The 56,986-nt window shown below is 72.9% G+C and carries 47 protein-coding genes and 2 pseudogenes (2 of these 49 only partly in view); 21 read left to right on the top strand and 28 right to left on the bottom strand.

Annotation, left to right across the window (positions count from 1 at the left end; genetic code table 11):
* The 4 genes in view from AB0398_RS24390 to AB0398_RS24375 are tightly spaced (at most 49 nt apart) and all read left to right on the top strand, a layout consistent with a single transcriptional unit that may run on beyond the window.
* Nucleotides 1-262: the 3' end of an iron-containing redox enzyme family protein gene (locus AB0398_RS24390; protein WP_366377738.1), read on the top strand. 608 nt of this gene lie to the left of the window's left edge; the window shows 262 of its 870 coding nt (coding positions 609-870); its start codon lies off the left edge, out of view; it ends in the stop codon at nt 260-262.
* On the top strand, nt 259-576 hold the full coding sequence (locus tag AB0398_RS24385) for a Rieske 2Fe-2S domain-containing protein (RefSeq protein WP_366377737.1): 318 nt from the start codon (nt 259-261) through the stop codon (nt 574-576). Before AB0398_RS24390 ends, AB0398_RS24385 begins: the two co-directional genes overlap by 4 nt.
* Nucleotides 573-2,030 (top strand): cytosine permease, encoded by a 1,458-nt coding sequence (locus tag AB0398_RS24380; protein ID WP_366377736.1) that lies wholly within the window; start codon nt 573-575, stop codon nt 2,028-2,030. The genes AB0398_RS24385 and AB0398_RS24380 overlap by 4 nt, the downstream gene beginning before the upstream one ends.
* 49 nt (nt 2,031-2,079) lie before the next feature.
* Complete coding sequence (locus tag AB0398_RS24375) at nt 2,080-3,021, top strand: PDR/VanB family oxidoreductase (RefSeq protein WP_366377735.1); 942 nt, start codon at nt 2,080-2,082, stop codon at nt 3,019-3,021.
* A gap of 18 nt (nt 3,022-3,039) precedes the next feature.
* Here AB0398_RS24375 and AB0398_RS24370 read toward each other — a convergent pair whose 3' ends face one another.
* The 7 genes from AB0398_RS24370 to AB0398_RS24340 all read right to left on the bottom strand — a co-directional run bounded on the left by AB0398_RS24370 (nt 3,040) and on the right by AB0398_RS24340 (nt 13,542).
* Nucleotides 3,040-4,122, bottom strand: coding sequence for a Zn-dependent alcohol dehydrogenase (locus tag AB0398_RS24370; RefSeq protein WP_366377805.1), 1,083 nt, complete (start codon nt 4,120-4,122; stop codon nt 3,040-3,042).
* A 61-nt stretch (nt 4,123-4,183) separates the two neighbouring features.
* Nucleotides 4,184-5,575, bottom strand: coding sequence for an aldehyde dehydrogenase family protein (locus AB0398_RS24365; RefSeq protein WP_366377734.1), 1,392 nt, complete (start codon nt 5,573-5,575; stop codon nt 4,184-4,186).
* Between the two features lie 401 nt (nt 5,576-5,976).
* Nucleotides 5,977-6,561, bottom strand: coding sequence for a class F sortase (locus tag AB0398_RS24360; protein ID WP_366377804.1), 585 nt, complete (start codon nt 6,559-6,561; stop codon nt 5,977-5,979).
* Between the two features lie 373 nt (nt 6,562-6,934).
* The gene (locus tag AB0398_RS24355; RefSeq protein WP_366377733.1) at nt 6,935-7,633 is read right to left on the bottom strand and encodes a hypothetical protein; all 699 of its coding nucleotides are present in this window, start codon (nt 7,631-7,633) and stop codon (nt 6,935-6,937) included.
* Nucleotides 7,634-7,869: 236 nt separating this feature from the next.
* Complete coding sequence (locus tag AB0398_RS24350) at nt 7,870-9,309, bottom strand: citrate:proton symporter (RefSeq protein ID WP_366377732.1); 1,440 nt, start codon at nt 9,307-9,309, stop codon at nt 7,870-7,872.
* Nucleotides 9,310-9,613: 304 nt separating this feature from the next.
* Complete coding sequence (locus AB0398_RS24345) at nt 9,614-11,815, bottom strand: molybdopterin-dependent oxidoreductase (RefSeq protein WP_366377731.1); 2,202 nt, start codon at nt 11,813-11,815, stop codon at nt 9,614-9,616.
* A gap of 158 nt (nt 11,816-11,973) precedes the next feature.
* Nucleotides 11,974-13,542 (bottom strand): NAD(P)/FAD-dependent oxidoreductase, encoded by a 1,569-nt coding sequence (locus AB0398_RS24340; RefSeq protein ID WP_366377730.1) that lies wholly within the window; start codon nt 13,540-13,542, stop codon nt 11,974-11,976.
* A gap of 255 nt (nt 13,543-13,797) precedes the next feature.
* On the opposite strand from AB0398_RS24340, the gene AB0398_RS24335 reads away from it, so the two are divergent.
* Nucleotides 13,798-15,018: a PucR family transcriptional regulator gene (locus AB0398_RS24335; protein WP_366377729.1), complete on the top strand. Its 1,221-nt coding sequence runs from the start codon at nt 13,798-13,800 to the stop codon at nt 15,016-15,018.
* Nucleotides 15,019-15,070: 52 nt separating this feature from the next.
* On the opposite strand, the gene AB0398_RS24330 is transcribed toward AB0398_RS24335, so the two are convergent.
* From AB0398_RS24330 to AB0398_RS24315, 4 genes are all read right to left on the bottom strand, one after another.
* Entirely contained in the window at nt 15,071-15,802 is a 732-nt protein-coding gene (locus AB0398_RS24330) for a TetR/AcrR family transcriptional regulator (protein WP_366377728.1), read from the bottom strand.
* Nucleotides 15,803-15,838: 36 nt separating this feature from the next.
* Nucleotides 15,839-17,080: a hypothetical protein gene (locus AB0398_RS24325; RefSeq protein WP_366377727.1), complete on the bottom strand. Its 1,242-nt coding sequence runs from the start codon at nt 17,078-17,080 to the stop codon at nt 15,839-15,841.
* 122 nt (nt 17,081-17,202) lie between these two features.
* Nucleotides 17,203-17,964: a hypothetical protein gene (locus tag AB0398_RS24320; protein WP_366377803.1), complete on the bottom strand. Its 762-nt coding sequence runs from the start codon at nt 17,962-17,964 to the stop codon at nt 17,203-17,205.
* 50 nt (nt 17,965-18,014) lie between these two features.
* Complete coding sequence (locus AB0398_RS24315) at nt 18,015-20,339, bottom strand: right-handed parallel beta-helix repeat-containing protein (protein WP_366377726.1); 2,325 nt, start codon at nt 20,337-20,339, stop codon at nt 18,015-18,017.
* 163 nt (nt 20,340-20,502) lie between these two features.
* Between AB0398_RS24315 and hmgA the strand changes: the two genes are divergently transcribed.
* From hmgA to AB0398_RS24295, 4 genes are all read left to right on the top strand, one after another.
* Nucleotides 20,503-21,816 carry a homogentisate 1,2-dioxygenase gene (hmgA, locus tag AB0398_RS24310; RefSeq protein ID WP_366377725.1) on the top strand — a complete coding sequence of 438 codons (1,314 nt, stop codon included), beginning with the start codon at nt 20,503-20,505 and terminating at the stop codon, nt 21,814-21,816.
* A gap of 39 nt (nt 21,817-21,855) precedes the next feature.
* Nucleotides 21,856-22,605, top strand: coding sequence for a GntR family transcriptional regulator (locus AB0398_RS24305; protein ID WP_366377724.1), 750 nt, complete (start codon nt 21,856-21,858; stop codon nt 22,603-22,605).
* A 33-nt stretch (nt 22,606-22,638) separates the two neighbouring features.
* Nucleotides 22,639-23,862, top strand: coding sequence for a type ISP restriction/modification enzyme (locus tag AB0398_RS24300; RefSeq protein ID WP_366377723.1), 1,224 nt, complete (start codon nt 22,639-22,641; stop codon nt 23,860-23,862).
* Nucleotides 23,863-24,019: 157 nt separating this feature from the next.
* Nucleotides 24,020-25,216, top strand: coding sequence for a CaiB/BaiF CoA-transferase family protein (locus AB0398_RS24295; RefSeq protein WP_366377722.1), 1,197 nt, complete (start codon nt 24,020-24,022; stop codon nt 25,214-25,216).
* Nucleotides 25,217-25,372: 156 nt separating this feature from the next.
* Here AB0398_RS24295 and AB0398_RS24290 read toward each other — a convergent pair whose 3' ends face one another.
* Nucleotides 25,373-25,645, bottom strand: coding sequence for a hypothetical protein (locus tag AB0398_RS24290; protein ID WP_366377721.1), 273 nt, complete (start codon nt 25,643-25,645; stop codon nt 25,373-25,375).
* A gap of 349 nt (nt 25,646-25,994) precedes the next feature.
* Here AB0398_RS24290 and AB0398_RS24285 point away from each other — a divergent pair, with 349 nt between their 5' ends.
* Nucleotides 25,995-27,044 (top strand): protein kinase, encoded by a 1,050-nt coding sequence (locus AB0398_RS24285; protein ID WP_366377720.1) that lies wholly within the window; start codon nt 25,995-25,997, stop codon nt 27,042-27,044.
* 104 nt (nt 27,045-27,148) lie between these two features.
* On the opposite strand, the gene AB0398_RS24280 is transcribed toward AB0398_RS24285, so the two are convergent.
* Nucleotides 27,149-27,955 (bottom strand): SGNH/GDSL hydrolase family protein, encoded by an 807-nt coding sequence (locus AB0398_RS24280; protein ID WP_366377719.1) that lies wholly within the window; start codon nt 27,953-27,955, stop codon nt 27,149-27,151.
* A gap of 116 nt (nt 27,956-28,071) precedes the next feature.
* Between AB0398_RS24280 and AB0398_RS24275 the strand changes: the two genes are divergently transcribed.
* Together AB0398_RS24275 and AB0398_RS24270 are read left to right on the top strand one after the other, a co-directional pair.
* Complete coding sequence (locus AB0398_RS24275) at nt 28,072-28,842, top strand: polysaccharide deacetylase family protein (protein ID WP_366377802.1); 771 nt, start codon at nt 28,072-28,074, stop codon at nt 28,840-28,842.
* A 73-nt stretch (nt 28,843-28,915) separates the two neighbouring features.
* Nucleotides 28,916-30,034, top strand: a complete 1,119-nt coding sequence (locus AB0398_RS24270; protein ID WP_366377718.1) for a DUF5925 domain-containing protein — start codon at nt 28,916-28,918, stop codon at nt 30,032-30,034.
* A gap of 77 nt (nt 30,035-30,111) precedes the next feature.
* Here AB0398_RS24270 and AB0398_RS24265 read toward each other — a convergent pair whose 3' ends face one another.
* Complete coding sequence (locus tag AB0398_RS24265) at nt 30,112-30,486, bottom strand: GntR family transcriptional regulator (RefSeq protein WP_053640167.1); 375 nt, start codon at nt 30,484-30,486, stop codon at nt 30,112-30,114.
* Between the two features lie 73 nt (nt 30,487-30,559).
* Here AB0398_RS24265 and AB0398_RS24260 point away from each other — a divergent pair, with 73 nt between their 5' ends.
* Nucleotides 30,560-31,483: a GNAT family N-acetyltransferase gene (locus AB0398_RS24260; protein WP_366377717.1), complete on the top strand. Its 924-nt coding sequence runs from the start codon at nt 30,560-30,562 to the stop codon at nt 31,481-31,483.
* Entirely contained in the window at nt 31,464-31,949 is a 486-nt protein-coding gene (locus tag AB0398_RS24255) for a DUF402 domain-containing protein (RefSeq protein WP_366377716.1), read from the top strand. Before AB0398_RS24260 ends, AB0398_RS24255 begins: the two co-directional genes overlap by 20 nt.
* A gap of 5 nt (nt 31,950-31,954) precedes the next feature.
* Here AB0398_RS24255 and AB0398_RS24250 read toward each other — a convergent pair whose 3' ends face one another.
* The 4 genes from AB0398_RS24250 to AB0398_RS24235 all read right to left on the bottom strand — a co-directional run bounded on the left by AB0398_RS24250 (nt 31,955) and on the right by AB0398_RS24235 (nt 35,494).
* Entirely contained in the window at nt 31,955-32,419 is a 465-nt protein-coding gene (locus AB0398_RS24250) for a DUF6299 family protein (protein WP_366377715.1), read from the bottom strand.
* Between the two features lie 76 nt (nt 32,420-32,495).
* Nucleotides 32,496-34,001, bottom strand: coding sequence for a tripartite tricarboxylate transporter permease (locus AB0398_RS24245; RefSeq protein WP_366377714.1), 1,506 nt, complete (start codon nt 33,999-34,001; stop codon nt 32,496-32,498).
* Nucleotides 34,002-34,004: 3 nt separating this feature from the next.
* Nucleotides 34,005-34,511, bottom strand: coding sequence for a tripartite tricarboxylate transporter TctB family protein (locus AB0398_RS24240; RefSeq protein ID WP_366377713.1), 507 nt, complete (start codon nt 34,509-34,511; stop codon nt 34,005-34,007).
* Complete coding sequence (locus AB0398_RS24235) at nt 34,508-35,494, bottom strand: tripartite tricarboxylate transporter substrate binding protein (protein ID WP_366377712.1); 987 nt, start codon at nt 35,492-35,494, stop codon at nt 34,508-34,510. The genes AB0398_RS24240 and AB0398_RS24235 overlap by 4 nt, the downstream gene beginning before the upstream one ends.
* A 135-nt stretch (nt 35,495-35,629) precedes the next feature.
* Between AB0398_RS24235 and AB0398_RS24230 the strand changes: the two genes are divergently transcribed.
* Nucleotides 35,630-36,298 (top strand): response regulator, encoded by a 669-nt coding sequence (locus tag AB0398_RS24230; RefSeq protein WP_366377711.1) that lies wholly within the window; start codon nt 35,630-35,632, stop codon nt 36,296-36,298.
* Nucleotides 36,299-36,482: 184 nt separating this feature from the next.
* Nucleotides 36,483-37,499: a lytic polysaccharide monooxygenase gene (locus tag AB0398_RS24225; RefSeq protein ID WP_366377710.1), complete on the top strand. Its 1,017-nt coding sequence runs from the start codon at nt 36,483-36,485 to the stop codon at nt 37,497-37,499.
* Between the two features lie 63 nt (nt 37,500-37,562).
* Here AB0398_RS24225 and AB0398_RS24220 read toward each other — a convergent pair whose 3' ends face one another.
* The 3 genes and pseudogenes from AB0398_RS24220 to AB0398_RS24210 form a co-directional block, all read right to left on the bottom strand.
* Entirely contained in the window at nt 37,563-38,627 is a 1,065-nt protein-coding gene (locus AB0398_RS24220; RefSeq protein ID WP_366377709.1) for a hypothetical protein, read from the bottom strand.
* A 185-nt stretch (nt 38,628-38,812) separates the two neighbouring features.
* Complete coding sequence (locus tag AB0398_RS24215; RefSeq protein WP_366377708.1) at nt 38,813-39,694, bottom strand: alpha/beta fold hydrolase; 882 nt, start codon at nt 39,692-39,694, stop codon at nt 38,813-38,815.
* Between the two features lie 243 nt (nt 39,695-39,937).
* Nucleotides 39,938-41,014: pseudogene (locus AB0398_RS24210) on the bottom strand (transposase).
* A gap of 495 nt (nt 41,015-41,509) precedes the next feature.
* Between AB0398_RS24210 and AB0398_RS24205 the strand changes: the two are divergent.
* From AB0398_RS24205 to AB0398_RS24195, 3 genes are all read left to right on the top strand, one after another.
* Nucleotides 41,510-42,205, top strand: a complete 696-nt coding sequence (locus tag AB0398_RS24205; protein ID WP_366377707.1) for a hypothetical protein — start codon at nt 41,510-41,512, stop codon at nt 42,203-42,205.
* Nucleotides 42,206-42,399: 194 nt separating this feature from the next.
* The gene (locus AB0398_RS24200; protein WP_366377706.1) at nt 42,400-42,933 is read left to right on the top strand and encodes a toxin-antitoxin system, toxin component; all 534 of its coding nucleotides are present in this window, start codon (nt 42,400-42,402) and stop codon (nt 42,931-42,933) included.
* Nucleotides 42,930-44,213 carry a DUF6545 domain-containing protein gene (locus AB0398_RS24195; RefSeq protein ID WP_366377705.1) on the top strand — a complete coding sequence of 428 codons (1,284 nt, stop codon included), beginning with the start codon at nt 42,930-42,932 and terminating at the stop codon, nt 44,211-44,213. The genes AB0398_RS24200 and AB0398_RS24195 overlap by 4 nt, the downstream gene beginning before the upstream one ends.
* Nucleotides 44,214-44,406: 193 nt before the next feature.
* Here AB0398_RS24195 and AB0398_RS24190 read toward each other — a convergent pair whose 3' ends face one another.
* The gene (locus AB0398_RS24190) at nt 44,407-46,488 is read right to left on the bottom strand and encodes a trypsin-like serine protease (protein ID WP_366377704.1); all 2,082 of its coding nucleotides are present in this window, start codon (nt 46,486-46,488) and stop codon (nt 44,407-44,409) included.
* A gap of 592 nt (nt 46,489-47,080) precedes the next feature.
* Here AB0398_RS24190 and AB0398_RS24185 point away from each other — a divergent pair.
* Complete coding sequence (locus AB0398_RS24185; protein ID WP_366377703.1) at nt 47,081-51,112, top strand: polymorphic toxin-type HINT domain-containing protein; 4,032 nt, start codon at nt 47,081-47,083, stop codon at nt 51,110-51,112.
* On the top strand, nt 51,112-51,654 hold the full coding sequence (locus AB0398_RS24180) for a hypothetical protein (protein ID WP_366377702.1): 543 nt from the start codon (nt 51,112-51,114) through the stop codon (nt 51,652-51,654). The genes AB0398_RS24185 and AB0398_RS24180 overlap by 1 nt, the downstream gene beginning before the upstream one ends.
* A 61-nt stretch (nt 51,655-51,715) precedes the next feature.
* Here the strand turns inward: AB0398_RS24180 and AB0398_RS24175 are convergent.
* The 6 genes and pseudogenes from AB0398_RS24175 to AB0398_RS24150 form a co-directional block, all read right to left on the bottom strand.
* Nucleotides 51,716-51,988, bottom strand: a pseudogene (locus AB0398_RS24175) (transposase); the annotation flags it as partial.
* Nucleotides 51,989-52,096: 108 nt separating this feature from the next.
* Entirely contained in the window at nt 52,097-52,990 is an 894-nt protein-coding gene (locus tag AB0398_RS24170; RefSeq protein ID WP_366377701.1) for a S1 family peptidase, read from the bottom strand.
* Nucleotides 52,991-53,170: 180 nt separating this feature from the next.
* Complete coding sequence (locus tag AB0398_RS24165) at nt 53,171-53,959, bottom strand: DUF1684 domain-containing protein (RefSeq protein WP_366377700.1); 789 nt, start codon at nt 53,957-53,959, stop codon at nt 53,171-53,173.
* 7 nt (nt 53,960-53,966) lie between these two features.
* Nucleotides 53,967-55,274 (bottom strand): NtaA/DmoA family FMN-dependent monooxygenase, encoded by a 1,308-nt coding sequence (locus AB0398_RS24160; protein WP_366377699.1) that lies wholly within the window; start codon nt 55,272-55,274, stop codon nt 53,967-53,969.
* On the bottom strand, nt 55,271-56,308 hold the full coding sequence (locus tag AB0398_RS24155) for an LLM class flavin-dependent oxidoreductase (RefSeq protein ID WP_366377698.1): 1,038 nt from the start codon (nt 56,306-56,308) through the stop codon (nt 55,271-55,273). Before AB0398_RS24155 ends, AB0398_RS24160 begins: the two co-directional genes overlap by 4 nt.
* 69 nt (nt 56,309-56,377) lie before the next feature.
* A protein-coding gene (locus tag AB0398_RS24150) for an ABC transporter substrate-binding protein (protein ID WP_366377697.1) crosses the window boundary here: on the bottom strand, nt 56,378-56,986 show its 3' portion. It continues 366 nt past the right edge of the window; only the last 609 of its 975 coding nucleotides appear in the window; its start codon lies off the right edge, out of view; it ends in the stop codon at nt 56,378-56,380.

Here is a 56,986-nt window from a genome sequence, read left to right as displayed (position 1 = left end):
GTACGCCTACTTCGAGACCAGCGTCCTGTACGCCTTCCAGAGCTTCGCGCGGGCGGCCAAGCGGCTCGGGATCAGGAACGACGCCTACTACACCGAGCACCTCTACATCGACTCGTACCACAGCAGTCACATGCGGACGGCGATCCGCGCGCTCGACGAGCCGGACCTCGCGAAGATCTGGGCGGGCGTGCGGCTGGCCTCCGACATCGTCGGCACGGCCACGGAGGCGGCCGTGGCACGGGCGCGGGAGACCGTCGCATGACGGCCGTGCCCGTCGGACGGCGGCGGGACGACGAGCCGACCGTCCGCCAGGTGACCGAGGACCTCGTCCTGGTCGAGGCCGGCGGCCGCAAGGTCCTCGCGGCCGCCGTCTGCCCGCACCGCGGGGGCCGGCTCAAGTACGGCAGGGTCGACGGGGACAGGCTGCGCATCACCTGCCCCCTGCACCACACGACCTTCGACCTGACGAGCGGGGAGCGGCTCTCGGGTGCGGCCTGCGCCGCCATCCGGGTGGTCGACGTCCTGCCCGGACAGGACGTCACCGCTCCCGATCTCCCCTCCGGAGGCGCTCCGTGACCACCACACCGACCGGGGCGGCGTCCACCGCGGCGCCGCCCCGCGCGGCCACGGCCGAGCACGACGGCGTCGCGCCCGTGCCCGAGGCCGAACGCACCTCGTCCCCGGCCGACTTCGGCTGGATCTGGCCGTCCGCGCAGTTCTCGTTCGGCACGGTCGTGCTCGGCGCGCTGCCCGTGGTCTTCGGCCTCGGCTGGTGGGCCTCGGCGAGCGCGATCGCGGTGGGCGTCGCCGTCGGGACGGCGCTGCTCGCGCCGCTGGCCCGGTTCGGCGTCCGCACCGGCACCAACGACCCCGTGTCCAGCGGGGCGCACTTCGGGGTGCGGGGCAGGGTCGTCGGCAACGTCCTCACGGTGGTGACCGCGCTCGGCTTCTTCGCCATCGCCGTGTGGACCGGCGGCACCGCCGTCATGGTGGCGGGGCACCGGCTGCTCTCCACCCCGACGGGCCCGGGGGCGCTGACCGTCGCCATGTTCGTGACGGCGGCGGCGGTCGCGCTGGTCGCCGTGCGCGGCCACGAGGCGCTCGTCCGCACGTACCGGATCACCGCCGTCACCGGCGGGGCGGTCCTGCTCGGCACCCTCCTCGTGCTGGCCCCGAAGTTCGACCCGGGGTACGGCGGCGGGCCGCTGGCCCTGGACGGCGTCCTGCACACCTGGCTGCTCGCGGCGACCGCCTCCGCGACCGTGCCGCTGTCCTACGCCACCTTCCAGGGCGACTACACCCGCTTCATGCCGTCCTCCACCCGGCCGGGGCGGGTGGCCCGGGCCAGCGGCGTGGCCATGTTCCTCAGCAGTCTCGCCGCGCTGCTGACCGGCGCGTACGTGACGACCCTCTTCCCCGTGCCCGACGAGCCGTGGCTCCAGGGCCTGACGGACGCGGTGCCCGGCTGGTTCGCGGTGGCGGTGGTGCTCTTCGGCTTCGCGGGCACCCTGCCGCAGGCCGGCCTCTGCCTCTACGCGGCGGGGCTCTCCGCCAACTCGGTGTTCTGGCGCTCCTCGCGGGCGGCGGTGACCACGGTGGTCGCGCTGCTCGCCGGGGCCGTGCTGTACCTGGGGGCGGTGGTGTACGACGCCATGGACGCGATGTCGGCGTTCGTGACGCTGCTGCTCACCGTCGTCGCGCCGTGGGCGGCCGTGCTCTTCGTCGGGTACGGGCTCCACCGGGGCCGGTACGACGCGGAGGCGCTGCGCTCCTTCACCACGGGCGGGGGCGGGCGGTACTGGTACGTGCGCGGGGTCAACCCGCGGGCGGCCGGCGCCTTCGCCGCGGGCTCCCTCGTCGGGATCCTGTGGGTCAACAACCCCTTGTACGTCGGCCCGCTGACCGACCTCACGGACGGCGTCGACCTGAGCCTGCCGGCCTCCTTCACGGTGGCCGCGGCGCTGTACGGGGTGCTCTGCCGGGTGTGGCCGGAGCCGCTGCTCCCGCCGACGGCGGGCGCCGCGCGCTGACCCCCGTGCCCGTTCTCCTCACCATCCGTTCCGAGCTTCGAGGTGTCGCATGTCCGTGTTCCGGCTGACGGTCCGGTCGGTCGTCCGGGAGGCCGAGGGCGTCCTCGGGCTGCTGCTCGCCGACCCCTCGGGCGCCGACCTGGCCCCGTGGGAGCCCGGCGCGCACCTGGAGGTCACCCTGCCGTCCGGGGCGGTCCGGCACTACTCGCTGTGCGGCGACCCGGACGACCGGGAGGTCTACCGGCTCGGGGTGCTGCGGGAGCCGGCGGGCCGGGGCGGTTCGGAGGAGGTCCACGCCTCCGTGGGCCCGGGCACGGTCCTCGGGGTGCGGGGGCCGTTCAACCGCTTCCCGCTGGTGCCCGCCGAGCGGTACCTGTTCGTCGCGGGCGGCATCGGCATCACCCCGCTGCTTCCGATGCTCCGCTCCCTGCCCCCGGCCTCCTGGTCCCTGCTGTACGGGGGCCGGAGCCTGGCCTCGATGGCGTACCGCGAGGAGCTGGCGGGGCTGCCCGGGGTGACGCTGGTGCCGCAGGACACGGCGGGGCTCCTCGACCTGGACGCGGCCCTCGGGGTGCTTCCCCCGTCGACGGCCGTCTACTGCTGCGGCCCGGAGGGACTGCTGCGGGCGGTGGAGGAGCGCTGGACGGGGGCGCTGCACACGGAGCGGTTCGGGGCGACGGCTCCTGCGAGCTCCGAGGGCTCCGAGAGCTCCGGAGTCTCCGAGGGGGGCTTCGAGGTGGAGCTGCGACGGAGCGGTCTCACGGTCCGGGTGGAGCCGGGGCGGAGCCTGCTCGACGCGGTGCGGGAGGTGGTGCCGGGCGTGGCGTACTCCTGCGAGGAGGGCTGGTGCGGCACCTGCGAGACGAAGGTGCTCGGGGGGACGCCCGAGCACCACGACTCCGTCCTCGGCGAGGCGGAGAAGGCCGCGGGGGCCTCAATGATGATCTGCGTGGGCCGCTCGCGCGGCCCACGCCTCACCCTCGACCTGTGACCGGGGCCCGTACGGGCCTCAGGGGAAGACGACCAGGGCCCGGCCGCCCTTGCCCGCGAGCATGTTGTCGAAGGCGCCGGGGATGCCGTCCAGGGTGATCCGCTCGGTGACGAGGGAGCCGAGGTCGAAGCGGCCGGCCCTGATGTGCCCGGCGAGGACCGGCAGGTCCTCGGCCGGGTTCGAGTTGCCGTAGACGCAGCCGGCCAGGGTGCGGCCCCAGTGGAAGATCTCCAGGGCGTTGAAGGTGACCTGCTGGTCCTTGCCGCCGATGCCGACGACCGTGGTCCGGCCGCCGCGCCGGGTGGACTCCCAGGCGGTGCGGATGGTGACGGCGCGGCCCACGCACTCCACGGCCACGTCGACGCCCTGTCCGCCGGTCAGCCTCCTGATGTCCTTCGCGGTGGTCTCGGAGGCGACGACGTACTCGGTGGCCCCGGCCGCCCTCGCGAGGGCTTCCTTCTCCGGGGAGACGTCCACGGCGACGATCGTCGACGCGCCCGCGATCCGGGCGGCCTGGAGCGCGGCGAGGCCCACGCCGCCGACGCCGTACACCGCGACGGTCTCGCCCTCCCGGACCCGGGCGGAGTGGTGGACCGCGCCCCAGCCGGTGAGCACGGCGCAGCCGAGCAGGGCGGCGTCGGCGAGCGGGACGCCGTCGGGCACGGGCAGGACGCAGCGGGCGGCGACGACCGTCTCCTCGGCGAAGGCGGCGACGTTGAGGCCGGGGTGCAGCTCGGTGCCGTCCTGGGTGCGGGCGTGGAGGTTGCCCGCGCCGGTCAGGGCGTCGGCGCAGAGCCAGACCTCGCCGAGCGAGCAGGGGTGGCAGGTGCCGCAGGACGGCGCCCAGTTGAGGACGACCTCGTCGCCGGGGGCGACGTGCGTGACGCCCTCGCCGACGGAGACGACGGTGCCGGAGCCCTCGTGGCCGAGGACGGCCGGGACCGGCACGCGCATGGTGCCGTTGGAGAGGGAGAGGTCGGAGTGGCACACGCCGGCGGCGGCGAGGCGGACCCGGACCTGGCCGGGGCCGGGCTCCGGGAGCTCGATGTCGGTGATCTCCAGCGGAGCGCCGACGGCGGGCAGGACGGCGGCGCGGATCAGGCTCACGTGCGGTGCTCCTCGGGGCTCGGGACTCGGGGTCGTGTCCGGGAAGGGCACGGGCTCAGAACTGCAGGGACTTGGTCTGGAGGTACTCGGCGAGGCCGTGCGCGCCCAGCTCCCGGCCGACGCCGGACTGCTTGTAACCGCCGAAGGGAGCCAGCGGGTTGAAGCGGCCGCCGTTGATGTCGACCTGGCCGGTGTCCATGCGGCGGGCGAAGGCGACGGCCTCCTCGGGGTCGCCCCAGACGGCTCCGGCGAGGCCGTAGACGGTGCCGTTGGCGATGGCGAGGGCCTCCGCCTCGTCCTCGTACCTCAGGAGCGAGACGACCGGCCCGAAGATCTCCTCCTGGGCGATGGTCATGTCCGGGGTGACGTCGGCGAAGACGGTCGGGGAGACGTAGTAGCCGGTCTCGCGCGGGGCCTCGGGGCCGCCGGCGACGAGCCGGGCGCCCTCCTCGACCCCCTTCTCGATGTAGCCGCGGACGCGCTCCCGCTGCTTGGCGTTGACCAGCGGGCCGACGCGCTCGCCGGGGACGTACTTGGCGACGGCCTCGGCGGCGAGCGCCACCGCCTCCTCGTACCGGTCGGCAGGGACCAGCATGCGGGTCCAGGCGCTGCACGTCTGGCCGGAGTTGGACATGACGTTGGCGACGCCGACGGCGACGGCCTTGGGGAGGTCGGCGCTCGGCAGGATCACGTTGGCGGACTTGCCGCCGAGTTCGAGGGCGACCCGCTTGACCGCGCCGCCCGCGAGGGCGCCGATGCGGCGGCCGACGGCGGTGGAGCCGGTGAAGGAGACGAGGTCGACGTCCGGGTGCTCGGCGAGCGCCTGACCGGCGACCGGACCGAGGCCGGTGACCAGGTTGAAGACGCCGGCGGGCAGGCCCGCCTCGTGGACGGCCTCGGCGAAGAGCTGCGCGGTGAGCGGGGTGTCCTCGGCGGGCTTGAGGACGGTGGTGCAGCCGGCGGCGAGGGCCGGGGCGACCTTGGCGACGATCTGGTGGAGCGGGTAGTTCCAGGGAGTGATCGCGGCGACGACGCCGACCGGCTCGGCGTAGACGGTGGAGTTGCCGACCTTCTCCTCGAAGGGGTGGGTGGCGGCGAGTTCGGCGTACGTGCCGGCGACGGCGATCGGCAGCCCGGCGTGGACGGCGGCGGCGAACTGCGGCGGGGCGCCGAGCTCGGCGGTGACGGTGGCGGCGATCTCCTCCGCGCGGGCGGCGAGCGCGTCGCGCAGGGCGGCGATGCGGGCTGAGCGCTCGGCGGGCGGGGTGGCGGCCCAGCCGGGCAGCGCGGCGCGGGCGGCGCGCACGGCGGCGTCGACGTCCTCGGCGGTGCCGGCCGGGACGTGGCCGATGACCTGCTCGTCCGCCGGGTTGACCACCGCGATGGTGTCCGTGGAGGAGGCGGGACGCCATTCCCCGCCGATGTACATCGCGTCGTGCGCCTTCATCCGCTGTCTCCTCACGTTACCGACGGGTTCGTCGCCCACCCAAACTAGCGCCGTTAGTTTTCCGGCGCCAGGGTGGCGGGACGTGCCCCGGGTCTCAGTCCCGGACCGGTCCGGTGCCCGCACGGGATTTCCGGTACGGAGCCGATCGTGCCGTCCCGGACCGGGCGCCGTCCACGGCGGAACCGGACAGGCGCGGAGCACCGGAACCGGGCCGCTCCGCCTTGCCGCCGGGGCGCGGCCCGGACACGCCGCCGCGCCCGGCGGGGCGCACACCGGTCGGCGTGGCCCGCCGGACGCGGCGGGAGGGGGTCGACGGAGCGGCTGGGATCCGTCGACCGGATGTTCGGGGTGCTTCGGCGTGTCGGTACCTCAGTGTGCTGGTACTCGGCGCCCCGGGAGCGTCAGATCTTCTGCGCGATGTCGGTGAGGTGGGCGAAGACGACGATGTTCGCCTCGTAACCCGTCTTGCGGTCGAAGGCTCCGCCACAGGTGAGCAGTCGCAGTTCGGGCCGCCCGGTGGCGCCGTACACCTCCTCGTCGGGGAAGTCGTCCTTGGCATACGTCTTGATGCGGTCGACCGTGAAGACGGCCACCTTGCCGTCGGCGCGGGCGACCCGGACGGTGTTGCCCGGGTTGAGGACGCCGAGGTTGAGGAAGACCGCGGGTCCCGTGAGGGTGTCGCGGTGACCGACGACGACGGCGGTCCCGCGCTCGCCCGGCGTGGGCCCCTTGGCGTACCAGCCGACGATGCTGGGGTTGTCGACCGGCGGGGCGGCGAGCTGTCCCTTCCGGTCGAGGTGCAGGTCGGTCACGGGGGCCTCGATGGTGATGGCCGGGACGGCGACGGCGGTGGGGCGCGAGCGGGGAAGCGGCGCGAGCGCTCCCTGGGACGCGCCCCTCGGCCGGGGCACGGCCTTCGGGGAGGGCGCGCTCTTAGAGCTCTTCGGGCTCTTCGGGCCCGTCGGGCTCGCCTGGTTCTTCGGGATCGCCGGACTCGCTTGATTCGCCTGGCTCGTCGGGCTCGTCGGGCTCGTCGGGCTCTTCGGGCTCTTCGGGGAGGGCACCGCCTGCGCAGGAGGCGCGGCCTTCGGGGAGGGGGCGCTCGCCGGTGGGGGCGCGCTCTCCGGCGGGGCCTCGGGTTTCGCCTGGCGGTCCAGGGCGGCCGGAGCGCCGGCCGCCGCGACCGCTCCCGCCGCCTCCGCGCCCGCCGCCCCGGCTCCGTCGGAAGCGGCGGCGAGGGGCGGGGCGGCGGGTTCCTCGTCGCCCGCCCACCAGAAGCCTCCGACCACCAGGACCACGACCAGCGTCACGGTCCTGGCGAGCCGGAACAGGCGCCGTCGCCTGCGCGTGATGCGGGACCTACGCGGCGCCATCGTTGCGGCGGCGCGAGCGGCGGAACATGACCAGTCCGGCCGTGCCGGCGAGACCGGCGGCGACGGCCGCCCCGACGCCGAAGGTGGAGGACTCCTCGGCCGCGGCGAGCTGCACGCCGCCGCCGCCCGCGCCCACCGGGCCCTGCGGGGGCCGGCCCTGGCCGTTGTTGGACCAGTTGCTGTCGCCGTTGTTGTTGCCGGCGTTGTCGTTGTTGGACCAGTTGTTGCCGGAGCCGTTGTTCGGGCCGTTGTTCGGGCGTCCGCCCGGGCCGTTGCCGTGGCAGTCGACCGTGAAGATCTTCTGCTTGCCGGTGGGGGTGGCGCCCGGGAAGGTCCAGGTGACCCGGTACTGGCCCTCGGGCAGCGTCAGCGGGTTGGTGTGGCCCATCCCGGTGTTCAGCGCGACGCGGCCGCTGAGGGTGGGGACCTCGGGCCGGGGCGGCTGCGGGGTGATCTCCCAGCTGACCTCCTGGAGGATGTCGAAGTTGAAGGCCGCGAGGTAGAACCTGCAGACCCTCGCCTCGTCGTTCAGGTCGCCGTAGGGGGTGCCGACCTTGTGGACCTTGATGTCGCCGTTGTCGCCGGGGGCGGCGAACGCGGCCGGGGCGCCTGCGAGGGCGAGACCGCCGAAGGCGGCCGTGGCCGCGAGGGTGGCGGCGAGGGGGCGGACAGCACGAACGGGCATGCGAGCTCCTCCAGGAAAGGACATGTCGGGCGTTTCAGCCGATAATCCGACTATCAGTCATCAGATGACTGCGGAGGGTGGCGACATGCTCGTGTCGATCTCCGAGTCGCCCGTCCGGCGCAGAGCCCACCGAACCCGCCCGGAACCGGGCGGGTTCGGGGACCGGGGACTCCGGAGACCGGGCACTTCGGAGGCTGGACGCCACGGAGACCAGGGCACTTCGCAGACCGGGCGCCTCAGACGATCCCGAAGAGGACCGCCGCCGCCAGCACGACCAGCGAGGTCAGCGCGGCCCACTTCACCGTGAACCTGGTGTGGTCGCCGAACTCCACCTTCGCCATGCCCACGAGCACGTACACCGCCGGCACCAGCGGGCTCGACATGTGCAGGGCCTGGCCGACGATCGAGGCGCGGGCGATCTCCAGGGGCGAGACGCCGTGGGCCGCGCCCGCCTCCGCGAGGACCGGAAGCACGCCGAAGTAGAAGCCGTCGTTCGACATGAAGTAGGTGAGCGGGAGGCTCAGCACACCGGTGACCAGGCCCATGTGCGGCCCCATGCCCTCGGGGATCGCGCCGACGAGCCAGTCCGCCATGTGCTTGACCATGCCCGTACCGGTGAGGACGCCGGTGAAGACGGCGGCGGCGAAGACCATGCCGGAGACGTTGAGGACGTTGTCGGCGTGGGCCGCGATGCGGGCCTTCTGCTCGCCCATGTCCGGGTAGTTGACGGTGAGCGCGAGGGCGGCGCCGAGGAGGAACAGCACCGGGATCGGCAGCAGTTCGAGGATCATCGCGGTGAGCAGCGCGACCGTCAGACCGGCGTTGAACCAGTACAGCCGGGGCCGGAGCGTGGGCCGGTCGGGGTCGAGCCCCTGGAACCCGTCACCGCCCTCGGCACCGACCCCGGCTTCAGCACCCTTGCCCTCCCCCTCACCGGCAGCGACACCACTACCGACAGCCGTACGGGCGGCCGCGCCCTTGCCGCCACCGCGAGCGGTACCGCCACCGGCCGCGACCAGCACGGTGTCGCTCTCCGGCACCAGGGCCTCGTCGAGCGTGAGGTAGCCGATGCGCCTGCGCTCGCGGCGGCCGAGGACGTACGCGAGGGCGAAGACGAAGAGCAGGCCCACGCCGAGCGCGGGGATCATCGGCACGAAGATGTCGGCGGCGTCCAGTTTCAGGGCCGTCGCGGCACGGGCGGTGGGGCCGCCCCAGGGCAGGGTGTTCATGACGCCGTTGGCGGTGGCGGCGACGCCCGTCATGACGACCAGGCTCATCCCGAGCCGCTTGTAGAGCGGGTACATCGCCGAGACGGTGATCATGAACGTGGTGGAACCGTCGCCGTCCAGGGAGACGATCGCGGCGAGCACCGCCGTGCCCACGACGATCCGCACGGGGTCGGCCTTGCAGAAGCGCAGGATGCCCCGGACGATCGGGTCGAAGAGGCCGACGTCGATCATGACGCCGAAATAGACGATCGCGAACATCAGCATCGCGGCCGTCGGCGCCAGGTTGCCGACGCCGTCGATGACGTAGTCACCGAGCCGGGCGCCCTCCCCCACCGCGACGCAGAAGAGCGCGGGGATCAGCACGAGCGCCGCGATCGGCGACATCTTCTTCGTCATGATCAGGACCAGGAAGGTCGCGATCATGGCGAAGCCGAGGACGGTCAGCATGGAGGACACCTCACGTTCACCCTTGAACTGCCGCCGAGCGGCGGTCCGGACGACCGTAGGTGCCCCCTTCCGCCGTTAACAAGGTGTTGACGCGTGAGCAATACGAGCAAAACCCCAGGTCAATACGGGGGTGCAGCTCGGGGGCACGGCAGGGCAGGGCGCCGGGGCACGGCAGGACGGAGCTCCGGACCCCGACGGAGCGGAACTCCGGATCCCGACGGAGCGGAGTTCCGGATCCCGACGGAGCGGAGTTCCGGGGCACGACCGGGAGGCGCTCCGGATCACAGCGGAGCGGCGCTCCGGATCATGGCAGGGGCGACACCTCGACGGGGAAGCCGTTGAGCACGGCGGTGCCGGAGAGGGGGTCGATCCGCGACCCGTCGAGGAGCTGGTTGACGTTGACTCCGGGGCGGACGGACGCCACGGCGAGCCGGGTGCCCGCCCGGTCGTGACCCCAGCCGTGCGGGAGGCTCACCACGCCCGGCCGCACCCCGTCGGTGATCTCAACCGGCACTTCAAGCTCGCCGCCCTCCCCCTTGACCCGGGCGAGCCCGCCGTCGGTCAACCGCAGCCGGTCCGCGTCCCGGGGGTGCACCTGGAGCGTGCACCGGTTCGAACCGCCGCCGAGCGCGGGCGTGTTGTGCAGCCAGCTGTTGTTCGAGCGCAGGTGCCTGCGCCCGACGAGCCGGAGGGCGTCCGGGTCGGGTACGGCGTCGAGCGCGGCGCGCAGCCGGGGCAGGTCGGCGGCGAGCGGCGCGGGCAGGAGCTCGATCCGTCCGCTGCGGGTCTTGAGGAGCTGGGGCAGGCGGGGCTTGAGCGGGCCGAGGTCGATGCCGTGCGGGTGCGCCTTCAGCTCGTCGAGGGTGAGCCCGTACGGGCCGAGCCGCAGCATCAGGTCGAGTCGCCGCTCGGCTCCGGTGTCCCCGGTGAGCCGGGCCGCGAACTCCTCGGGGTCGGCGCCGTACGCCGGCGAGTGCTCCTGCGCCACGGCCTTGGCGAGGGTGGTGCGGACGGCGAGGTCGTCCACGGCCGAGGGCGGTGCGCCGTGCATGCCCGAAACCGCGAGGATCAGCCGGGCGTGGATCTCGCACTCGTCCATCCGGCCCGCTTCGAGGGGAACGGCCGCCGGGGTGTGGCGGACCTGGTCGCGGACGGCGAACCCGTTGAAGGCGAAGTCGAAGTGGGCGCTCTGCGAGGGCGGGGGCGGGGGCAGCAGGACGTCGGCGTGGCGGGTGGTCTCGTTGAGGTACGGGTCGACGGCGACCATGAGGTCGAGGGAGCCGAGGGCCGCGTCGAGGCGGTCTCCGTCGGGGGCGGACAGGACGGGGTTGGCGGCGATGGTGACGAGGGCGCGGACCCGCCCCTCCCCCGGGGTCTCGATCTCCTCGGCGAGCGCGACCAGCGGCAGCTCCCCCTTGACCTCGGGATGGTGCGAGACCCGGCTGTGCCGGCGGCCGAGGGCGAAACCCCTGCCGGGTCCCGCGGGGCGCGGGGCGGGCGCGGTGGCGGAGAGCGGGAACAGCGCGCCGCCCGGCCGGTCGAGGTTGCCGGTGAGGATGTTGAGGACGTCGACCAGCCAGTTGCCGAGGGTGCCGTACGCCACGGTGGAGCTGCCCATCCGCCCGTAGACGGCGGCGGTGGGCGCGGCGGCGAGCTCCCGGGCGAGGGCGCGGACGGTGGCGGCGTCCACGTCGCAGGCGGCGGCGACCGCCTCGGGGCTGAACTCCCGTACCGCAGCCCGTACCTCCTCGACGCCCTCGACGTGGGCGGCGAGCGGTCCGAGGTCGGTGAGGTCCTCCGCGAAGAGGGTGTGGACGAGGGCGGCGAGGAGCAGCGCGTCGGCGCCGGGGCGGATCGCGACGTGCCGGTCGGCGAGGCGCGCGGTGCGGGTGCGCCGGGGGTCGACGACGGTGAGGGTGCCGCCGCGCTTGCGGAGCGCCTTGAGCCTGCCGGGGAAGTCGGGGGCGGTGCACAGGCTGCCGTTGGAGTCCAGGGGGTTGGCGCCGAGCACGAGCAGGTGGTCGGTGCGGTCCAGGTCCGGCACGGGGACGGCGAGGGGGTCCCCGAAGAGCAGGCCGCTGGACACGTGCTTGGGCATCTGGTCGAGCGTGGACGCCGTGAAGAGGTTCCGGGTGCGCAGCGCGCCGACGAGCAGGGGCGGGTAGAGGGCTCCGGCGATCGTGTGCACATTGGGGTTGCCCAGGACGATACCCACGGCGTCCGGCCCGTACTCCTCGACGATCGGACGGATTCGGGCGGCGATCGTGTCGAACGCCTCGGCCCAGTCGACCTCCCTGAGTTCGCCGTCCTTCCGGACCATGGGGCGGCGGAGCCGGTCCGGGTCGGCGTCGACCTCGGGGAACGCGGCGCCCTTGGGGCAGACGAACCCCCGGCTGAAGACGTCATCACGGTCGCCGCGCGCCCCGGTGACCCTGGCCCCTTCGAGCGTCAGGGTCAGTCCGCAGGTCGCTTCGCAGAGGGGGCAGATGCGCAGGGCGGTGGACATGGCGTCTCCCTGGGGCGTCGGGTGGCGCCGAGCATACCGACCGGTAGGGAGGGAGGGGAGGGATGTGCCCGCACCGCTCCCCTCCTTCGCCGGAAGACCGCCGTCCCCCTCGCCGGAAAGCCGCCGTCCCCTTTGGCGGAAAGCCGCCGTCTCCCGCGTCAGGAAGTCGTCGCCTCGCGCGTCAGGAGGCCGTCGCGGCGCGGGAAGCCGTCGTCGTCGCGGGCGGCCGTCATCGTGGCGCAGGCGGCCCCGGACCGGCTGAAGTGCAGCTCCGGGTCGACGACGCTGTCGGAACGGAGCAGTTTGACGTCCGAGTGGTAGTCCATCGAGGTCAGCCACGGCATCCGGTTGCCCTGGCGGGGCAGTCGATCGACCGCGCGCCGGATGTAGCCGGCGTCGAAGTCGAGGAACGGCCGGGTCGGCATCTCAGGATCGGCCGGCTCGGGCCGGCAGACGTCGTGGCCGGAGGCGTCCATGTGGGCGAGGAGCCGGCAGAAGTGCTCGCACAGCAGGCCGACCTTCAGCGTCCAGGAGCTGTTGGTGTAGCCGATGGAGAAGGCCAGGTTGGGCACCCCGGAGAGCATCATGCCCTTGTAGGCGATGGTGTCGGCGAGGCGGATCTCCTCGCCGTCGACGGTGACCTCGACGCCGCCGAACGCCTGCACGTTCAGGCCGGTCGCGGTGACGACGACGTCGGCCTCGATTTCGCGGCCGGACTCCAGCCGTATCCCGTTCTCGGTGAAGGTGGCGATCCGGTCGGTGACGACCGAGGCCTTCCCGGCGCGGAGGGCCTTGAAAAGGTCCCCGTCGGGCACGGCGCACAGGCGCTGGTCCCAGGGGTCGTACGGCGGGTTGAAGTGCTCGTCGACCGGGTAGCCCTCGGGCAGCTGCCTGGCATTGACCCACCGGATGAACTTGCGCGCGGCCTTCGGGTACCGCCGGCAGAAGGCCCAGACGAAGCGCTGCTGGGCGATGTTCTTGCGCCGGGTCAGCGCGTAGCCCCGCTCCTGCCCGAGGTACTTCTTCAGGGCGTTGGCGACCACGTCCTTCTTCGACACCGGCATGATGTACGACGGGGTCCGCTGGAGCATCATCACGTGCGCGGCGGTGTCAGCCATGGCGGGCAGCAGCGTGACCGCGGTGGCACCGCTGCCGATCACCAGCACCCGCTTGCCGGTGTGGTCGAGGTCCTCGGGCCAGTGCTGCGGGTGCACGATCGTGCCGCGGAAGCGCTCGCGGCCCTCGAAGTGCGGCGTGAACCCCTGGTCGTAGCGGTAGTAGCCGCCCGCGCAGAACAGCCAGGAGCAGGTCAGCGTCGTCCGCTCGCCGGTGTCGGCACGCTCGACGTGCACCGTCCACCGCGCCCGGTCACTCGACCAGGAGGCGGAGAGCACCTTGTGGTGGTAGCGGATGTGGGCGTCGAGGGCGTTCTCGGTCGCGGTCTCGCGCAGGTACGACAGGATCCGAGGCGCGGCCGCGATGGACTCCTCGTCCCGCCACGGCTTGAACTCGTAGCCGAAGGTGTGCAGGTCGGAGTCGGACCGGATACCCGGATAGCGGAACAGGTCCCAGGTGCCGCCGGAGGCGGCCCGTGCCTCCAGGATCGCGAAGGTCTTCGACGGCAGTCCGGTCTTCAGGTAGCGGCCGGCCCCGATGCCGGAGATGCCGGCGCCGATGATCAGGACGTCGAGGTGCTCGGCGGTGGGCCGGGCTGAGGGAACGGACATGGGTGACGGCTCCAGACGACGAGACAGCGGGAGGACGGGACGGCGGAGCGACAGGATGGCAGGACGGCAGGACGGCAGGACGGCAGGACGGCAGGACGGCAGGACGATGGGAGAGAACGGAGCGGCGGGACAGGGGGACAAGGGTGCGACGACGTGCGGTTCGACCATGGTGGGGCGTGGACGACCGGGCGGCCAAGCACGATGTGTACCGGAAGGGCACCCGTACGGTGCGATGTGCACCACTACAGTCGCCGTATGCCGCCGTGGAAACCGCCGTCGCCCCGCGTCCGGGAGCTGATCCGCCGGGGCGCCGAGATCGCGCTCGACCTCAGGCCGGAGTGGCTCGCCGAACTCGACGCGGCCACGCTGTCCAGCCAGGCACAGCAGGCGGTCGCCGCCGACCCGGTGCTCGCCGCCGGGATGCGCCGGACCAACCGGTCCAACCTGCTGTTCTGGGCGGCCTCCAACGTGCGCGCGCCGGGCGAGCCCGTGCCCGCGAACGAGGGGGAAGCCCCGCTGGCCATCGCCCGCGACCTCGTGCGGCGCGGCCTCGACGAGACCGCGCTCGACGCCTACCGGGTCGGCCAGGGCGTCGCCGTCCGCGTGTGGACGCAGATCGCCTGCTCGCTCACCGACGACACCGAGGACCTGCGCGAACTGCTCGACGTGTCGCTGCGGTCCATCTCCGCCTTCGTCGACGGCACCGTCACCGCCATCGCCGCACGCATGCACGTGGAGCGCGGCGAGCTCACCCGCGGCACCCACGCCGAACGCCGCGAGGTCGTGGCCCTGCTGCTGGACGGCGCACCGATCACCCGGCAGCGCGCCCAGGCGCGGCTGGGCTACGCCCTGGACCCGACGCACACCGCCGCGGTCGTCTGGACCGACGATCCCGACGCCGACCTGCACCGGCTCGACCGCGCCGCGGACGCCCTCGCCGCCGCGGCGGACGGGGCACCGCCGCTGAGCGTCATCGCGGGCGCCGCGACCCGCTGGGTGTGGGTCCACGGCCGGCCCGACACGGACCGGATCCTGGGCGCCCTGGACGGACTGCCGGCGGTACGCGTCGCGCTCGGCTCGGCCGCACCCGGCGTCGACGGCTTCCGCCGCGGCCACCTCGACGCGCTCACCACCCAGCGGATGCTGGCCAGGCTCTCGTCCACCCGGCGCCTGACCTCGTACGACGAGGTCGAACTCGTCGCGCTCCTCACCCAGGACCCCGAGCACGCCGACCGCTTCGTCACGCGCGTCCTCGGCGACCTGGCGGCGGCGCCGGCCGAGATCACCGAGGCGGTACGCGTCTTCACCGCCGAACAGTGCAACGCCTCCCGGGCGGCCGCCCGCCTCTTCGTCCACCGCAACACCCTGCTCCGGCGGCTCGCCCGCGCCGACCGGCTGCTGCCGCTCCCGCTCGCGTCCCGCCCGCTCGACGTGGCGGCCGCCCTCGAAGTCCTCCGCTGGCGCGAACGCGACTGACCCGGGACCGCGGCTCCTAAAAAAGTCCTACGAACCCTACGAGCCCCGAGCCCTACGAGAGGGAGGGCCCCAGGTACGCGTGGAGGAGGAGCCGGGTCTCGTCGACCAGCGCCGGGTCTCCGGCGGGGTCCGCACGGAAGGCGAGCCGGACGAGGGCGTCGGCGGTCTCGACCCCGACGAGCACCTTCCGGTGCAGTTCCTCGTCGGCGGGACGGCCCAGATGGGCGGCGAGGAGCCCGCAGATCCGCTCGGCGACGAGCCGGTTGGGATCCTCGGCCTCGTCACGCGAGTCCGCGTCGTCACGCGAGTCCGTGCCCTCGCCCGAGTCCGCGCCGTCACCCGAACCGCCGTCGTCTCCGGCGGTGCCGCCGGAGGCCTCTCCGGGTGCGGCGGCGGGCACGCCGAAGTCGACGAGGGCGAAGCCCGGGACGGTCCGCTTCATCGCGATGAACTCGTCGAGGACGCCGTCGATCGCGCCGTACGCGTCGAGGGGCGGCGTCGCGGCGAGGCGCTCGGAGACCCGCTCGGCGTACCGGTCGAGGTTGCGGAGGGCGAGGGCCGCGACCATCGCCCGCTTGTTGCCGAAGAAGCGGTAGACGGAGCCGATGGGGACCCCGGCGCGGACGGCGACGGCACGGGTGCTCAGCCGCTCGTACCCGGTCTCGTCGAGGAGTACGGCGCAGGCGTCGAGGATCCGGGCGAGCCGTTCGGCACTGCGCTGCTGCACGGGGGCGCGGCGGAGCGCCGGAGCGGTCGGGGGACGGGTCTGGGGCACGGGGTCCATGATGCCGCTCCGGCGGGGACTGGCGAAGCCGGGGCCTCAGGCGACGAGCAGGCCGATACCGCCGAGGGTGTACGCGATCATCAGCACGAACAGGGGGAGTTGACCGGCGACGGCCCGGGACGGCGGGAAGAGGCGCACGGAGCGGTCGTGGGCCGCGACGACGCCGAGGACGTGGCCGGTGACGACGGCGGTGACCTGGAGGGTCGCGAGACCGCCGGGGCTCAGGGGCGGGGCGGGCGCGGGGACGTTGTCAGTCCCCCCTGCCATGATTACGGTGCGTGGAAATTCAGTGACTAGGAGTGAGAAGTAGTGGGCAGTGAGATAGCCGAGGGCGATGGGCAGCAGGGAGTGGGCGAAGGAGGTGAGGGGGGTGGTGAGTTCGCGGTCCATGAGACGCAGGGCGCCGGCGCAGAGGCCGTAGCAGGCGGCGGAGAGGGCCACGGCGGCGAGGAGACCGAGCGTGGCGGTGGGGACGGGGCCGAGGGGTGAGGTCTGGAGGGTGGTGATCCAGCGGGGGTTGTCGGAGAGGCCGTCGTAGGCGGTGGAGCCGAGGAGGACGCAGACGGTGGCGACGAGACCAGGGCGTTGGAGGGTGGAGTCGAGGCCGTCGAACGGGGAGCGCAGGACCAGGCGGCCGTCGGCGCGGCGGCCGAGCGGGGAGAGCCGGGCGAGGAGGGAGGAGTACACCTCGAAGGGGTCGGCGTGGGCGAACCAGCGATCGCCGTAGCGGGCGGCGCCCAGGAGTTGGACGCCGAGGTGGAGGGCGAGGGCGATCAGGAGGGTGGTGCGGGAGGCGTTGTCGGGGACGACGAGTTCGAGCCAGGTGAAGAGGAGGAGACCGGCGGCGGCAGGGCGGATGCCGAGGGCGGCGGGCAGCGGGCGGGGGTTCCGCGGCAGGTGGAGGGCGTGGAGGGCGCGCAGGGGGTTGAGCAGCCGCCAGACGGGGCCGAACAGGAGGGAGGCGGGGACGAGTCCGACCCAGAGGAGGACGTAGAGGGCGCCGGGGGCGGGGTTGCGGTCCGGGTCGTCGGGGCCGAGGAGGAGGTGGAGGAGGAAGACGAGGGCGACGGCGGTGCCGAGGAGCCGTAGGGCGGTGCGGGTGGACGGGGCGTCGGCGGCCCGTTGGAGGGCGGCGGGGAGCGGGCGTCCGGCCAGGTCGCCCCGGAAGCGGGAGGAGGACCAGAGCAGGCCGAGGGCGAGGAAGGAGACGAGGAGCGCGGTGAAGGCGCCGGCGTAGGCGTAGAAGGGGGAGAGGGGGAGGTCGTGCTGGGAGCCCACGCCGTGGGCGAGCGGAAGGGGGGACGCCGTGGCGTGGACATGAGCGGGCTCGTGCCCGTGGGCGAGGGCAGGGAGGGGGACAGAGGCAGGGACGGGGGTGAGGGCATGAGCCAGGGCCGTGGTCATCGGACGACGAGTTGGGTCAGCACGAGTCCGGAATCGTGCGTCTCGACCTCGAAGAGGCCGGTGCGGTCCACGGTGAGGGTGAGGGTGGCGGGCGTGCCGGGAGAGAGCGGCAGTTCACGGTCGTAGCCGTGGACGTGGAGGGTGTCGTCGCGGTCGCTGGTGACGCGGAGGGTGAGCTGTTCGCCCTTCTTCAACTCGATGCGGGAAGGAGGTGGTTGGACGGACTTGCCGGTGATGGTGAGGGTGACGGTCCGGCCGGGCCCGGTGGGGCGCGGGCTCGGCGGGGTGGAGGTGGCGGGGGCCTCGCCCAGGGGGACGGTGGTCTGTACGGGGGCGCCGGCGGCGGCCCAGACGGTGTGGTCGTCCGCGTGGAGCCGGACGGTCAGGGTGCGGGCGCCGGCCGGTACGTGTCCCCAGGGTCCGTAGAGGCGGCCGGTCTCGCGGCCGTCGACCAGGAGGCGGGCGTGGCCCCGGCCCGGGACGGCCGCGCCGCCGGTGCTCTCCGGGGTGAAGAGGAACCTCTCCACGGTGAGGTGGACGTTCCAGCCGCCCTCGGAGTCGGGGCGGACCTCGGCCCGGACGGTGGGCGCTTCCGCCGCGGGAAGCTCCCGGAGCCGGTGCCCGGCCTCGTCCCGGGCCGGCAGCAGGGTGCCGCTGCCGCCGGTGGCCTCCTGGTGGCCGGTGCCGGGCTTGTGGTGGGTGGTGGCCCGGCCGCCGCAGCCCGCGAGGACCGGTGCGGCGGCCAGGACGAGCGCCAGGCAGAGGCCGCCGAATCGGCGCCCGAGGGGCGGTGCCCCGAGTACGCGCGTCACGCGGATCCCTCCCCGTGCTGCGGGCGGACGTCGGAGGCCGGCGGGGGCGCGGGACTGGGGCCAGGAGCAGGAGTGGGACCGGAGGCGGGGGTGGAGCCGGAGCCGGAGGAGGTACCGGAGGCGGGATCGGAGGTGCGGGTGGAGGTGGAGCCGGAGGCAGGAATGGGGCCGGAGATGGAGCCGGACCCTGAGGCGGGAGTGGCACCGGGGACAGAGGCGGAGGCGGGTGCGGATACGGACGCGGAGGCGCCCCCACGTCCGGCCGCCGCACCCCCGGCCTCCACCCGCGCTCCCCCGGGTTCGGTCGGTTCTGGGGTCGGGGGGCGGGTGCCCGCCGCCACCACGGCCCAGAGGACCCAGACGACGCCGAGGAGCAGGCGGAGCCAGGCGGGGCTCACGGGGGTGCCGGGGATCATGAGGACCGCCTTGTCGAAGGCGTCGAGGAGGGTGAGGGCGCCGAGGGCCAGGGTGGTCAGGGCGAAGGCGGGGCGGACAGGGCGGAGGAGCAGGCCGAGGAGGGTCCACCAGGCGCCGGTGAGGAGCAGCGCGACGGCCGGGACGGCGGTGGGGGTGAGGGCGAGGGTCGAGCCGGCCACGTCGAGGGTGAGGCCCGCGAGGCCGAGGAGGGTGGCGGCGCCCGCGAGCCGGTTGCCGCGCAGTCGGCGCCACCACAGGGCGCCGCCGGTGAGGGCGAGGACGAGGGCGCTGCCGAGGGCGAGTTGGGTCTCGACGCGCTGGAGGCCCCGGGCGCCGTACCAGTCGCAGCCGGCCGGGAGGCGGCGGGCCTGGACGTCGTAGTCGGCGCAGACGAGGAGCTGGGCGAGTTTGACGGGTTCGCCGACGAGGCGGTCGGCGGTGCCGGAGACCTCGCCGCGCCGGGCGCCGCACTCGGGCAGGGCGCCGGGGCTGCCGGGGCCGGTGTCGGCCTGCCAGCAGTTGCCGCCGCCCTGGCCGTCCCACCAGACGTCGGTGCGGTTGGGGCGGGAGGCGCCCGAGCGGTCGACGCCGAGGTGGTTGCCGGCGTAGCGGTTGTGGTGGGAGGTGTCGGTCTGCTTGCCCCAGGCGGACTCGCCGCGGATGAAGGCGGGGACGGCGTTGAGGTAGAAGGCGGCGCGTTGGTGGCCGTAGACCCAGTTGTCCTCGTAGAGGTTCCAGTTGCCGCCGGCGGTGATGATGCCGGTGCCGGGCGGCATGGAGATCTGGGGACAGACGACGCCCCGTTCGTAGCCGCGTTCCACGGGCGGCCTGGCGCAGGTGCCGTCGGCGACGTACGGGTAGTAGTTCTGGTTGTTGTCGTGGATCAGGTTGCGTTCGAAGCGGGCGTGGTTCTGGGGCAGTCCGGGGTGGCCGGGGAAGGCGGAGTCCATGGAGGCGCCGCCCATGTTGTGGTCGAACTCGTTGTCGTGGACCCAGACCGAGTCCCCGGCGGTGCCGGAGTAGCCGACCATGTTGTGGTGGCTGCGGCAGCCGGTGATCTCGATGGAGTAGCGGGGGACGTCGTAGCCGCGGCCGTCGTTGATGTTGGAGGCCGAGCCGGGGTAGATGCCGGAGTCGCCGTTGCCGTAGGACTCGCAGTTCTTGTAGAGGCCGTGGTCGGAGGCGAAGGTGAGGAAGCCGTACTCGTCGTTCCAGCGGGTGAGGACGTCGTCGATGACGAAGCCGTCGGCGGCGAGGACGTACAGCGAGTTGAAGGTGGTGCGCTGGGCGGTGAAGTTGCGGAAGTAGACGCCGTCGGAGCCGTCGGCCCGGATCGCGTTGAGCTTCTGGTACTTGGCGTCGATGACGACGTCGAGCCGGGAGGCGCCGGTGCCCTCGATCTGGAGGTCCTTCTTGCCGAGGATCGCGACCAGGTTCTGGTTGTGCGGGCACTGCCGCTGCTGCTCGTAGCCGAGGATCTGGTAGCCGAGCGCGGAGTTCGGGGCCTTCAGGCGGGCGCAGGCCCCGGTGGGCGGGGGCTGTGAGGGTTCCTCCTCGTAGAGGCCGGGGAGGATCGCGATGGTGAGGCCGGGCCGGTCGACGGCGTCGACGGCCTGCTGGAGGTGGCGGTATCCGGAGGCGGCGCAGCGCTCGAAGAGGGTGAGGTTGCGGGCCTTGAGCGCGGCGGGGAAGCCGGAGATCCGGCGCGTGAAGTCGGTCCGGTCGGTCTTGCAGACGAGGAGGTCGGGTTCGCCGGTGCGGAGCTTCGGCACGCTGCCGGAGCCGTCGGGGAAGGTGACGGGCCGCTCCTCGTGGGCCTGGGCCCCGGGGGCGGTGAAGAGGGCCGCGGCGAGCGCCGCGAGCACGACCGAGAGCGCGAGGACGAACCTTCGGGTCCGGGACATGCGCGTGAGAGTAGAGCAATGTTCATCTTTTTTGACCCCCTCGTGCGCACATCCGCCCGCGACACCTTCCGATCCCTTTCCCCGGCGCACCGTTGACGGGAGGCGCGCGGAATCCTACGGTCTCCCATAGGATTCCCTTGCGGACTCAGGACAGGAGCGGGCGATGACCACGGAGCAGGCCAGGAAGACGGCCGAGGCGCTCACCTACAGCACCGGTTTCGGCAACGAGCACGGCTCGGAGGCGATCCCCGGCGCGCTGCCGCACGGCCGCAACTCGCCGCAGCGCGCACCCCTCGGCCTCTACGCCGAGCAGCTCAGCGGCAGCGCCTTCACCGAGCCGCGGGCGCACAACCGCCGCTCCTGGCTCTACCGGATCCGCCCGTCGGCCGCGCACCCCCCGTACGTCCGGGTCGACAACGGCGCGCTGCGCGGCGCCCCCTTCACCGAGACCGTGCCCGACCCGAACCGGCTGCGCTGGAACCCGCTGCCCGACCCGGCCCCCGGCACCGACTGGCTGGCCGGCCTGTGGACGCTCGGCGGCAACGGCGACGCGACCCAGCGCACCGGCATGGCCGTGCACCTCTACCACGCCAACGCCTCCATGGAGCGGGTCTTCGGCGACGCGGACGGCGAGCTGCTGATCGTCCCCGAGCGCGGCGGACTCCTCCTCCGCACCGAGCTGGGCCTGCTCGCCGTCCGCCCCGGCGAGGTCGCGCTGGTCCCGCGCGGGGTCCGCTTCCGCGTCGAGCTGCTCGACGAGACCGCCCGCGGCTACGTCTGCGAGAACTACGGCGCCCCCTTCCAGCTCCCCGACCTCGGCCCGATCGGCGCCAACGGCCTGGCCAACGCCCGTGACTTCCGGGCCCCGGTCGCCGCCTACGAGGACGTCGAGGGCCCGGTCGAGGTCGTCAACAAGTACTGCGGCAACCTCTGGTCCGCGACGTACGGGCACTCCCCGCTGGACGTCGTCGCCTGGCACGGCAACCACACCCCGTACGTCTACGACCTGCACCGCTTCAACGTCATCGGGACGATCTCGTACGACCATCCGGACCCGTCGATCTTCACGGTCCTCACCTCGCCCTCCGACACCCCGGGCCTCGCGAACGTGGACTTCGTGGCCTTCGCACCGCGCTGGCTGGTCGGCGAGGACACCTTCCGGCCGCCGTACTTCCACCGGAACGTGATGAGCGAGTACATGGGCCTGATCGAGGGCGCGTACGACGCCAAGGCGGAAGGCTTCGTCCCCGGCGGCGGCTCGCTGCACAACATGATGTCCGCGCACGGCCCCGACCGGGAGACCTTCGACAAGGCGAGCGCCGCCGAGCTGAAGCCGCAGAAGATCGACGACGGTCTCGCCTTCATGTTCGAGACCCGCTGGCCGGTGACCGCGACCCCGCAGGCCGCGAACGCCGACCATCTGCAGAAGGGGTACGACGACGTGTGGCAGGGTCTGGAGCGCCATTTCCGGCCGTAAAGTCCCGGCCGTAAGCCCGTAGCCCCGTACGGAGGACCCGTGACCGCCTTCGCTCCCGATTCGCTGGTCCTGAACCGCAAGCTGCCGCTCTGGTACCAGGTCTCGCAGTCGCTGCGCGCCTCGATACTGGGCCGCACGCCCGACGCCTCGCTGCGGCTGCCCACCGAGGAGCAGCTCGCCGCCCACTACGGCGTGAGCGTGCTCACGATGCGCCAGGCCCTCAAGGAGCTGGAGGAGGAGGGCCTGATCAGCCGGCACCGGCGGCGCGGCACCTTCATCGAGCCGGGTGCCCGCCGCTCCACCCCGCGCCGTCTGCTCGGCTCGATCGACGCGATCGTGGCCCAGCAGTCGGGCGAGCGGACGACGGTCCTCGGGCACGGCGCCGAGCCGGTGCCCGGGGAGCTCGCGGAGTACTTCCCCGACGTGCCCGAGGTCGTGGCGTACCGGCGGCTGCGCAGCGACGGGGAGAGCGGCGAGCCGACGAACTGGGCGGAGAACGCGGTGCTTCCCGCCCTCGCCGCCGCGATCGACCCGGCGGACCTGGAACGCTGGCCGATGACGAAGGTGCTGCGGGACGTGGTCGGGGTGCGGATCAGCCGCATCACGGACACGGTCGAGGCCCGCCTCGCCGACCCGGAGACGGCGGGCCTGCTCCAGGTCCCGCTGCTCTCCCCGATCCTCCACTACACGGGCGTGACCTACGACGAGGACGGCCGGGTCGTCGACGTGGCCCGCATCCGCTACCGCGGCGACCGCTTCTCCTTCACGGTCACGGTCGAAGCCCACTGACGTGCTGGAGGCGAACCGACGGCGGTCGTTAGCATGCGGGGCGTGACCGATGACGCCCGGCCGCAGGACGCGCCCCTCCTCGACGAGTTGATACCGTGGTCCGTGGCCCCGCTGCGGTTCGGCCGCCCCTGGATCGTCGCCCCCGACGCGCGGACCCTGCGGACCCGCTGGGACCGGCTCGTGGCGGCCGAGGGAGCCGAGCGGGAGGCGCTCTTCCGGCCCAGCCGGGCCCGCACCCCGGCGAGCGCGGTGGCCGCGCTGCCCGGGCAGCGCACCGGGACCGTGCGGTTCGCGCGCGAGACGGGCCCGTGCCCGGCGCCGGTGCGGGTGGCGCCCGGACCGTTCGACGAGCAGTGGCTGCTCCCCGACCACCGGCTGATCGACACCGCGCGGCCGGAGCTGTGGCGGGTCGCCGGGGGGCCGCAGCTGTTCGCCGTCGAGCAGCGGTACGTGCCGGGGGCGGCCGGACCCGCGCTCCTGGTGACGGCCGCGCTGCCGGAGGGTCGCTCCCCGGCGGGCCGGCCGGGCAGGATCCGCCCGCTGTTCCGGCGCCCCGGCGGCCACGAACCCAACCTCGCCCCCGGACTCCTGGACTTCCTCGGGCAGCGGTACGGGCAGGAGGTCGGCGCCCGTGACTGGCTGGCGTGGGCGGTGGCGGCGGCCCGCCCCTCCCCCGCCGGGTGCCGCGTCCCGCTCCCCGCCGACCCGGAGGTCTGGGCGGCGGGCGTGGCGCTCGGCCGGGACCTCCTCGACGTGCAGCTGCGGGGCGTCCTGAGCGGGACGAAGCCCCGGCTGCCGGGCGGCCGCCGCCCCTACGTGCGGGCCGCGGTCCCGGCCCGCCCGACGACGATGGCGTACGACTCCGAGGACGAGGCGCTGGTCCTCGACGGGGGCCGGATCTCCCCCGTACCGGCGGAGGCCTGGGAGTTCCGGGTGGGCGGGGCACGGGTCCTGGAGAAGTGGTTCGCGCACCGGACCGCCCCGGCGGAGCCCGGCTCCCTGGAGGCGATCGGACCGGCCGCCTGGCCGCAGGAGTGGACCTCGGAACTGCTCGACCTGATCACCGTGCTCGCGCTGCTCGGGGCGCGGGAGCCGGAGCGGGCGGCCCTCGCGGCACGGGCGGCCGAGGACGCGGCGGAGGGCGCGGCGGTACTGCGCGCCGCCGGAGTGCTGCCGCCGCCCGCCCGGTCCCGCCGCCCCGCGTCCGTACTGGACCACCGGGAGGAAGGACCGGAGGGGCAGTTCGCCCTTCTGTGACCGGAGTGACGGGAGGGGCCGGAGGGGCCTGAAGGGGCGGTCCGCTCTCCCGGGACCGGAGCGGCGGGGAGGGCCGGAGCGTGGGGAGAGCCGCGCGGAGGAGGGTGACGCATCCCCGGGTGACAAGGGCCGGTCCGGCAGGGTAGGCAGGGCGGTCATGAGCACTCAGCCACTCCCCCTCGAAGGGATCACGGTCGTCGCCGTCGAGCAGGCGGTCGCCGCGCCCTTCGCCACCCGCCAGCTCGCCGACCTCGGCGCCCGCGTCGTCAAGATCGAGCGCCCCGACGGCGGCGACTTCGCCCGCGGGTACGACACCGCCGCCCGGGGCCTGGCCTCCCACTTCGTGTGGTGCAACCGCGGCAAGGAGTCGGTGGCGATCGACCTCAAGGACCCCCGGGGCCTGGCCCTCGCCCGGCGGCTGGCGGCCGGCGCCGACGTCTTCGTGCAGAACCTGGCGCAGGGGGCGGCGGCCCGCCTCGGCCTGGACGCCGCCACCCTGTGCGCCGCGCACCCCCGGCTGGTCGCGGTGGACGTCTCGGGGTACGGGGCGGAGGGCCCGTACGCGCACCGGCGGGCGTACGACATGCTCGTCCAGTGCGAGGCGGGCCTGGTGTCGGTGACCGGGACCCCGGAGCACCCCGTCAAGTCGGGCATCCCGGCGGCCGACATCGCCGCCGGGATGTACGCCTTCTCGGGCGTCCTCGCCGCGCTCGTGCGACGCGGCGCGACCGGCCGGGGCGGGCCGGTGGAGGTGTCCCTCCTCGACTCGCTCGCCGAGTGGATGGGGCATCCGCTGCACCACGGGATGCACGGGGGAACGGCCCCGGCGCGCACCGGGCTCGCGCACGCGGTGATCGCCCCGTACGACGCCTATCCGACGGCGGACGGGGGCCTGGTGCTGCTCTCCGTGCAGAACGACCGGGAGTGGCGGAGGCTCGCCGGGCAGGTGCTCGGCCGGCCCGGCCTCGCCGACGATCCGGCCTTCGCGACGAACGCGGCGCGGGTGGCGGGGCGCGCGGCGACGGACGCGGTGGTCGCGGAGGCGCTGGCCCCGCTGACGGCGGAGGAGGCGCTCGCCCGGCTCGACGCGGCGGGCATCGCCTGCGCCCGGCTCAACTCGGTGGCGGAGCTCGCGGACCATCCGCAGCTGACGGCCCGCGACCGGTGGCGGGAGGTGGAGTCGCCGGTCGGGCCGCTGCGGACACTGCTCCCGCCGATCGTGTTCCCGGACGCGCCGGAACCCCGGACGGACCGGATCCCGGCCCTGGGACAGGACACGGACGAGGTGCTCGCCGGGCTCGGGCTGCGGGAGTCGGAGGTGAAGGAGCTCAGGAACGCGGGCGTGATCGCCTGACGGGGCAGGCGGAAGCGGGTGGCCGGGCGCGGACGGGCGGGGAGACCGGCAGGGAGGGCGCGGGGCGCGGGCGGTGCGCACACGACGAACGCCGGACGGGCGGGGACACGTCCGGCGGAGTCGTGGTCGGGGCCGTACGGGCGGCCGGGACCCGGGTTAGCGGCGGGTGCCGAAGAGGGAGCGGCGGAGTCGGCGGAGCGGTGCGAAGAGCGAGACCCGTGCACTGCGGCTGCGGTGGCCGTGCACCGGCGCCTCGCGCGTACGCGTCGTCAGTTCCCGCATCAGCAGGGTCGCCTCGGCCACCTCGCGCTGGGGCACGGCGGGTCCGCCGAGCACCGCGAGATGACGGTCGAGCCGCGAACTGGTCGCGCCGCTCCCGCAGGTGATGGCAGGCACTCGGGGCCTGCTGCGCATTGCTATCTGTTCCATGTCACTCCCCACCCGTACAAGGGCACCCGACCCGGGCAGGTTAACCCTATCGCCCCGTCATGACACCCGTGTATCCCGACGACGGGATTCAACGCACCCGTACGGGGGTTGACGGTCACCCTCCGAATACATCCGATTCCAGGGCGAGTTGGACAGGGCTCGAACACCTGTCGAACCGTCACGAACCATCCTGCACTCCGGCGCGACCAACGGGGGCACGCGAAGCCGTGTGATCTCCGCCACCAAGATCCACGACCAAGATCCACCGCCAAGATCCACCGGTGGTTCCCGCGGCCCGGCCCTACGCCGGACCGGAGCCGTAAGGGCCACCCTCGGTTACCGTGGATCCATGACGGTGATCGCGGGTCGTTACCGGCTTCTGGACGTCCTGGCCGAAGGGGCGACGGGCACCGTCTGGCGCGCCCTGGACGAGACGAGCGGCCACGAGGTGGCCCTGAAGGAGTCCCGGGTCCCGCCCGGCCTCCTGGCCGACGGGGCGCCCCCGCTCCACGCGCGGCGGGAGCGCGGCGCACGGGCCGTCGCGCGCGTCTCCCACCCCTCCGTCGTACGGGTCCTCGACGTGGTCTCCGAGGACGGCCGGCCCTGGGTGGCGACGGAGCTGGTCCGGGGCCTCACCCTCGCCGAGACCCTGGAGGCTGGCGGGCCGCTGCCGTCGCGCGAGGCCGCGCGCGTCGGCGCCGAGGTCCTGGCCGGACTGCGGGCGGCCCGGGCCGCGGGCGTGCCCCACCGGGACGTGGAGCCGGAGGACGTGATTCTGGCGAACGACGGCCGGGTCGTCGTCACCGGCTTCGGCGGCACGCCGGAGGACGGCGCGGGCCCGGCGGCGGAACTGCGCTCCCTGGGGGCGCTCCTGGAGACGGCGGCGGACGACCGGTCCGGCCCGCTGGGCGCCGTGATCGACGCGCTCCTGGGCGAGGGACCGGAGGGTCCCGTGACGGCGGACCGGGCCGAGCGGGAGCTGCGCCAGGTGGCGGGCGGCGGCGCACGGAGGCCCACGGGCGGCGCGGGGGCGGACGGGGGCGGCTCGAAGACCGGCGGAGGCGGCTCGCGTACGGGCGGGGGCGGCTCACGGGCGGACGGCGACGCACCGGGCGCCGGGCCCGTGCCGGCCGGCGCGCCCGCTCCGCCTCCGGGCGCCCGCGAAGGGGGGACGACCGGCACTTCGGGCGGCCGGAAGCACAAGGCGCCCCGCCGGGTTCCCGTCCTGGTGGCCGGGATCGTCGGGGCGCTGCTCATCGCGGGGGCGCTGGTCTACCACGCCGTACGGGACGACGGTCCGGGCGCCGGGCCGGGTGCGCCGGGCGGTGTCACGAGCACCGTCCCGGCCGGCTCCGGCGCCACGGGGGCGGACGGCGCACCGACTGCACCACGTTCCTGAACGGGCGTACCGACTGCACCGCGTTCCCGGACGGGCGCACCGGCCGCACCGCGTCTTCCGAACGGGCACACCGGCCGCACCGCGTTCCCGGACGGGCGTACCCGCTACACCGCGTTCCTGAACGGCGGCAGGTAGCCGCCGGACTGCCCGGCGGCGGTCGGGTGGTACGACTCGCCGATGTTGAGCCAGTTGACGCTGTGCAGCCAGGCCGAGCCGGAGCAGATCTCGTGCCCGGTGAAGGCGGAGGCGACGCCGGCGAAGGTGTAGCCGTGGTCGGCGGCGCGCTTGGCCACGGCCGCGTTGAGGTAGTCGGAGGCTCCGTTGATGGCGCGGCGCTCGCCCTCGCTCAGGCCGGCGACGCAGGTGCCGTTCAGCTGGTAGAAGCGCGGGTAGCCGAGGACGACCACGCGGGCGTTGGGCGCCTTGCCCCTGATGGCGTCGTACACGGAGTCGAGCTTGCCGGGCAGGGTGGAGTCGACGTAGGCCTTGGCCTGATTCACACGGTTGACGCAGGTGGACTCGGACTGGAGCACACAGGTGGTCATGACGTCGGCGAAACCGGCGTCATTTCCCCCGATCGTGATGGAGACCAGGTCGGTGGCGGTCGAGAGCGGTCCGAGCTGATTGGCGGTCACATCACCCGTTCGGGCGCCCGAGCAAGCGGTGAAGGCGAACGAGGAGGGGGCGTTCGCGTTCTTCCAGAGGACGGGGTACGCCTTCGTGGAGCGCTTGCAGTTGCCGCTGGCGCTGTCGTAGCTGCCGGCTCCGACGCCGGAGGAGTACGAGTCCCCCAGCGCCACGTAGTCGAGTGCGGCGGTCTCCGCGGCCTGAGCGGCTCCCGCCCCGGTGAGGGCGAGGACGGCGCCGAGCAGGAGGGCGGAGGAGAGGGCGGTGAATCGGGGCAGTCTCATGGAACCTCCCTGTAGCAGGATCTCTGCGTTACCAGGTAGTAGCAGCGGATCCGCCGCCCCGGAAGTGTTCATGTCAAAACTGGGGGTGAACTCCCTCCGACCCTCCGTCAAGGACCATCGAGATCCGGCCACTAGTCGACCGGGACCCGGCCCCCGCCGTCCTCGGGCTCTCCGTCACGCCCGAGGCGTTCGCCGCGCAGATGGCGGTGGTCGCCGAGCGGGGGTTCACGCCGCTGACCACCGCCGGGCTCGCCGCCGCCTGGCGGGACGGAACCCCGTTGCCCGCCCGGCCGCTGCTCATCACCTTCGACGACGGCTACGAGGGCGTGCACCGGCACGCCCTGCCGGTGCTGGCGAGGCACTCCTTCGCCAGCACCGTCTTCGTCTCCACCGGCTGGCTGCGCGGCGAGCACGACGGGGGCGGCGCGCCCGACACCATGCTCGACTGGGCGCAGGTGCGCGGACTGGCCGACGCCGGAACGGAGATCGGCGGGCACAGCCACAGCCATCCGCAGCTCGACCAGCTCGACGCGGAGCGGCTCCGGTTCGAGACGCTGCGCTGCCGGGAGATCGTCGGCGAGGATCTGGGCACCGCCCCCGTCTCCTTCGCCCACCCGTACGGGTACTCCAGCCGGCGGGTCCGCCGGGCGGTCCGGGAGGCCGGGTTCGCCCAGGCGCTCGCCGTCGGCAACGCGCTCGCCCGCCGCCGCCAGGGGCCGTACGCCCTGGAGCGGGTGACCGTGCGCCGGTCCACCGGCACCGAGGAGTTCGCCCGGCTGGTCGAGGGCCGCGCGATCGCCCGGAACTTCGCGGCCGACCGGGCCATGACCAAGGGGTACGCGCTCGTCCGGCGCGCCCGGGGCGCCCTGCGGGGCCACGGGATCTGACGTACCGCCACTCCGGCGACCGGGGGCGCGCCCCGCCCAAAAGACGGTGCGTCGCGCATCCGGTTGCCGGATCATGGGCGCCATGGCTGACACCCCACCGGTACCGTCCGAGCCGCAGCGGTCGCTGCCGATCCGGTTGAACCTCGACGACAGCGACGCGCCGTCGGACGTTGTCGACGCGCTGTTCCTCGGCCGCTTCGCGACCGGCGAGCAGCCGCACGCGCACAGCACCACCCTGGACCGGGTCAAGCCGGAGGCCACGCTGCTCCCGGCGGGCGCGCGCGTGCTGCGGGCCTCGAAGGACGACGACCGCAGCGCCCTGCTCGCCGAGGGCGAGGGCTGGACGCTCCTGGTCTCCCGCTGGAACCGGGGCGCGGACGTCACCGTGACGGCCACGGACGCGGAGCTGGCGACGCGGATCCTCGGCGAGGCCACGGAGGGGGCGAAGGACGAGCCGGAGCCGCAGCCCGAGAACGTGACGATGGGCTTCTGGTACGTGTCGCCCCGGCGCGGCCCGCACCGCACGACCCGGCAGATCAGCGCCGGGACGTGGGAGGAGGTCCGGTCCCACTACTCGGCGCCGGTGGCCGAGTCCATGGACCGGCTGATGAAGGTGACGCCCGACTCCATCGCGGGACGCCTCCTGCTGCTGCACGGGCCGCCGGGCACCGGCAAGACGTCCGCGCTGCGGACGCTGGCACGGTCCTGGCGGGACTGGTGCCAGGTGGACTGCGTGCTCGACCCGGAGCGGCTCTTCAACGACGTCGGCTATCTGATGGACATCGCCATCGGGGAGGACGAGGGCACGGCGAAGGGCCGCTGGCGGCTGCTGCTCCTGGAGGACTGCGACGAGCTGATCCGGGGCGAGGCGAAGCACACGGCGGGCCAGGCCCTGTCCCGGCTGCTCAACCTGACGGACGGACTGCTCGGGCAGGGGCGGAACGTACTGGTCGGGGTCACCACCAACGAGGACCTGGAGCGGCTGCACCCGGCCGTGGTCCGGCCGGGCCGCTGCCTGGCCCGCATCGAGGTGGGGCCGCTGAGCCGGGCCGAGTCGGTGGCGTGGCTCGGGCGCGAGGAGGACGTGCCGCGCGAGGGCGCGACGCTGGCGGAGCTGTTCGCGCTCCGTCGCGGCACGCCCCCGGCGGACCTTCCCGAGCCCCGCACGGCGGGGGCGGGGCTGTATCTGTAGCGCCCTTCGCAGGGCCCGGGACGTGTCCGGCGGATCAGGGCCGGGGCCACGACCCCTGATCCGCCGGACGACATCCCCTAGCCGTCGTACGCCGCCCGCAGGGCCTCGCTCATCGCCGCCTCGGCGGCCTCGCGGCTGAGGCCGAGGCGGCGGGTCTCCTCGGCGTACTGGGCGGCGGCGGTGGCGGCCCGGCGGCTGGCCGCGTCCCCGGCGGCGGCGACGAAGGTCCCGTGGCGTCCGCGCGTCTCGATGACCCCGTCCGCCTCCAGCGCCTTGTACGCCTTGGCGACCGTGTTCGCTGCGAGTCCCAACTGCTCCGCGAGCCCCCGTACCGTCGGCAGCTTGTAGCCGACCGGCAGTCCGCCCGACCGGGCCCGCTCCGAGATCTGGGCACGCAGTTGTTCATAGGGAGCGGTGGTGGATTCGTGGTCCACGACGATGGTGAGTGTCACCCGCCGATTCTGCCCCCACCCCGCCGGAAAAGGGGAGGCGGCGGTGCGCCCTCTGCCCGTAGCGTGCGCCCACATGACTGTGAACGTCCGTTACGTACGGGACGGGGACGCCGAGGGTTTCGCCCGGGTCCGCCGTGCCGCGCTCCCCTTCATGCTCGCGACCGCCGAGCAGTTCGCGTTCGACTGGGCGCACGCCCACCCCGACAGCCACGCGCGCCCGTTCGTGGCCGTGGCCGGGGACGGCGGGATCGTCGGGACCGTCCAGCTGCGGATCGCCCACGACTCGCCGGAGCCGGGCATCGGCTCCCTCAACGTGTACGTGGACCCCGCCCACCAGGGGCTCGGCGCGGGGACGCTGCTGCTGCGCGCCGCCGAGGAGCACCTGGCCGGACACGGCGCGCACACCCTCTACAGCTGGGTCCTGGACGCGCCGGGGCACCGGGCCTGGGCGGAGCGGCGGGGGTACTCCCCCAGCCGCTCGGCCCACTTCCTCCGGCTCGACCTGGCGCGGGCCGGGCTGCCGCCGCTCCAGGCGCCGCCCGCCGGCGTCGAGGTGCTCACGGCCGAGGACTTCGCGGCCGACCCCCGGCCGCTGTTCGAGCTGGACGCGGTGACGACCGCGGACGAGCCGGGCGACGTGTCGGTCGCGATGGACGACTACGCGCACTGGCGGGAGACCACCTGGGAGCACCCCCTCTTCGACCGGTCGCTGACGACGGTCGCGGTGGTGGACGGGGTGCCGGCCGCGTTCAGCGCGGCGCAGACGGACGGCGCGGGCCGGTACGCCACGGGGATGACGGGCACGGCCCCGGCCTTCCGGGGCCGTGGGCTCGCCAAGCTGGTGAAGAACGCGTCCCTGCACCGGGCCCGGGAGGCGGGCTGTACGGAGGCGTTCACCGGGAACGACGCGGGCAACGGGCCGATGCTGGCGATCAACGAGTGGTTCGGCTACGAGATCGCGGCGACGGAGGTGCGGCATGTCCGGACGCTCGGTTGAGGTCACCCTGACGAAGGCGGGCCGGACGAAGATCCGCTACCCGGCCGAGGTGCTCGTGGAGGAGCCGGGCCGGCTCTCGGTGCGCGCGCCGTGGGCGGCCGAGGGGGTGCGGGACTTCGGCTTCGTGCGGTTCGAGCCGGGCGACGTGTTCGTGGAGCACTACTGGCAAGGCCGCTGGTTCACGGTCAAGGAGGTGCGGTCCGCCGACGGCTCCCTCAAGGGCTGGTACTGCGACGTCACCCGGCCGCCGGTGATCGACGGCTCCGGGGTGGTGGTCGAGGACCTGGACCTGGACCTGTGGGTGTCGGCGGACGGCGGCGAGGTGCTGCGGCTCGACGAGGACGAGTTCGCGGCGAGCGGTCTCGCCGCCTCCGACCCGGAGGCGGCGGACCGGGCCGTGGCCGCCCTCGACGAGCTGGAGGCACTCGGCCGTGACGGTCTGATCGGCCTGCTGGACACTCCCTAGGGGTGTCAGCGCAGCTCGACGTCCGTCCTCTCGGTGACGAGGAAGCGGGGCAGCGGCAGGCCCGTCCCGCTGAGCTGGAGGAGGGTGGCCTCCACGCGGGCGGCGCCGGGGACGTAGGCGGGGTCCTTCACCACGGAGCGGTTGGTCCAGGTGTGGAGGTGTCCGTCGCAGACGGCCCGGGTGCCGCCGATGCCGGTGGAGCGGTCCCCCTGGACGAGGGTGGAGCTGACGAAGACGGGGCCCGCGCTGTCGTCGAGGCAGCGGTAGGTGCCGGAGAGGGTGACGGTGCTGTCGTCGGCGACGGTTCCGTACGCGTCGACGAAGAGGCCGTTGGTGAAGTGGCCGTCGCGGACGTGGCTCCCGGTGGGCCGGTCGGCGGCGTGGTGGCCGTCGGCCCCTCCCGCGTGGGCGAGGGGGACGACGGCGGCGGTGAGCAGGGCGGCTGCGGCAAGAACGAGCCGGACGCGCATGAGGGGGTCCCTTCGGGGGTGGGGGATGGTACTGCCCGCCAGGGATACCCGGATCCGGCCGTCAGATGGCCGAAGTTCATCCCTTCGGTGGGGCGGGGGCCGTGCGCCGGGGGAACGCCCGCCGCAGGAGCGGCCAGGCGAGCAGGAGGGCGACGACCGCGTACACGGTGATCGAGAACGGGGTGTTCACGAGCCCGGCCGGGGAGCCGTCGCTGATCTGGAGGGCGCGGCGCAGCTGCTGTTCGGCGGCCGGGCCGAGGATGACGCCGATGACGGCGGGCAGCACCGGCAGGCCGTAGCGGCGCATCCCGAGGCCGATCAGGCCGATGACGAGCAGGACGACCAGGTCGAGCGCCTCGCCGCCCACCGCGTACGCGCCGACGGCGGCGAAGAAGAGGATGCCGGCGTAGAGGTACGGGCGGGGGATGCGCAGCAGTCTGGCCCAGACGGGGGCGAGCGGCAGGTTGAGCGCGAGCAGCAGCACCATGCCGACGAAGAGCGAGGCGATCAGGCCCCACACGAGCTCGGGCTCCCGCTCGAAGAGCAGCGGGCCGGGCTGGATGCCGTACTGCTGGAACGCGGCCAGCATCACGGCGGCGACGGCGGTGGTGGGCAGGCCGAGGGTCAGCATGGAGACGAGCGTGCCGGCGGCGGAGGCGGAGGCCGCCGCCTCGGGTCCGGCGACGCCCTCGACGGCGCCCCTGCCGAACTCGTCCCTGTGCTTCGAGAGCCGCTTCTCGGTGACGTACGAGAGGAAGGTCGGGATCTCGGCGCCGCCGGCCGGGATGGCGCCGAAGGGGAAGCCGATGAACGGGCCGCGCAGCCAGGGCTTCCAGGTGCGCTTCACGTCCTCCCGGCCCAGCCAGGGGCGGCCGACCGGGATGGCCTCGCCCGCCGTGCGGCGCAGGTGCGCGGCGACCCACAGGGCCTCGCCGATGGCGAAGAGGCCGACCGCGACGATGACGACGTCCACGCCGTCGGCGAGCTGGAGCGAGCCGAAGGTGAGGCGCTGCTGTCCGGTCATCGAGTCCAGGCCGACCAGGCCGATGGTGAGGCCGATCAGCAGGGAGGCGAGGCCGCGGACGCGGGAGGAGCCGAGGACGGAGGTCACCGCGATGAAGGCGAGGACCATGAGGGCGAGGTAGTCGGGGGCGCCGATGTCGACGGCGAGCGCGGCGACGGTCGGGGCGAGGACGACGAGCAGGATCGTGCCGATCATGCCGCCGGCGAAGTGTCCGACGGCCGCGGCGGCGAGCGCCTGCGCGCCCCGGCCGGCCTTGGCCATCGGGTTGCCCTCGATGGCGGCGACGACGGCCGCGCTCTCGCCGGGGGTGTTGAGCAGGATGGAGGTGGTGGAGCCGCCGAACATGGCGCCGTAGTAGATGCCGGCGAACATGATGAAGGCGCCGGTCGGGTCGAGTCCGTAGGTCACCGGGAGCAGCAGGGCGACGGCCATGGCGGGGCCGATGCCGGGCAGGACGCCGATGGCGGTGCCGAGGAGCACGCCGAGGGCGGCCCAGAGCAGGTTCATCGGGGTGAGGGCGGTCCCGAAGCCGTCGATGAGGGAGTTCAGGGAATCCACGGGTCAGATCACTCCCATCAGCGGGCCGCCGGGCAGCGGGACGCCGAGCAGCTTGTCGAAGACGGCGTAGGTGAGGAGCGACAGGGCCGCCGCGATCAGCGGGTCGCGGGGGAGGTGGCGGCTGCCGAGGGCGTAGGCCGCGCCCCAGAAGAGGAGGGCGCCGGCGACGGGGAAGCCGACGGGGCCGATGAGGACGGCGAAGCCGAGGAAGACGCCGGCCAGGAGCAGGACGGTGCGCCAGTCGGCGGGTTCGGTCAGGTCGACGTCCTCGCCGGTCTCGGCCTCGCCGCGGCCGCCGCGCAGGACGTCGACGGTGAGGAGGACGGAGACGACGAGGAGGCCGCAGCCGACGACGAGGGGCACGGTGGCGGGGCCGACCGGGCCGCGGCCGGTGACGGTGTCGTCGAGGGTGAGGGCGTCGGTGAGGACGAGCACGCCGAGGAGGAAGAGGAGGGCTCCGACGCCGAGTTCGGAGCGTCCGCGCAGCCAGGGGGGAACGGTCGGCTTCACAGTCCCAGCTCCTTCAGTACGGAGGCGACGCGCCGGTCCTGCTCGGTGAGGAAGTCGCCGAAGCGCTCGCCGGGGAGGAAGGCGTCGTCCCAGCCGTGGGTCTGCATCGACGCGCGCCACTGCGGGGAGTCGTGCAGGGCGGTGACGAGGGCGACGAGCTTGTCGCGCTCGGCGTCGGAGAGGCCGGGCGGGGCGACGATGCCGCGCCAGTTGGTGAACTCGGTGTCGAGTCCCGCCTCGCGGAGGGTGGGGGCGTCGAGGCCGGGGACGCGCTTCGGGCCGGTGACGGCGAGCAGGCGCAGTTCGCCGGCCTCGATCTGGTCGAGGTACTCGCCGACGCCGGAGACGCCGAAGGCGACCTTGTTCCCGAGGATGGAGGCGAGGAGTTCGCCGCCGCCGTCGAAGGGGACGTAGTTGACGTCCTTGGGGGCTATGCCGGCGGCGCGGGCCATCAGCATGGGGGCGAGGTGGTCGGGACCGCCGGGCGAGGAGCCGCCGCCGACGGGCAGCTTGCCGGGATCCTTCTTCCAGGCCGCGAGCAGGTCCCCGATCGTCTTGTACGGGGAGTCCTTGCCGACCACGACGATGTCCTGCTCCTCGGTGAGCCGGGCGATCGGGGTGGTGTCGGCGAGGGTGCTCGGGGTCTTGTTGGTGTGGAGGGCGCCGACGACGCCGAGGCCCATGGACATGGCGAGGCGTCCGTTGCCGCGTTCGCCGACGAGCCGGGTGAGGCCGACGGTGCCGCCCGCGCCGGGCAGGTTGAAGACCTCGACGTCGCCGGTGAGTCCGGCCTCCTCGGCGTTCTTGGCGACGGTGCGGGCGGTGATGTCGTAGCCGCCGCCGGGGGTGTTGGGGACCATGAAGCGCAGGCCGGGGATCCGCGTGCCGGTGGTGTCGGAGCCGCTGCCCGGGCTGAGCAGCGGCGGACCCACCAGCACGAGCAGCACCGCTCCGAGGAGGGCGAAGGGGGTGCGCAACCGCACGTGTGCCGCCTCTCAGGTAGGAGGGAAAAGGGGGTGTGAGGTGGCCCACATGTTGCCCGCGCGTTAAGAAGCTGTCTCTCTTCCGCAACCAACGGACGTTGTGGTCGTTGTGGTCGGGATCTAGCGTGGGTCGGCGTGACGAAGGTGCTGGTGGTCGACGACGACTTCATGGTCGCCAAGCTGCACTGCCGCTATGTGTCGGCGGTGGCGGGCTTCACGGTGGCCGGGGTCGCGCACAGCGGCGCCGAGGCCCTGCGGGCGGCCGAGCGGCTGCGGCCCGACCTGGTGCTGCTCGACGTGTTCCTGCCCGACATGGACGGCGTCCGGGTGCTGCGGGAGCTGCGCGCGGCGGGACACGGCACGGACGCGCTCTTCATCACGGCGGCGCGGGACGCGGGGACGATCCGCTCGGCGCTGCGGGCCGGGGCGCTGCACTATCTGATCAAGCCGTTCAGCCAGGCGGCGCTGCACGAGCAGCTGCGGCACGTGGCCTCGCTGCGCAGCCGTCTCGACGACCTGGACGAGGCCCGGCAGGAGGACGTCGACCAGATCTTCGGCGCCCGTCCGCGCGGCTCCCGCGAACTCCCCAAGGGCCTCGCCGCCCCCACGGCCGACCTGGTCGACTCGGTCCTGCGCGCCCACCCGGAGGGCCTCTCGGCGGCGGAGTGCGCCGAGGCGGGCTCCCTGTCCCGGGTGAGCGCCCGCCGCTACCTGGAGTACTTCGCGGAGACGGGCCGCGCGGAGGTCACCCTCCGCTACGGCGGCACGGGCCGCCCGGAACGGCGCTACCGGCGGCTGGGCTGACGGGACTCCCGCGAGGGGCGGGCCGGGGCGGCTCGGGGCCGGTTCCTCAGGCGTCGCTTAGCGGTTCCTTAAAGGGGTCCTAAGGATGCCCGCCTGCCGCTCCTCGCGGGCTTTCCCGCGGTTCCGGGCGGCTAGCTTGCTGGGCAACCCCCCACGTTCGTCCTCGTGAAGGAGCTGTCCTCCCATGACCTCTCGCCGTTCGGCCGCAGTCGTCACCGCCGGTACCGTGCTGGCCCTGTCGGGGCTCTCGGCGGCCCCCGCGTCCGCGCACGGGTCGATGACGGATCCGGTGAGCCGGGTCTCGGCCTGTTACGCGGAGGGGCCGGAGTCCCCGAAGTCGGCGGCCTGCAAGGCGGCGGTGGCGGCGAGCGGGACGCAGGCGTTCTACGACTGGAACGCGGTGAACATCGCGAACGCGGCCGGGCAGCACCGGCGGCTGATCCCGGACGGCGAGCTGTGCAGCGCGGGCAACGACAAGTACCGCGGCCTCGACCTGGCGCGGACCGACTGGCCGGCGAGCAGACTGAGCTCCGGAACGCACACCTTCCACTACAAGGGGACCGCGCCGCACCGGGGTTCCTTCGAGCTGTACGTGACGAAGGACGGCTACGACCCGTCGAAGCCGCTGAAGTGGTCGGACCTGGAGGCGAAGCCGTTCCTGACGGTGACCGACCCGGGCATGCGGAACGGCGACTACGTCTTCCGGGGGACCGTGCCGAAGAAGTCCGGCCGCCACCTGATCTACTCGATCTGGCAGCGCTCCGACTCCCCCGAGGCCTTCTACACCTGCTCCGACGTGGTGTTCGGCAAGGACGGCGGCTCCCCGGTGCCGAGCGCCTCCGCGCCCACCGAGCAGCAGATCGAGGACGGCGCGGACCACTCCTCGGTCGAGCACGGCGGGCACGGGGACGACGACCCGGCGACCGGCGCCGGGGACACGGGCGCCGGGAGCGAGGATGCCGGGAGCAAGGGTGCCGAGGGTGCGACGGCTCCGTCCGCGGCCCCCGCGTCGTCCTCCCCGGCGACCGCCGCCCCGGCCGAGCCCAACGCGCCCGCCCCCGCCGGTGCGTCCGGCTCCGGTGTGGAGCTGGCCGAGACCGGGGGCGACTCCAGCACCCCGTACCTCGCGATCGGCGGCGCCGCCGTGCTCGCGGTCGGCGCGGCCGTGCTCTTCGGTGCCGCCCGGCGCCGCCGGGCCTGACGCCCGTCCGCCCGGGCAGCACCGTGGCTGTCCGGGCGGAGACGGTTACCGGGGGCCGGTGCGTCAGGCGTTGTCCGCCGTGCCGGCCGCCCTCGTGTGCCGGACCACGGTCGAGGCCGCCATGGCGACGACGGCCACGGCGCCCAGCAGGGCCAGCGCCTTCGCCCAGGCGGACGTGGCGCCGAGGCTGCCGCCCAGCAGGTCGACGGCGCGGGCGCTCGCGACTCCGTGGAGCGCGATGACGGCGACGCCGATGCCCGCGGCGGCGGCCCAGGCCACCAGGGTGTCCCGTGCCGCGAGCCAGGCGCCGCCCACCAGGCAGAGCACGGTGACGACCACGGACAGCGTCTCCGTGTCACCGCCCGAGCGCAGGCCCGTGAGGTCCGTCGGCAGATGGACGAGGCCGCAGGCGGCCAGGGCGAGCGCCGCGGGCCAGCGCAGCACCGACCGCAGCGCCGGGGAGGTGCTGTGGCTGCCGGGCCCCACGGCCAGCGCGCGGTCCAGGTGCGACCCGGTCCGCTCGGCGGCGGACCGGGGTCGCTTCGGGGCGGCGGCCGGGGCGGCGGCGGGCCGGGGGGCCGCCGGGCCCGTGTCCTCGGTGCCGAGGATGCCGACGAGCCGTACCACGTCCTCGATCGGCCGGCCCACCGCCGCGGCGCGCAGCGTGGTCTCCGCCTCGTGGAGGTCGTACCCGGAGGCGTTCAGGAGGGCGACCAGCTCCCGCACCTCCTCCAGGGGGCGGGTGACGGCGGCCGCGCGGAGCGCCACGTCCGCGGGGCTGGAGAGTTCGCCGGTCTCCTGGAGCCGGGCCACGAGCGCGGCGACCTCCTCCACCGGGCGCTCGGTCGCCGCCGTCGTCAGGAGCGTGCGGACCGCCTCGTCGCCGCTCTCGTCCTGATCGGGAGCCTCCTGCTCGACCGGGGCCTCCCCGGCGTCCGGGACCTGCTCGGCGTCCGGGACCTCCGCGGCGAGCGGGGGCTCTCCGGCGGCCGGGGTCTCCCACCCGGCCGTGGCTCCCCCGGCCGTCGGCGGCTCCGCCGTGTGGTCCGTGGGAGGTCGTATCTCCGCGCCCGCTCCCGCTTCCGCGCCGTCCTTGGTGGTCTGGATCTGGGGCAGTTCGGTGGTCATGTCACAAGCTCCGTTCGTGGACGCCTTCGGGACGCCCACCATGGCTGTCTCACGATGTGCCAGAAACGCACACCTGATGACATCTAGCGCCCATTTGGTGGTATTGCGCCATCAGAGGGCGTTTCCATTGGGCCGACGGAGCGAAGAGGAGCACGGCCGGGGCCCCGGGGGCCCCGGCCGCCGCGCTAGCCGACCACGGAGAGGCAGGTGGTCGGGGTCGCGCGGGCCGGGTCGAGGGCGTTGGCGACCTCGTGGAAGGTGACCCGGTCCACCGTGCCGATCGCCACGTGCTCGGACAGGTCGAGCGCGCACTTGTCCTGGATGAGGACGTTGGTGACGTTCGGGCCGCTCAGGAACTGCGAGCGGTACGGCGTGACGACCTCGTCGTACTTGGTCGCGATGACGTGGTAGCGGACCCCCGGCACGGTGTCGCCGCCCTGGTTGAGCCTGGTGACGAAGGGCGAGCCGGCGACCTGGTCGGCGAGGCCCGGGGTGCTGGAGCTGATGAAGTCCTCGACCCCGGGGAAGTACGGCAGGAGCCTGGTGAGGCCGAGCAGGGTGGTGCCGTGGTTGTTCGGGGCGATGCCGACGAGCGCGTTCACCTTGTCGGCCCCGCCGAGGAACTTCAGGTACCAGCGGGGCATCATGCCGCCCTGCGAGTGTCCGACGAGGTCGGCCTCGGGGGCGCCGGTGGCGGCGAGGACCCGGTCGACGTAGGTGGCGAGCTGCCCGGCGGAGGCCTCGACGGGGCCGAGGCCGTGGAAGAAGGGCACGTCGGGGAGCTGCCCGTAGTCGAGCGAGAAGACGCAGTACCCGCGGTTGACGAGGTACGGCGCGAGGCCGAGCCAGTTGTCGACGGAGTTGCCGAAGGTGCCGTGGACGAGGACGACGGGGCGCGGGTGCGTGGCGGAGGGCTTGCAGGAGAAGTCGTTCCAGCCGCGGCTGGGCGCGGCGGCGACGGTCCCGGCCCGGTCGGGGGCGGCGGAGGCGGCGGTGGGGGCGAGGGTGGCGGCGGCGGTCAGCAGCAGGACGGACAGCGCTCTGACGGCGTGCTTCCAGGGCAGCATCGGGCGATCTCCTTGCGGCTCAAGGGGAAAGGTGGGGTGCTACGCCCTGCGGTCCGGACCACAAGTGGGGATGCGCTCCAGCCAAGCTACGCACGGGTAGCCACGGCTGGGAAGTTACGCGTCGGTAAAAAGTGATGCGCCGTCATGACCATCTGATAATGCGGTAGTTGGGCGCGGAGTCGTGGACGGAATGCGGGAAGGCCCCGGCACAGGTGGATGCCGTTGGTTGATTCGGGGCTCTGATCACTTCGCCCCGTCGAGCACGAGTTCGGCGGGGTGAAGTGCTGCGAAGTGGCTGGTGCGGGTCCGGGCTCGTGGTGTGTTGGTGAGGTGTGCGTCGATGCGGGTGAGGTTGATCGCGGCGCCGGTGATCTGGTGTTGGAGGCTGGTCTTCGCCAGGCCGCGGTAGCGGGATCTGCGCGGGCCGCAGTGCCCGACGGCTGCGGTAGCGGGATCTGCGCAGGCCGTAGTGCCCGACGGCCTGGGAGACGGTGCCCTCGACACCGGCACGGATCTTGTAGCGGTTCTTCCAGGCGTCGGTCCGCTGCTCGTTTCGGGCGGCTTGGACGGCTGCGTGTTCGTCCCGGTGCCGGAGGTTGAGTTCACGGCGTTCGGCCTTGGGTGAGCTGACGCGTTCACACAGATGGGGCACGTCTCGCAGGTCTTGGCGACACGGGCCTTGTAGCCGTCCCACATGGTGTCGCGTTTGACGCTGCCCCGGGCCTCACGGTCGTAGGGGGTCACCAGACGCATCGGGCCCGGCGGCCGGTCTTTTGGGTCCCGCCGCGTCACCTCGCCCTCCACCACGCGGAAGTACCGAAGCCACGTCTGCCGCAGGATCTCCACCTCCTCAGCGAGCGCAGGTCATGCGGTGCGTCGGCAGCGAGGAACGCCTCAAGCAGCCGCATCCCGTCCCTGCCGATCCGCAGGCCCACCTCGTTCCGCTTGGTGCGGGCCTCGGGGAAACGGGTGCCCTAGGCCCGGGTGGCGTAGTGCCGGAACCAGTCCGGCATCGAAACCCGAGGCCATCAGTTCCAGAGCGAGGGCGTACTTGAAGTCGCCCCTCGCCCGCACCGCCTCCGCAGCCTGCCGGTCGGTGAACCCCTCCACGAACTGCAAGACCAGCACCATCGCCAGCCGGCCCGGCGACCAGGCCGGTTTTCCCCACGCCGGAAACAGGTCCGCGAACTCCTCGTCCGTGAAAAGCGATCCCAGCTCGCCCCTCACCCGGATCGCCGGACTCCCCTTCGGGAACGCCGCCCGCACCACCCGCATCGCCTCAGCCGGGATTTCCCCCGACCCCTTCGGCCGCATAGACATCGACACTCACCCCACACGACGACGTCGGCCCTGAATTAACCAACGGCATCCCATGGGCGACCCGAAGCCTTCGCCGTCTGCACTTCGCCGACCGTCCTCCAACGACCGCCGGAGCCTGCTGAGGTGAACCGTGCGCGAGCCGTGGAGTTCCGCAGGGTCCGGACTCCCCGTCGGCGGGGCCGGGGGGCCACCGGGGACGGCTTCCCCGACCCCGTCGTGCAGTGCGCCGACGCACGGTACCGGTACGACGGCGTTCCCAACACGCCCGCGGCCGTGCGGCCGCCCGTCAGGCACCGGATCCCTCGACTGGGGACGGCCCGCAGCCGTCACGCGGCTCCGCCGCCCGTGTATGTGCGTGCACACGGCGTGGTTCGCGCTCGGCGATCACCACAACGGTGGTTGATACTGGCTAAATTATGGTTGCCCGGCTTAGGTTCGGGTACTACTGTCGACGTCACAAGTAGTCCGTTCAACCAAAGTCGACCGGGAGTCTGCGTGAGCGAGCGGCCCGTACCGGATCCCGTCGAGACCGCGCGGCGGATCGCCGCGCTGGCGGAGCGGGTCGGGATCGAGCGTGCGGACGTCCTGCGGGTCGAGGGGGAGGCCGGCTTGTCCTTCGCCTCGGGGTTGCCCGCGGAGGACGTCGAGGCGCTGCTGCGCGGCGAGCAGGTGCCGGCGCCCCAGCCCTCCCGCGACGCGGCGGTGGAACTGGAGGACCGGCACCGTCAGGTGGTCGACAGGATCCTCTTCCTCCGCAAGACTCGACTGAAGGTGTTCCCCGACGGAACCCGCCGCGTGTACTCCCTCGCCGAGATCGCGGCCGGGGCGGGGACGAGCGCCCAGTGGCTCGACAAGATGATCAAGGCGGGGAAGGCTCCGAACCTCGATCACGCCGCCGGCATCGCCGACTTCTTCGGCGAGAAGATCGAGTTCCTGGTGGCCCCGCCGGCCGAGGCCCTGGAGAGGGTCCTCCAGCAGATCCACAAGGATCTCCTGGAGCGCACCGTCGAGCGCCAGGACGAGGACCTCGCACGCCTCAAGAACGCCGGCCCCGTCGACTCCGAACTCGGCATCGTCGGGTACGCCGCCCGCGCCCTGGCCGACGTACCCGACGACACCGCACAGCCGCTCATCGCCCTGATCGAATCCGTGGCCAGGCGGGCCCGTGAGGAACGCACCCGGGAGAAGTGAGCGGAGGCCGACGCCCGTCGGCCGGTGTGACGCCAACCGAGCGGCAGGACCACGCCTTTCCCTCGCCCCGGGCGCCCCGATGACGTGACGCCCACCGGAGGGCGTCGGGCCGGAAGGGGTACGGTGCACCTGCACAGGTTCCGCAGGGTTCCTTACGGGTTCGGCACACCAGGGGGTGGGGAGTGGGATACGCCATGGGTATCTCGCGCGAGATGAGGCGCTACCGCGACCAACTGTTCAAGGGGGTCGGGGATCCGGTGCCGCGCGACTCCCACGAACTGCTCAAGGCGTTGTGCAGCCACCTGACGACGTGCACGGGTCGCGAAGTACGGCTGATGTTCGAGTCGTTCCCGGCCGACACGGTCAGTGGGCTCTGGGTCGACCTGGGCGACTTCGACCTGATCGCGGTGGAGGCGAACACGGCGCCGCTGCACCAGATCGTGATCGCGGGTCACGAACTCTGGCACCACAAGGAGGGCCACTGCGGCCACGGCGCCAGCCCCGCCGGCGCCGCCGCGGCGGCACGCATGCTCGGGGACCGGTGGTCTGTCAGCGATGCGATCGCCCATGTCGCCGCGCGCGGAGACACCGACCTCGACGAGGAACGCCGTGCGGAAACGTTCGGCCGCCTGCTGGCCGCCAAGTTCCTCCCGTACATGGAGGGGGACCGCGGACGACCACCCGCGGACGGCGTCGTCGGCCGCATCCAGGCATCGCTGAAGGGTTGAACGTGCAAGACGGCGTCAACTACTACATATCGGTGGCCGCGCTGGTGATCGCCCTCCTGGTGAAGTTGCCCGCGCTGATCAGGGACTGGCGCAGCCCGATGGTCCGCGTGGGCAACGCCCTCCTGCTGATGCCCGCCGGGGCCTTACTCTTCTCGGCTCCGCCGACGATCACCTTCGTCAACCGGACCACCGGCGTCAGCAACCTCTCGGCCGTACTGGTGCACTGCTTCCTGTGCGGCTTTTCCTGTGCCTGTCTGGTGTTGGTGGAGTACTGGCGGGGCGACTCCGACGGGTGGGCCCGCACCAGGCGACGGGTCCGCACCTGGCTCCTGGCGTACGGCACGGTGGTGGCCTCCGTCATCGGCTTCTTCGCACTGGGAGACACACCGGTCGAGCGACCGAGGGACTTCGACACCTACTACGCCACCACCCCCTTCATCCGCGAGATGCTCGTCCTCTACCTCCTCGCCCTCGTCGTGGCCGGCAGCGTCACGATGAGGGCGTGCTGGCGTTGGGCCGTCGAGATCAGCAGGTCCGACGGCAGCCCGGACGCCCCCGGAGGGAGCACCTCGTTGCGGGCGGGGCTGCTGGCCCTCGTTGTCGTCAACCTGGGCGGTGCCGTCTTCGGAGTGTCCAAGCTGTTCGCGATCTTCGCGCGATGGACCGGGAACGACTGGGACCGCCTCAACGAGGGTGTGGCACTGCTCGTCTCCCTGATCGGCGTGATGATCGGTTTGAGCTTCCTGGTGCCGATGTTCGGTCCGCAGTTCGCCGAACGGATCTGGCGCCCGGTGCTCTCCCTCATCGCGCTGCGACCGCTGTGGCGCCTCGCGTCCCGCCCGACCACCGGTGCGGCCAACCCGCTGTTGCTGGACACACGGTGGTACGCGGGGCCCGAGCAGCGGGTGCTGTCGCAGCTCACGAGCATCCACGACTGGATGCTCAGACTGCGCGTCCACTACCGCGACGACGTGCGCGCTGCGGCCCGCCTACGGGCCGAGGAGGACGGGCGAGGGGAGCACGAGGCCGTGGCCTTGGGTCTCGCCGCCATGCTCCGGGCCGCGGCCGCCGACCGCGCCCGCAGGGCTCCGACCAGCGACGAGCAGAGCGCCAGGGCTGCCTTGGCGCTGCGCGCGGCGGAGGCGGAATACCCCGACCTGATCGTTCGCATCTCCCGTGCGATGCCCTGTGTGTCCGATCCGCAGGACGCCGACGCAATACCGGACGCACTCAGCTCCGGCACCTCGTCGTCGCGCGCGTCCACCCCGGCGCAGCGGTAACGCTCAGCAGGCCCGGCGGTGGAGCTCAGCAGGCGCGGTGGAAGGGCCGAGCAGGCCAAGCAGACCTCGTAGGCCCCGAAGATCCCGTAGACCCCAAGACAGTAGGCCCCGACCGGACCGGCCGGGGCCTACTGGTTCTTCTGGAGCATTCACATGTCCGGGTCCGGGTTACGGGCGCCGGTGTTGGTCAGTGTCAGCCGTTCCAGGTGCCGGTGAGGGCGAGGTGGCCGGGGGCGGTGGGCAGGCCGGGGGTGGGGACGGTGTTGGTGGTGGTCCAGGTGCGGTCGGTGCGGCGGGTGGTGTGCAGGAGCTTGCCGTCGGCGGTGGTGAGGGAGACCTGAACTTCGCCGGCGACGTTGGCGGTGGCGACGGACTTGGCGGTGACGGTGCCGATGACGCCGGTGAGCTGGGTCAGGGGGGTCCAGGTGCCGTTGAAGTTGCGGGTGGCGTGGTACTGGCGGGTGCCGTTGTCGGTGGCGATGACGATGTGGGTTTCGTCGCCGGCGCCGATGGTGCTGATGGAGGTGATCGGGCCGGTGGTGCCGGCGGCTCCGGCGACGTCACCCCAGGTGAGCCAGTTTCCGGTGCTCTGGCGGATGGTGTGGTAGGCCTTGCCGCCGCTGATGGTGATGACGTGGAGTTCGCCGCGGACGACGGCGGTGGCGGCTGCCGTGACCTGGGGGACCTTGCCGGTGGTGATGTCCTTGAAGGGGGTCCAGTGGCCGTCCTTGTTGCGGACGGTGTGGAGGGCCTTGCCGTCGGCGACGGCGACGACGTGGAGGTCCCAGCCGATGTTCATGGCGGTGACGGAGGTGAGGTTGCCCAGGGTGCCTGCGACGCCGAAGATGTCGCCGAACTTGGCCCAGGTGCCGTCTTCCTTGCGGATGGTGTGGAAGAGTCCGCCGTTGTTGCTGACGGCGAGGACGTGGGTGTCGCCGTTCATGCCGACGGCGGCGGAGTTGCGGATCCCGCCGATGCTGCCGGCGGCGGTCTCGGCCTGGACGTCGGTGAAGCCGGTCCAGGAACCGTCGTTGACCCGGACGCCCTGGAAGAGGCTGCTGCCCGACTGGATCAGCGCCTGGGTCTTCCATCCCGGGGACAGGGCACGGACGCGCTGCACCCAGTCGTGGAGGTCGTCGACACGGGTGCTGAACGCGCCGGTACGGGTCTCGGAGGCCGGAGCGCCGAGGCAGTTGCCCTGGAAGGCGCGACTGACCAGGCCCACCAACTCCGTCTTGCCACTCACGGTGCGCAGGGCCGGAGCGCCGGCGTCGCCCTTGCAGACGGTGGCGTCGGCGGGCGCCTTGGCAGCCAGGCCGAAGCCCTCGGCCGTGGTGGTCCCCACGCTGAAGGTCGCGCTGTGGCGGCTGATGGAGCCCCAGCCGTCCTGGGTGCGGCCGAAGCCGACGACGTCCAGCTCCTGACCGGCCGTCGGGGCGGTGGTGGCCAACGCGACGGGGGCGATCTCGGTGGGGGCGGGCTTGTCGAGGCGCGCCATCACCAGGTCACGGTCCGGGTGCGGAACGAGCGTGGTGATGTCGCTGGCGTGTCCACCGCTGGAGATCATGATGGACTTGCCGACGACGACGCGGGTCTTCTGCTTCGGCGGCCCGGCGGCGACGGTGTTGCTCTCCGCGGGCTTGTCGGCGAAGCAGCTCTTGGCCGAGGCCACCCAGTAGGGGTCGACGAGGACCGCAGAGCAGCTACGGGAGCCGCCGATGTCCAGCTTCGCGCCGAACTGCTGCTTGTCGAGGATGGGCTGGCCCGCGCCGAAGGGACCGGAGGAGCCGGTGACGCGCATCTCCAGGAGGACGGCCTGCTTGGGGTCGACGGGGTCGGCCTCGCCGAATCCCTTGGCCGTGTCCTTGGGGACTGCCAGTTCCTTCGTGGCGCCGGCGATGGAGACGCTGGCGTTGATGTCGCGGTCGACGGTCTCGATCCGGTAGGCACGCGGGATGTTGACGGCCAGGTAGCCCGTGTTGCGGGCCTTGAAGCAGATCCTGGACTCACTGGTCTTCAGGTTCCGTGCCCACACCATGATCTGGTACGGGCCGGCGCAGGTGGTGTGCCAGATGTCGCCGTCACCGGCGACCAGGCTCGCACCGGTGGCTTCCAGGATGCTGTCGCTGTACGGGTAGGCCCCGTCCTCGACCGCGTAGGGTGCCTCGGCTTCGGCTGCCGTCTCCACGGCGGCCGAGGCCACGGGGGCCGCCGCGCCGAAGACGAGCGCCGTCGCGGTGGCGGCGGGCAGCCACCGGCGTATGAGCAATGCCATGGGATCACTTTCGTCGTCTCAACTCCACCTGAGCGGAGGTGAATCAAGGGCTTTTCCGTGGTCACGGACAGCGGGGTGCTACAGGGAGCCGTGCCGTCGCGACGGTGCCTCGGTGATGGGGTGCCGGGTGACCCTGCCCCATCGGTTTTCCGCCACCAGGCGATCGGTCGAGCGAGACCGTAGCGCGTTGACGGTGAGCTTATCAATCATCGGCGAGCTGCACGCAACGCTGGTTGACGGTAATGGGGTTCCCGTATACGGTCCTCGCAGCGGCGGCCTCACGCTCGAACACCGACCAGGACCACGACTCTTGCCGAGTGGCCGGACCTTGCGTTGCCGGCGGGCGACACGTGCGTCAGTCGCCGGTCGTCCACCTCGCCCTGTTCGAAGTCCTGCACGGCGGCAGGTCTCACAGTTCGTACGGCTGCGATGCCGAGTTGCGCAAAGCAGGTGCCCCGTCAAAGCCGCCTTGTGCCCTTCATCCCGCCGCTCGTACCGCAGAACGCCCATCGACAAGAGGGGAGCACGCTCAGTGCGCCAGAAACCAGCCCGAATACCGAGAGGCTCGGGGAGGAGACGCGCTGGCGGCGGAATGGTCGCCGGTGCCGTGCTGCCTCTGGCCCTGCTCGCGAGCTTGGTGTCCGCCGTACCCGCCACGGCTGCGGATCCGGTCAGCAACCTGACTGATCGCCAGAAGCTCGTGCAGCTGTGGATGAACGGCGGCCCCGCCGTGAAGTCCGCCGCCGGAGCCGCCCTTGTCGGCAACGACGAGCAGATCCGGCAGTACCTCGTCGACGGCCAGAAGGTCGCCGAGCAGCTCGACCTGCGTGAGGCTGCGCTGAAGCTGGTCACCGAGGCCGGCCCCGGCGTCAGTGAGGCCGCGGCGAAGGCCCTGGACGGCGCGCCGGCGGAACTCGCGGCCTTCATGAAGGACGGTTGGCAGCAGCCGCTGGCCGATGACCAGCGTGTCGAGGCCGCGCTCGCCATCGAGACCGGCGGCGCCGGTGTCCGCGAGATCGGCAACGCGGCGATGCGGGGCTCGATCGAAGAGATCCGCGCCTTCCTCACCGAGGGCCAGTACAAGCAGCGCGACGACGACGCCCGCGTGCGCGTCGCGCAGATCGAGGCCACCGGCGGTCCGGCCACGAGGCGTGCGGCTGCCGAGGCGTTGCGGTCGGGGATCGAGGGCGTTCGTGAGTTCCTCGTCTACGGCCAGCACATCACTGCCGCCCAGGACCGCGAACACGCCACCATCTCCGATCTGGCCGAGCAGACCAAGGACGCCGGCATAGCGGCGGAGAAGGCCAAGAAGACCGCGGAAGAGCAGGCGGAGAAGGCCAAGACCAGTGCCCGGCTGGCCAAGGAGGAGACGGCGAAGGCCGCTGCCGAGACCGCGGCCGCCAAGAAGGACGCCCTCAAGGCCAAGGACGCGGCACGCCGTGCCGCGGAGTCCAGCCGTCGGGCCGCCGCGGCTGCCCGCACCGCGATCTCGGCCGCCAAGGCCGCCAACACCGCCGCACAGGCTGGGGCGATCGCCGCCAGGAACGCCTCCGACGCCGCCCTTCAGGCCTCGAAGGCAACGAGCCGGGCGTGGGACGCGGCCGGTTCCGGCAAGCACAACGCGCTGGCCGCGGCCGCGGCCGACGAGGCGGCCGGCGCCGCCTCCAGGATCGCCGACTCGGCCGAAGCCCTGCGCGCGGTCGCGATCAACCTGCAGCGCACCATGCAGGCCACGCTCGACACCATCAGCGACATGTACGCCTCAGCGGACGCCGCGACGGAATCCGCGAACTGGGCCAAGGAGTCCGGCGCGGAGTACGGCAACGCCCTGGCTGCCGCTGCAGCCACCCGCCGGCACGCCGCGGAGGCGAAGCGCGCCACCGGCATCGCGATGGCCAACGCGGCTGCTGCCGCCGACGCTGCCGGAGAGGCCGCTGTCGCGGCCCGCTCGGCCGCGGGCCACGCCCGCAAGGCAGCCGAAGCCGCCCGCAAGGCGGCCGAACACGCAGGTGACGCACAGGAGGCCGCGAACCGGGCGAAGACCGCTGCCGACGAGGCGCTCAAGGCCGCCCGGACTGCGGGCGAAGCCGTCAAGAAGGCGCAGGACGTCCAGGTCACGACCCGTAAGACCGAGGCCGAGGAGATCGCCAGCCGCACCCACACGCTGGTCAACGAGGCCAAGGACGCCGCGGAGACCCACAACCTGGCCAAGGCCGAGGTCGCCCGCGTCTCGCAGGAGGCGATCAAGCTCGACGTCGACTTCATGCAGCTCGCCGACCAGGCCCGCCAGCCCGGTGCGGACCCGGCGCACATCGCCACGGCGGGCCGCAAGATGGCCCTGATCGCGGCGCAGATCCGCGGCCCCTGGTCCCGCGCCGCCGCCGAGGCCGCCCTCGCCGGTGACGACGCCGCTGTCGTCGCCTACGCGAGCACGGACTGGAAAACGGCCGCCGAACAGGACGAACGCGACGAGGTCAACACCCTTGTCCTGACCGGCGCCTACGAGGACCTGCGCACGGCCGCGGCCGAGGCCCTCAAGGGAACGTCGACCCAGGTCCACGCCTTCTTGACCGCCGGTCAGTACCAGGCGGCGGCACCCGACCGCCGCATCGAGGTCGCCCGCATCGCGGAGGCCGGTGGCGCCGGTGTCAAGGAAGACGCCAAGAAGGCCCTCGACAGCTCCGACCCCAAGGCCCTCGACGCCTTCCTCACCGTCGGCCAGCACCAGGCCCGACTCGAGGACGACCGCGTCGAGGCAGCCCGCCTCGCCGAAGGCGGCACCCCCGAGCTCAAGGCAGCGGCGGAGACGGCACTCGCCAGCCCCGACACCAACCTGCGCACCTTCATCGAGTCCGGCCAGCACCGCGCCAAGCGCCGCGACCAGCTGAACGCCGCCCATGTGGCGCAGGTCCAGGCCATCATCGCCTCTTCCAGCGAGATCGCCGCCCGGGCCTTCCAGGACGCCTACACGGCGGCCGAGAACGCGGCCAACGCCCAGGACGACGCGAACGCCGCGCGCAACCACGCGGTCACCGCGCGCTCCTACGCCGACAAGGCCGCCGACTGGGCCGAGCAGGCCGCCGAGTCCGCCCAGAGCGCCCGCAACTCGGCCAACGCAGCAGCCGCCTCGGCGGCCACCGCGCGCAACGCCGAGAGGCAGGCCGCCGACGCGGTCCGCCGCGCGGACAACTCGGCCGTCCAGGCCGGCGCCAGCTTCCAGGCCGCTCTGGGCTACGCCAAGGACGCCATGAACGCGGCGGAGGAGGCCCGGGTCGCCGCCGTCGCCGCCGGTCAGAGCCGCGACAGTGCTCGGAACACGTACACGAAGACCGTCGACCGCTACATGACCGACCAGTACCAGAAGGCGGTACAGGAGCGCCTGCGCGCGGAGGCAGAGGCGAAGAAGAAGGCGATCGTCAAGATCGCCTGGACCGGCATCCATATCTTCCGGTTCCTCACCACCAAGCAGCTCCCTCCCGGTACGCCCCTCGGCGTCCACCTGGACGTCATGCACTTCAGTCTCGACGTCCTCGGCACGATCCCGGTCTTCGGCGAGCTGGCCGACGGCATCAACTGCGGGATCTACGCCATCGAAGGGACCGTCCAGTACTTCCACCCGATCGGTCGCGAGGGTGCCTGGGTCGACGCCGGGCTGGCCTGCGCCGCCATGATCCCCTTCGCAGGCTGGGCAAGTACTGCGGTCAAGTTCTCCCGCTACGCGGAGAAGTACGGTCCCGACGCCAAGAAGCTGTTCGACGACATCGTCGCCGCCCTCAAGAAGGCACCCGGCTGCCCGGGCAAGAAGAACAGCTTCCCGGCAGGCACCCGCGTCCTCATGGGCGACCACACCACGAAGCCGATTGAGCACGTCCGTACGGGTGACATGGTTCAGGCCGCCGACCCGATCACGGGAGAGTCCGGACCCCATCGGGTCGAAGCCACCATCTACACCCCGGACGATCGGGACTTCACCGACGTCACCCTGAGCGCCGCTCGTGGCGAGAGCGTGGTGACGGCCACCGACAACCACCCCTTCTGGTCCGAGACGACCAAAACGTGGACCGACGCGGCAGACCTGAGCGCCGGCGACACCCTCCGCACGGCCACCGGCGACACCGTTGAGGTGGGCGAGGTCCGTCACTGGAAGACACTCCAGCCCGCGTACAACCTCACGGTGAACGATCTTCACACCTACCATGTGCTGGCCGGGAAGACACCGGTGCTCGTACACAACACCGATCCGGGCTGTGGCCTGTTCCCCAATACGATGCCTGCATCGCTCAGAGGGGAGCTCGCCCTGGCGGACAGGTTGGGCGTGACGCCCTCCACCGTGGGGTCCGCCGCCTTTGATTCCGCGATCAATTCCGGGAGGATCAAGTGGGCGGTCCGGGAGGACGGAAGTCTCGTGATCATACCGAAGTTCGTCAATGGTCAAGAGATTTCGCACTCGGCCCTCACCCGAGGGGGCCCGGTTCGTGCGGCTGGTGAGGCCGATATCGCCGGCTCATCAAGCGACGGGTACTTCGGGTTGGACATCAACTTCCACAGTGGTCACTTCCTGCCATCGAGTGAGAGCCTGCAGGTGGGCAGGGAAGCATTTGCTGCACTGGGAGTGTATTTCTGATGAACAGATTCGATGAGCTGGTGGCACTCGACCTCCAGTCGCTCTCCGAGGTCCTGGCCGCACGCACTCCTGAGGTCTCTGAACTGCGTCGTGGTCAGTGGCTCGGCATTGTTGAGCTGATGACGCTGCGCTTGACCGAAGGGTGCGCCTCCCTGCCTGCGGATTCCTGGGCCACCTGTTCATCGGCGCTCTCGTACGCTTTCGAAGCTGCGATGACCTCGGGCTCCATCGATCAGCGTGAGAGCGTGATTCGCCGACTGAACCTCTCTGTTGCACTCCTCCAGCAGGTTCCGTCGAATCACGAGGTCGACATCTTGAATCCGAGCCATCAGATCGACCTGCTTTTCGGAGAGCTTCCTATTTCGGTCGAAGAGGCTCGAGTCCTGTCGGTGGACTGGCGCACTCTCGACATTGCGCAGATTCGACTTCTGCGGGCTGTCAAGAACCTCGTTTCACCTGCTCTGAGTCTCGGGAGACTGGCTCCCGGCCATGTCAATGGGCGGTTGCAGGGGTGGGAAGAAGTGTTCCCTTCGCTTCCGTAACCAATGAGTCAAGAGGCCCCGCCGGATGCATTCGATGCCGTTGGTTGATTCGGGGCTCTGATCACTTCGCCCCGTCGAGCACGAGCTCGGCGGGGCGAAGTGCTGCGAAGTGGCTGGTGCGGATCCGGGCTCGTGGTGTGTTGGTGAGGTGTGCGTCGATGCGGGTGAGGTTGATCGCGGCGCCGGTGATCTGGTGTTGGAGGCTGGTCTTCGCCAGGCCGCGGTAGCGGGATCTGCGCGGGCCGTAGTGCCCGACGGCTTGGACGGCTGCGTGTTCGTCCCGGTGCCGGAGGTTGAGTTCACGGCGTTCGGCCTTGGGTGAGCTGACGCATTCACACAGGCGGGGGCGACAACGTCGGCCCCGAATTAACCAACGGCATCCGGAGTGCAGGGGCCCACTCGTCCTCGCGCCGGGGGCTGCTCGCCCCCGGCGCGGTCCGGCTCAGTACACGTTCACCCCGTACGCGCTCAGCGCCTCCGTCACGGGCTGGAAGAAGGTCGTGCCGCCCGAGGAGCAGTTGCCGCTGCCGCCCGAGGTGAGGCCGATGGCCCGGCTGCCCGAGTGGAGCGGGCCGCCGGAGTCGCCGGGCTCGGCGCAGACGTTCGTGCGGATCAGACCGGAGACGATGTCGCCGCCGCCGTAGTTCACGGTGGCGTTGAGGCCCGTCACGCTGCCGCTGTGGATGCCGGTGGTGGAGCCCCGGCGGGTGACCGACAGGCCGACCGTGGCGTTGCCGGCGCTCGTGATGTCCACGCTGCCGACGCCGCCGGTCTTGGTGATGGAGCTGTTGGTGTAGCGGACCAGGCCGTAGTCGTTGCCCGGGAAGCTGGACCCGGCGGTGGTCCCGAGGACGGTGGTCTTGGCGGAGTTGGCGTACCAGGTCCCGGCGCCGTCGGTGCAGTGCCCGGCGGTCAGGAAGAAGTAGTTGCCCGCGCTGTCGCGGACGTTGAAGCCCAGCGAGCAGCGCCAGCCGGCGTCGGCGTAGATCGCGTCTCCGCCGGATATCAGCTTGCTGAAGCGGCCCGGGGTCCGTTCGACCTTGATCGCGGCGGCGTTGGCCCCGGCGCGCTCCTTGATCCTCGCGATCTCCGCCGCGTCGACGGTGGAGTCGGCGGTGACGACGAGCCTGCCGGTGGCGGTGTCGACGTGCCAGGCCGTGCCGGCCACGTCGGCGGCGCGGACGGCGTCACCGGTCGCCGCGAGGGCGGCGGCGCTGTAGGTGCCCGCGGTGGCGGCGGAGTCGGCGTTCGCGGTGGGGACGGCGAGCGCCGCGGCGGCGGCGAGGCCGGCGGTGACGGCGAGCAGCCGGATGCTTCTCGTGGGGGTGGTGCGCATGGTCCTCACTTCTCGTTCCTCCCGAGGGGAATCGGGGGCCCGCCGTGGGGTGCCGGGCCCGTGAGGCGCGGCCCGGAGGCCGGCGCTGTGGGGGAGTCTCCGGCCGTACGACTTCACGCCGCAAGGGCGCCTTTCAGCCGTACGGCCGTCAACTACCGCGCACCAAGAGGGGTTTGGGGGTCAGGTCCGCGCGAGGTGCCGCTCCCCCGCCGGGACGGCTACGTCGAGGGTGTTCCCCGGCGGCGGGAACGGGCAGAGGAAGTGGTCCGCGAAGGCGCACGGCGGCAGCAGCGCCCGGTTGAAGTCCACCGTCACCGTGCCGTCCGCCGCCGGGGCCGGGGGCTTCAGGAAGCGGAAGCGGTGGCTGTCCCGGCCGCTGGTGGCGTCCGCGAAGACCGCCCACAGGGAGCCGCCCTCCTCGACGGCCACCCGGAGCACGCGCTCGGCGCCGTCCAGCTCGAAGACCAGCTCGCCGGCGAGGCCGAGGCCCCGCTCCCGGCCGTCGGCGTTCTCGACCCGCACGCTGCGCGTCTCCCCGTACGGGCGGAAGACGCCGGGCACCGCCCAGCGCTCGTCGTACGGGGTGGCCTCGATGCCCCGGAAGGCGCGGCGCGTCTCCGCGCCGGGGTCGAAGTCCCGTACGGCCCAATCGCCCTCGCGCCGCAGCACGACGATCCGCCGCTCCGCCGCCGCGACCCGGGACTCCTCGGGCGGACCCTGGTCGGCGGTGAGCCGGACGGTGCCGGTGAACGGTTTTCCGTCGACGGTGAGGCCGTCCGCGTCGGCCGCCGTCAGGACCACCTCGTCGCCGTCCGCCCGCCACTCCCCCGGAACGGCCGGAATTCGCCCCTCCGGGTGGTCCGAGAGCCAGTGGTTGCCCGCGAGGGAGAGCGGTCCGTACGGCGAGGAGGCCGAGGCCTCGCGCGCCTCGTGCCACTCCCGCCAGTCCTGCCGTGGATCCGTGCTCATGCTTTTCTCAACCTTTTCGTACGGGCTCGGGGAGCCCGAGGTGGGACCGGAGCGTCGTGCCGGCGTACTCCGTGCGGAAGACCCCGCGCTCCTGGAGCAGGGGGACGACCCGGTCGACGAAGTCGTCGAGGCCGCCGGGGGTGAGGTGCGGGACGAGGATGAAGCCGTCGGCGGCGTCCGTGGCGACGAACTCCTCCAGGGCCGCCGCGACCGTCTCGGGAGTGCCGATGAACGACTGGCGGCCGGTCGACTCGATGACGGTCTCCCGGATCGACAGGCCCCGGGCCTCGGAGAGCGCCCGCCACTTGCGGGCGACGCCGACCGGGTCGGCGACCCGCACCCGGCCCTGCACGAGCGTCGAGTCCGGGTCGGGGTCGACGTCCGGGAGCGGCCCGTCGGGGTCGTGGGCGGACAGGTCACGGCCCCAGACCTGCTCCAAGGCGAGGATCGCGTTCTGCGGGGAGACCTGCTGGCGGCGGATCTCTGCCGCCTTCTCCCGCGCGTCGGCGTCGGTGTCGCCGAGGACGTACGTCACGCCCGGCATGATCTTCAGGTCGCCCGGCTCCCTGCCGTACCGGGCGAGCCGGCCCTTGACGTCGGCGTAGAACTCCCGGCCCGCCTCCAGGGTGGAGTGCCGGGTGAAGATCACGTCGGCGCCGGAGGCGGCGAACTCCCGGCCCTCGGGCGAGTCCCCGGCCTGGATGACGACCGGGTGCCCCTGCGGGGAGCGCGGGACGGTGAACTCGCCGTCGATCCGGAACTGCGGCCCGCTGTGCGCGAAGGGCTTCGGGGTGCCCTCCGGGGTCCAGGAGTCCCACAGCTCACGGGCGGTGGCGAGGAACTCGGCGGCCCTCGTGTACCGGTCGGCCCGGTCCAGATAGCCGCCGCGCCGGAAGTTCTCGCCGGTGAAGGCGTCCGAGGAGGTGACCACGTTCCAGGCGGCCCGGCCCGCGCTGAGGTGGTCGAGCGAGGCGAGCCGCCGGGCCAGTTCGTAGGGCTCGTTGAAGGTGGCGTTGACCGTGGCGGCCAGGCCGAGCCGGTCGGTGACGGCGGCCAGCGCGTTCAGGACGGTGATCGACTCGGGCCGGCCGACGACGTCGAGGTCGTGGATGCGTCCCGCGTGCTCGCGCAGCCGCAGCCCCTCGGCCAGGAAGAAGAAGTCGAAGAGCCCGCGCTCGGCGGTCCTGGCGAGGTGCTCGAAGGAGGAGAAGTCGATCTGCGAGCCGGAGCGCGGATCGGCCCAGACGGTGGTGGAGTTGACGCCGGGGAAGTGCGCGGCGAGGTGGATCCGCTTGCGGGGCTCCCGCGTGCTCATGCGCCCGCCCCCGTCCTGACGCGCACGCCGGCGGCGTACTGACTCTCGGGGCGGTCCAGGCCCAGGTGGTCGCGGAGGGTGGCGCCCTCGTAGGCCGTGCGGAAGAGGCCCCGGCCGGTGAGGAGGGGCACGGTCACGGCGGTGAACCGCTCCAGGTCCCGCTCCGGGACGGCCGGCACGAGGTGGAAGCCGTCGACGGCCCCGCCCCCGTGCCAGTCCGCGATCAGCCCGGCGAGCGCGCCGGGCCCGCCCTCGTACGCGTCGGTGTCGACGGTCAGCGAGAGCAGGACGCGCAGCTGCCCGGGGTCGCGGCCGTGGGCGCCGGCGACCCGGTGCAGTTCGGCGCGGAGCGCGGCGGCCTCCTCGGCGGTGGCGGCCTCGACCAGGATCACGTCGGCGTGGCGGGCGGCGGTCTCCCGGGCGGCGGGGCGGGTGGCGTCGACGACGGTCACCGGGTTGCCCTGCGGGGGCCGGGGGACGATCGAAGGGCCCTTGACCGAGAAGGTCGCGCCCTGGAAGTTCACGTGGTGCAGCTTGCGGCGGTCGACGAACCGTCCGGTCGCCGTGTCCCGTATCTCGGCGTCGTCCTCCCAGCTGTCCCACAGCTTGCGGGAGACCTCGGCGACCTCGCCGGCCTCCTGCCAGAGCTCGGCGGTGGGCGGGGCCGGGCGGCGGCCGAAGAGCCGGGCCTCGGCGCCGGTCGGGGAGACCTCGATCCGCCAGCCCGCCCGGCCCCGGCTCACCCAGTCCAGGGTGGCGACGGCGGCCTGGACGTGGAAGGGCTCGGTGTGGGTGGTGGTCACGGTCGGCACGAGGCCGACGGAGCGGGTCTCCGGGGCGACCCGGGCGAGGATCGCGAGCGCGTCGAGGCCGGGCCGGGCGAAGGAGTCGTCGTGGGTGAGGAAGTCGAGCCCGGCGGCCTCGGCGAGGCGGGCGAGCGCGACCGTGCGCGCGGCGGTGTCCGGGCCCGGGTCGGCCCGGCCGGAGCCCGGGGCGAGCTCGGCGGCGAGGTGGAGCGGTCGGCTGCTGGTCATGCGGTCTCTCTCGGGAGGGTGCGCGCGGGGCCGGGCGGACCGGCCCCGTCGCGGTTCTTTCGGGGCGGGTCAGTTCTTGGTGCGGGGCAGGCCGGGCGGGTTGATCTCCGACTTGGGGACGGACTCGCCGTCGAGGCCCCAGCGCTTGAGGACCTCGGCGTAGGTGCCGTTCTGAATGACGTGGTCGAGCGCGGCGGCGTAGGCGGCGACGAGTCCGCTGTCCTTCTTCGTGGTGGCCGCGATCTTGCCCTGGAGCCCGGCGCCCGCCCCGGAGAACTTGCCGACGACCTCCGTCTGCCCCGAGGAGAGCACGTGGTAGGCGGCGACGGGGTTGGGGCCGAGGTAGGCGTCGATCCGGCCGGACTGGAGCGCCAGGTAGTAGTCGGAGGTGTTCTGGTAGTACTTGATGTCGACCGGCTTGCGCCCGGCCTTCTCGTTCTGCGCGGACCAGTCGACGAGGATCTTCTCCTGGTTGGTGCCGGAGCCGACCGCGATCGCCTTGCCGGCCACGTCCTCGGGCCCCTTCACCGTCCAGCCGGAGCCCTTCTTGGCCTCGAAGGCCAGGTCGTCCAGGCGGTAGGTGGCGAAGTCGTACTTGTCCTTGCGCTCCTCGGTGACGGTGACGTTGGAGAAGACGCCGTCGTACTTGCCGCTGTCCAGGCCGACGAAGAGGTTCTC

This window comes from Streptomyces sp. NPDC086147 (assembly GCF_040702165.1).
GTDB lineage: Bacteria > Actinomycetota > Actinomycetes > Streptomycetales > Streptomycetaceae > Streptomyces.
Note: the sequence above shows the minus strand (reverse complement) of the source record. Positions and strands in the feature narration are given on the sequence as shown.

Coding starts and splice junctions, on each gene's coding strand:
- AB0398_RS24355 (WP_366377733.1), bottom strand. CDS start 7,633: ATGCCCGTTCGTGCTGTCCGCCCCCTCGCCGCCACCCTCGCGGCCACG.
- AB0398_RS24180 (WP_366377702.1), top strand. CDS start 51,112: ATGAACAGATTCGATGAGCTGGTGGCACTCGACCTCCAGTCGCTCTCC.
- AB0398_RS24365 (WP_366377734.1), bottom strand. CDS start 5,575: ATGAAGGCGCACGACGCGATGTACATCGGCGGGGAATGGCGTCCCGCC.
- AB0398_RS24220 (WP_366377709.1), bottom strand. CDS start 38,627: ATGACCACCGAACTGCCCCAGATCCAGACCACCAAGGACGGCGCGGAA.
- AB0398_RS24160 (WP_366377699.1), bottom strand. CDS start 55,274: ATGAGCACGCGGGAGCCCCGCAAGCGGATCCACCTCGCCGCGCACTTC.
- AB0398_RS24270 (WP_366377718.1), top strand. CDS start 28,916: ATGGGCGCCATGGCTGACACCCCACCGGTACCGTCCGAGCCGCAGCGG.
- AB0398_RS24345 (WP_366377731.1), bottom strand. CDS start 11,815: ATGTCCACCGCCCTGCGCATCTGCCCCCTCTGCGAAGCGACCTGCGGA.
- AB0398_RS24250 (WP_366377715.1), bottom strand. CDS start 32,419: ATGCGCGTCCGGCTCGTTCTTGCCGCAGCCGCCCTGCTCACCGCCGCC.
- AB0398_RS24335 (WP_366377729.1), top strand. CDS start 13,798: ATGCCGCCGTGGAAACCGCCGTCGCCCCGCGTCCGGGAGCTGATCCGC.
- AB0398_RS24225 (WP_366377710.1), top strand. CDS start 36,483: ATGACCTCTCGCCGTTCGGCCGCAGTCGTCACCGCCGGTACCGTGCTG.
- AB0398_RS24300 (WP_366377723.1), top strand. CDS start 22,639: ATGCGGGGCGTGACCGATGACGCCCGGCCGCAGGACGCGCCCCTCCTC.
- AB0398_RS24260 (WP_366377717.1), top strand. CDS start 30,560: ATGACTGTGAACGTCCGTTACGTACGGGACGGGGACGCCGAGGGTTTC.
- AB0398_RS24165 (WP_366377700.1), bottom strand. CDS start 53,959: ATGAGCACGGATCCACGGCAGGACTGGCGGGAGTGGCACGAGGCGCGC.
- AB0398_RS24375 (WP_366377735.1), top strand. CDS start 2,080: ATGTCCGTGTTCCGGCTGACGGTCCGGTCGGTCGTCCGGGAGGCCGAG.
- AB0398_RS24200 (WP_366377706.1), top strand. CDS start 42,400: ATGGGTATCTCGCGCGAGATGAGGCGCTACCGCGACCAACTGTTCAAG.
- AB0398_RS24295 (WP_366377722.1), top strand. CDS start 24,020: ATGAGCACTCAGCCACTCCCCCTCGAAGGGATCACGGTCGTCGCCGTC.
- AB0398_RS24340 (WP_366377730.1), bottom strand. CDS start 13,542: ATGTCCGTTCCCTCAGCCCGGCCCACCGCCGAGCACCTCGACGTCCTG.
- AB0398_RS24315 (WP_366377726.1), bottom strand. CDS start 20,339: ATGTCCCGGACCCGAAGGTTCGTCCTCGCGCTCTCGGTCGTGCTCGCG.
- AB0398_RS24385 (WP_366377737.1), top strand. CDS start 259: ATGACGGCCGTGCCCGTCGGACGGCGGCGGGACGACGAGCCGACCGTC.
- AB0398_RS24255 (WP_366377716.1), top strand. CDS start 31,464: ATGTCCGGACGCTCGGTTGAGGTCACCCTGACGAAGGCGGGCCGGACG.
- AB0398_RS24190 (WP_366377704.1), bottom strand. CDS start 46,488: ATGGCATTGCTCATACGCCGGTGGCTGCCCGCCGCCACCGCGACGGCG.
- AB0398_RS24285 (WP_366377720.1), top strand. CDS start 25,995: ATGACGGTGATCGCGGGTCGTTACCGGCTTCTGGACGTCCTGGCCGAA.
- AB0398_RS24215 (WP_366377708.1), bottom strand. CDS start 39,694: ATGCTGCCCTGGAAGCACGCCGTCAGAGCGCTGTCCGTCCTGCTGCTG.
- AB0398_RS24290 (WP_366377721.1), bottom strand. CDS start 25,645: ATGGAACAGATAGCAATGCGCAGCAGGCCCCGAGTGCCTGCCATCACC.
- AB0398_RS24170 (WP_366377701.1), bottom strand. CDS start 52,990: ATGCGCACCACCCCCACGAGAAGCATCCGGCTGCTCGCCGTCACCGCC.
- AB0398_RS24280 (WP_366377719.1), bottom strand. CDS start 27,955: ATGAGACTGCCCCGATTCACCGCCCTCTCCTCCGCCCTCCTGCTCGGC.
- hmgA (WP_366377725.1), top strand. CDS start 20,503: ATGACCACGGAGCAGGCCAGGAAGACGGCCGAGGCGCTCACCTACAGC.
- AB0398_RS24185 (WP_366377703.1), top strand. CDS start 47,081: ATGGTCGCCGGTGCCGTGCTGCCTCTGGCCCTGCTCGCGAGCTTGGTG.
- AB0398_RS24155 (WP_366377698.1), bottom strand. CDS start 56,308: ATGACCAGCAGCCGACCGCTCCACCTCGCCGCCGAGCTCGCCCCGGGC.
- AB0398_RS24330 (WP_366377728.1), bottom strand. CDS start 15,802: ATGGACCCCGTGCCCCAGACCCGTCCCCCGACCGCTCCGGCGCTCCGC.
- AB0398_RS24350 (WP_366377732.1), bottom strand. CDS start 9,309: ATGCTGACCGTCCTCGGCTTCGCCATGATCGCGACCTTCCTGGTCCTG.